A 55,245-nucleotide genomic window follows, 5' to 3' on the forward strand; every position below is an offset into this window, starting at 1 on the left:
GCGGCTGTTCGCCGAACACGAGGACCACGCGGCCTTGGAGGTCTCCTGGCACATCTACCAGGACATCATCAGCGCCTACCAACACCCAGATCCGGCCGCCGGCAAGAAGCGCATGCAGGCCCTCATCACCAGGCTCCGGCGCGGGCTACCCGAGGGGCTGGAGGAACTCGCTCAACTCGGCCGCACGCTCTGGCGCAAACGAGACCAGATCCTGGCGTTCTTCGACCGTGGCGGAGCCTCCAACGGCCCCGTCGAAGCGATCAACGGACGCCTCGAAGCCCTACGCGGCATCGCCCTAGGGTTCCGCAACTTCGACCACTACGTCCTGCGCTGCCTACTGCACTCCGGCCAACTGGCGACCCGGATCAATGCACTCTAAAACCGGAAGAGCCGATTTAGACCCTGCGGGAAACCTAAACCCGCCAGCCTGTACGGGTACCGCAAGACCTGGCACATGCTGCTGGCAAAGGGCCACCAGGTCGCCCGGTCCACCGTAGCCCGCATCATGGGCCAGGCCGGATGGCGCGGAGTCGTGCGGGGCCGCGGTGTGCGCACCACCATCCCTGCTGGTGATGGCCAGCGCGCCGTGGACCTGCTGAACCGCGAGTTCGCCGCTCCGGTGCCGAATCACACCTGGGTGGCAGATTTTACATATGTGCGAACGTGGGCCGGATTTGTCTACGTTGCCTTTATCGTCGACATCTTCGCCCAACGCATTGTCGGGTGGCACATTCAGCGTAACATGAAAACCGACCTAGTCATGGTCGCTCTGCGAATGGGTCTATGGTCCAGGAAGCATTCCGGACATCCGGCATCACCCGGGCTTATACATCACTCAGATGCGGGAAGTCAGTACACCGCGATTCGCTTCACTGAGCGCCTAGAACTTGAAGGAATCGCCCCATCAATCGGGAGCGTGGGCGATGCGTACGACAATGCACTCATGGAATCAATCATCGGCCTGTATAAGACCGAGTGCATCGAAACCACCATCTTTCACGATACGCCCTACCGAACGATTGACGATGTCGAGTTCGCAACCTTAGGTTGGGTGGATTGGTACAACAATGAGCGCCTGCACTCAAGCTTGGGATATACTAATCCGGTGACCTTCGAAGCCCGGTATTACAACGCCAACAAGGCCACAGAAACACTCATCACAGTCAACAACTGAACTCTCCATCGAACCTGGGGCGGTTCACAGATAGAGACTGATGCACCTTGTGGACGGTGTTTGGCCCCAGGCCCTCCCCGGTGCATTCACCCTTGTGGTTGCGCCGGCCGCTGGATTCCAGTTGCCGGTACAGCGCAGCCAAGCGCGTGGAGGTGAGTTTCGCCAGTTCCACCTCCCCGATGTAGGGCTTGATGTGCAACCGTATTATTTTGAGGTATCCGGCCTTGGTGGATTCACCCACACGGTGACCTTCCACCCACTCGTCCATGAACTCACCCACGGTAAGACCGCTGCGCGCTGTGCTCGTCGGCTCTCCGCGGTCCAGGGAACTGAGTTTCTGGCGTAGCGCGGCTGCCGCGTCCTTGGTGGTGGGGAATCCACCTTGGGACCTGCGCCGCAGTGGCGAGTCAGGGTCGTCGATGTCCCCTCGCTCGTACCACTGGATCCGGTACCTGCGGACGCCCGAGCGCACGTAGGAGTAGACGCTTCCTTCGCCGTGCTTGCGTCTGCTCATGCGGCGTCAGCACCCAGCAGTTCCATGAGTTTCAGGCGGGGGACCAGTCGCTTCTTGCCGATCCGCAGCGCGGGCAGTTGTTCATCTTCGATGGCCCGGTAGACGGTACGGACATCGACTCCAAGAAGGTTGGCCACCTCCTTGACGGTCAATGTGGGGCGGTCAGCGGCAAGGGCTTCGGACATTGTGGTGATGGTTTCGTTTGCACTCATGCCCTCTATGTGTGCGGGCGATGTTCTCTCGTGCCACGGGATGTAACTGGGTGCCTTCCTCCCCTCGCCCAGCCCCGTTTGGCACACTAAATGGCACACCAGCAGCGCCAGGAGCATCATGGATCGCCTGAAACTGCTGGTGTTCTGCGGACCCGCTTCATCACGGGCGTGGGGGTTCAAGTCCCCCTCTGGACACCACATTCATGCAGGTCCGAGCGATATCGGCTCGGCCATGGCGGCTCAACTGAGGGATCCTTGAGGCATGCCGCGATCAGAACTGCTCCTCATCGGTGGAGCATCCGGCGTCGGGAAGTCTTCGGCCGCCTTCGCACTTCATGACCTCCTCTCGGCCCAAGACGTCACGCACGCCGTGGTCGAGGGGGACGCGCTCAACCTCGCTCACCCTGCCCCGTGGCGCTCGGGGATCGCCTTTCGGAATCTTGCCGCGATCTGGGCCAACTACCGGGCGCTGGACTACAGGCGTTTGATCTTCACCAACACCGTCTCGGTGCTGGAAGCCGAAGCGATCGCGGACGCCATGGGTGACCGCCCGCGCACAACATCGGTGCTGCTCCAGGCAACCTCGGGCACCATCCAGGACCGGCTCGCCGGGCGAGAGCCGGGAGAGAGTCTGGCCGCTCACGTAGCGAGAAGCAGGGAGGCCGCCGTACGGCTCGAAGCCGAGGCCACCCCCGCTGTGCACCGGCTCGACACTGAGGGCCGAACACCCCACGAGGTCGCCCTCCTGATGGACGCGCTCCTCGACTGGACCGATTGATGCGCGCGGGCACGGACCGCTCGAAGCCGGCGATACAATCTGGCGTGTTCCATGTGATGTTCTTCGAACCCCGGATCCCCCCGAACACCGGTGCGGCGATCCGGATGTCCGCGGTCACCGGCACAACCTTGCACCTGGTCGAGCCCCTCGGTTTCGACCTGTCGGACGCGAAACTGCGCCGGGCCGGACTGGATTACCACGACCTCGCGCACGTGATCACCCACCCGGACTTCGACGCCGCGATGGCCTGGGTCGGCGAGCACGCCAACGGCACGGTGTACGCCTTCACCGGCCGCGGGCGCACCATGTTCGCCGACATCGCCTACCAACCGGGCGACACTCTGCTCTTCGGCCCCGAGCCGGTCGCCTTCCCCGACCACGTCGTCACCGACGACCGCATCAGCGACACGGCCCGCATCCCGATGCGCCCGGGCCTGCGCTCACTGAACCTGTCCAATGCCGCAGCAATCGCCACCTACGAAGCCTGGCGCCAGCACGGATACGTCACCGGTGAGTAGGCACCCATCGGAGGAAAGCCTGCGGCGTTAAGGTATGGGCCGTGACCCAGCCCCCTCCTGCCGTCCCCATCCCCCGCTCGCTGAGCACCGGGGCGGGCTCCACCCCTCAGGGCGCGGAGTGGATGCGGCGGGTTCCGGACCTGGTGGCACGAGCCGTGCAGCGCTGGTCGCTGCATCTCGGCGAGCCATTCGGGGTGGGCACCGCCTCCTGGACCGCGCCCGGAACATTGCCCGATGGCACCCCGGTGGTGCTGAAGGTCACCTACCCCCACTCCGAGGCGCAATTCGAAGCCATCGCACTGCGGATCTGGCAGGGCCACTCGGCCGTGGAACTGCTCGATCACCACGGCGGCGACTGGGCACTGCTGATGCGCCGGGCCATGCCTGGCCACCTGCTGCTGAACGACCAGGCACCACCGGAGCACCGACTGCAGACCGCGATGAACATTCTGGCCGATCTGCACCGGGCGCCGCTGGAAGAGTTCACGATGCCGTCTCTTCGCCGGGTGGCCGCACACTGGTCCACGGTTGCCACCGAGCGTGCCAACACCTGGTCCCACCTGTACGAGGGCTTCCGGTCCGAGATGCAGTACGGGCTGGACCTGCTGGCTGCCTTCGCCGACCCGGTGGCCACGCCGGCCCCTACTGTGGCCTTGCACGGTGACCTCAACCCCGGCAACGTGCTCCTGGACGCCCCCACCGCCGGTCCGGCCCGGTGGCTGGCGATCGACCCCAAACCGATGGTCGGCGACCCCGGCTATGACCTATGGCCGATCCTGGCCCAGATCGATGACCCGTTCGCCCATTCCGAGCCGGCAACGGTACTGGCGCCCCGGATCGACACGGCTCAGCAGGTGCTGGGGGTGCCGGCCCGGCGTATCTGCGAGTGGGCGTGTGCCCGCACGGTGGAGTCGGTGCTGTGGCGCCTGCAGACCTGGCCCGACCCGGTTCAGCAGCAGCACAACCTGCGCGAACTGCCCGCGGTGCGCACGTGGGCGACGTTGGCCCAGCAGTACTGATATCGCGACCTACTGGAAATCCCGGGACTTGGCCGGCACCCGCAGGTCCAGCGGGCTGATCTGATCGGCGGTCAGGTTGGTCACGTTCTCCGCGTACTCCACCACGCCCCGGATCACCAGGGCCGCGCTGGTGCGGGCCACCTTGCGGTACTTCGCCCACACCCCGGGCGAGCAGATCACGTTGATCAGACCCGTCTCATCCTCCAGCGACAGGAACGTCACCCCGCGGGCAGTGGCAGGGCGCTGCCGGTGGGTGACCACCCCGGCCACCCGGATCCGCTGTCGGTCCAACCCTGCGCATGCCTGGGCCACGGTGAGCACACCCCGGGAGTCCAGATCCGTCCGCAGGAACTGGGTGGGGAAGGAATCCACCGACACCCCGGTGGCCCAGACATCGGCGACGGCGGTGCTCACCTCGTCCATCCCGGCCAGCTGCGGCACCTCGAGCCCGACGGCGGTCAGTGGCAACACGTCCTGCACCCAGTCCCCCCGCCGTCGTCCGCTCTCGGCCGCCAGGGCCCCGGCCAGCCACAGCGCCTCCCGTCTGGAGTGCCCGAAGCACTCCAACGCCCCGGCGGTGGCCAGCGCCTCCACCTGCGCAGCGCTGAGGCGAACCCGTCGAGTCAGGTCGGCCAGGTCGGCGAAGGGAGCCTGCTCACGCACCGCCACGATCCGCTCGGCGGTCTTCTCCCCGATCCCCCGCACCGGTGCCAGGCCGAGCTGGACCACCAAGGTGCCGTCATCCTCGCGCACCACGGTCGCCTGAGCAGCCGAACGGTCCAGCCGGGCCCGGTGCACGAGCACCCCACGCCGTCGGGCATCAGCCACCAGGGACTGCGGTGAGTAGAACCCCATCGGCTGGGCAGCCAGCAGTCCGGCGTAGAACGCCTCGGGGTGGTGCACCTTCAGCCATGCGCTGGCGTAGACCAGGTAGGCGAAGGAGAAGGCGTGGGACTCAGGGAACCCGAAGTCGGAGAAGGCCTTGAGTTTGTCGTAGATCTGCTCCCCCACCTCCCTGCCGACCCCGTTGGCAGCCATCCCGGCCATCAGCCGCTCCCGCAGGGCCTCCATCCGTTCGGCCGAACGCTTGGACCCCATCGCCCGGCGTAGTTGGTCGGCCTCGGCCGGGGTGAAGGAGGCCACGTCCACGGCGATCTGCATCAGTTGCTCCTGGAACAGCGGGATACCCAGGGTGCGCTTCAGGGTGGGCTCCAGCAGGGGGTGCAGGTAGGTGACCTCCTCCTTGCCGCGGGCCCGGCGGATGTAGGGGTGCACCGAGTTCCCCTGGATGGGTCCCGGGCGGATCAGGGCAACCTCCACCACGATGTCGTAGAAGGTGCGCGGCCGGAGTCTGGGCAGGGTGGCCATCTGTGCCCGCGACTCCACCTGGAAGACCCCTACCGTCTCGGCCGCGCAGAGCAGGTCGTACACCGCCGGGTCCTCCTGACCGATCGAGTGCAGATCCAGTTCGATCCCTTCGACCTGGCCGATCATGGTGAAGGCAAGCCGCAGCGCGGTGAGCATGCCCAGACCGAGCAGATCGAACTTGACCAGGCCGGCGTCGGCGCAGTCGTCCTTGTCCCACTGCAGCACGGTGCGCCCGGGCATGGTGGCCCACTCCACCGGGCACACATCGATCACCGGCCGGTCGCACAGCACCATCCCCCCGGAGTGGATGCCCAGGTGGCGGGGCAGGCGCAGCATCTGCTCGGCGATGTCGATCACCGGTTCGGGGATACTCTCCAGATCACCACCGGCGGCGTCGGCTGCGGCGACCACCTCCGGCCCGGGCGTCCAGGGACCGTCGCGGCGCAGTCGCTCCTGTTCACTGGCGCGCTCCTTGGGCACCTCGACCGGTGGGCTGGGTTTGAGACTGCCCCACCGTTCGATGCTCTTGGACCAGGCGTCCTGCTGGCCCACGTCGTAACCGAAGGCACGGGCCGCATCACGCACCGCCGAGCGGGGCCGGTAGGAGATCACGTTGGCGACCTGGGCGGCGTGGGTGCGCCCGTAGCGGGTGTACACATGCTGGATCACCTCCTCCCGGCGGGCCGACTCGATGTCCAGGTCGATATCGGGCGGCCCGGAGCGGCCCGGGGCCAGGAACCGCTCGAACAACAGAGTGTGCTGGACGGCGTCGACGGCGGTGATGCCCAGGGCGTAGCAGACCGCGGAGTTGGCGGCCGAGCCCCTGCCCTGGCACAGGATCTGGTTCTCGCGGCAGAACTGCACGATCTGGTGCACGATCAGGAAGTACCCTCCGAAGCCCAGTTCGGTGATGATGTCCAGTTCGCGGGCGATGGTGGCATAGGCCTTCGGATGCTTGGGAGCCTCAGGGGGGCCATAGCGCTCCAGCGCCCCACGGCGCACCAACTCACGCAGCCAGGTGGCCTCGGTGTGCCCGTCCGGCACCGGGTACGGCGGCAGGTTCGGGGCGATCAGGTCCAGATCGAAGGCACACTCGGCGGCCAGCGCCGCACTGGTGGCCACCGCCTGCGGGTGGCGGTGGTGCCGGGCGTACATCTCCGCCGCCCCGCGTAGGTGAGCCGGGGCAGGTGGACGACGGGCGTCCATCTCCTCCAGCGTGGAACGCTGGGCCAGGGCGGCGAGCACGTCGGTCAGCGGCTGCTGGTCCGGGCGGGCACAGTGCACCGCACCGGTGGCCACCAGCGGCAGTCCGGCCCGATCGGCGAGTTCGGCGAGGGCGTCCGAGCGCACCGAGTCCCACGGGGCACCGTGGTCGGTGATCTCCACCGCCACGTTCTCCGGCCCGAACGCCTCGGTGAGTTCGGTCAGGGCACGTCTGGCGGCGGGCAGGTCGAACCTTCCTGGCTGGGGTTCCAGGGCCTGACGGACCGCGCCCTGCCGGCACCCGGTGAGCACCAACCAGTTACCGGCGGCCAGGTCGGCCAGTTCGGGGAGGTCATAGGCCGGTGCCCCCTTCGCACCACCGGCCAGGTGCGCCCTGGCTATCCCCCGGGACAGCCGCCGGTACCCCTCCGGCCCACGGGCCAGGGCCAGTAGGTGCTGATCGGGCAGTCCCAGCTCGGCACCGTAGAGAGTGGGCAGCCCCAGCGTCCGGGCCGCCTCGGCGAAGCGCACCACCCCGTACAGGCCGTCGTGGTCGGTCAGGGCCATCGCGGACAACCCCAACCCGGCGGCTTCGATCGCCAACTCTTCCGGCTGGCTGGCACCGTCGAGGAAGCTGAACGCCGAATGGGCGTGCAGTTCGGCGTAGGCACTCATCCGGCACGCACCAGTACCGCACCGAGGGACCGCTCCAGGATGCTCTCCCGCTGCAGGTCCGGTCCGCGTCGCTGCCTGGGTCCGGGCTGGACCGGGGCGCGCGAGTGGTACCGGTGCCCGGTCGGAGTGCTCAGTTCGGTCTGATGGGAATCCCAGGTGGACAGTGCCCGGGCCCACCATCCCGGGGCTTCCTTGGTGTAGTTGCACCGTTCGCACAGGCCCTGGAGGTTCTGGGCGGACGTCGCTCCGCCCTCCTGCACCCCCCGGATGTGGTCCCGGTGACGCACCGGGGCCTCGCACCAGGGCGTGCGGCAGGTCTGATCCCGGGCGTCGATGAAGGCAGCCAGGCCCGCCGGTGCACGACGGGAACGGGCGTCCATGGCCACCAGTTGCCCGGTGGTGGGTGCGGTGTAGAGGCGGCGGATCCACACCTGGCGCTCATCCGCCGTGCGCACCTGCTCCCGGGCCCACGCTGCGGGCACCACACCGTAGCCGGGTACGTAGGCGGGTTCACCGTCTCCGGACAGCAACGTCCGATCAGTGATCACCAACTGCACCTGGTGGGCGACGGCCTCGGCCTCGGACTGCCCGGTGACCCGCTCGACCAGGGTGTCGGCCATGATCTGGCCGCGCGAACGAGAGTCGCCCCGGCCGCGCAACGTCTCGGCGCGTGCGGTCAGCGCCGCGTACACCGCCACGCCCTGTGCCACCGGGAGCAACCCGGTGAGATAGGCCATCGTGTCCGGTGCCGGCCGGATGGAGACGGTACGTTCACTGGTGGCCTTCGAGGCTCGACGGACCTGGGCCGCAGCATCGATCCGATAGGCGATCTTCTTCGCCTCGGCCACCAGTCGGCGGTCCCCGAGGCCTTCCAGGTCGAGACCGGCGAGTTCGGCGTCGAGACGACCGCGATCCGCCACGCTCAGGCAGGCACTCTCCCGCACCAGCAAGGTGGCGCGCCACTCACTGATCCGCCCGTTCCGCAGCGCGCGGCGGGTGTTCGGCATCTCGGCCAGTGCGGTGGCCAGGCCCAGGTAACGACCACCACGAACCGGAGACTCCCGCCGGGCCAGGGCGATCTGGGTGGCCACGCCCTTGCTGCGCTCGTCGGCGGGGGCCCCGGCAGCAGCACGTTCGGCCCGGGTCGCCTCCAGCAGGTCCACGCTGACCTGGGCCTGGGCTGCGGCCGCGGCGGCCTTGAGTTCCTCCAGGGCGCGGATCTGGTCGATCCGCTCGGCGTTCGAGATCTGCCGATCCAGGCGCCTCAAGGCCTGGGTCCACCCGGTGATCACACCGGCGGCCACGCCCTGATCAGCACCTGATTCGTACATGTGTTTGAGTATATAGCGGTGTACTGACATCGCCCACCGCAGCCCCGCCCGAGGGGCTCGACCCGGTCCCACCGCAGCCGGAGGACGTCGGCCCCGCGAACTTCGCAGTAGGCTGCGGTAAGCGCTTGCACCCACCACGTGAAGGAAGCCCGGACCGGATGAACGCCTCCATACCCGCCCCTGGCGAGGCCCTGCGGATCGCGATCGTGGGATGCGGGGTGATCGGCACCCTGCACGCCGAGGTGGCCGCAGCCAGCCCTGACTTGCACGTAGTGGCGGTGGTCGACCCGATCGCTGAGCGCACGGAGAAACTCGCGCACCTGCTCACCGGTACCGAGACCGGCACTGCGAGCCAGCCCCCACGCCGGTACGCCGACCTGGACGAGGCTCTGGCACACGGAGGCCTCGACGTCGTCACCGTCTGCACACCCAGCGGCACCCACGCCGCCCTGGCCGGCCAGGCCCTGGAGGCCGGGCTGCACGTCGTGGTGGAGAAACCCCTCGATGCCGACCTCGTCGCCGCCCGTGCCCTGCACGCCGCTGCCGCCACCCGTCCGGAGCAGGTAGTCAGCGTGATCAGCCAGCACCGGCACGACCCCTCGGCGATGGCGATCCACGAGGCCCTCGAGCAGGGCCGGCTTGGCCGGGTGACCTCGGCGGTGGCGAACGTGGACTGGTACCGCAAGCAGGCCTACTACGACTCCGGGGACTGGCGCGGCACCTGGTCCCAGGACGGCGGCGGGGCGCTGGCGAACCAGGGCATCCACACCCTGGACCTGTTGTTGTGGTTCCTCGGTGAGCCGCTGGAGGTCTTCGCCCACACCGCCCGGCTGGGCCACGAACGCATCGAGGTCGAGGACGTGGCCGTGGCGGTGATCCGGTTCACCTCCGGCGCGCTGGCCACCGTGCACGCCTCCACCACGGTGTATCCGGACCTGGGCGTGCGTCTGGGCATTCACGGCACCGACGGTTCAGCGGTGATCGAAGGGGACCTGCTCAGTTACTTCCACGCCCGCGACGCCGAGGGGGCCACCTGGGTCGCCAACCAGGTGGGCGCCCAGGAGGATGAGAACAAGAACGTGCTCGGCGGGTTCGATCCGGCCGGCTCGCACACCAGCCAGTACGGGGACTCCCACGCCCTGCAGTGGGCTGACGTGGTGCGGGCGATCCGCTCCGGCGGACAGCCCTGGGTGGGGCTGGACCACGGCCTGAACGCCCTGGCCACGGTGCGCGCGATCTACCTCTCCGCCACACTCGGGCAGCCGATCCGGGTGGCTGAGGTGCTCGCCGGGGACTACGACGGTGTGCCGGTGCGGACCGGTCAGGTGCCTCAGGCGTCGCAGACCAGCGGGTAACGGCTGATCCGTGCGCTAATTCGTCGCCGCACCGGTCAGCACGACCAGCACGTCGCGGGCCGAGATCAGCCCGATCACGTCATCGGAGTCGGAGATCGGCAGGTGCCGGATCCCGGCCTCCACCATCTGCCGGGCCGCCTCGGTCACGCTCTGATCAGGGGTGGCGGTGACCAGGTCGGAGGACAGCACCTCCTCGGCCGTGAGGTTCTCCAGGTTCGCCCCGTTGGCCACGTGCTCGACCAGATCACGCTCGGTGATGATGCCCACGCAGCGGGTCTCGGTGGTGACCATGACCGCGCCGATGGCGTTGGCCGCGAGCTCCTCGGCCACATGCCGCAACGAGTCGCCCAGGCTGACCATCGCCACCGGAGTGCTCATCAGGTCCCGCACCGGTGATTGCGGTGTGACGTTGCCGTATCCCATGTCTCTACGGTGCCACGCCCGGGAGGTTTACGGGCTGTATTCGCCCGGTGGGTCCCAGCGCAGTGGTGTCGTCAGTCATAGATGCCCTCCACCCACCACTCTTCACCCTCGGCGCACAGCAGCAGCGCCGGCCCCTCGGTGCACACCACCTGCAGATAGGTGCGTCCGCGCCCGCCGGCCCACCAGCGCTCGCGCACCGGCCACGGTCCGGCCCAACCACTGACCGCCCACCGCCCCGACCAGGACGGTGGCGCCGGAATCTCCACCCGGGCCGGGTCCGCACCGAGCAGTCCGCGAGGGCCCACCCGCACCGGACGATCGCCGGCATCGGCCAACTCCACCTGGATCTTCTCGGTGGGCACCGTGGCCGGCAGCGGGGGCGGGATCTGCCCGGGCCAAGGGGCGTCCGGACGACGACGGGGGCTGGTCTCGTCCCCCCAGGCCACCAATCGCACCCGGCCCCTGGGCGTGCGTCCGCCTTCCAGCACCGGGGCGAGTACCTGTTCGGCCCCGAGCATTCCCTGTACCCGCAACGCGGCCCGGCCGGCGTGCTCCTGTCCCCGGCTGTTGCGCCCCCACAGTCCCTCGCTCATCGCCGCAGCCGGATGCACCTCCTCGGCGGCCAGTTCCAGGTGCACCAATGGAGCACTGGGCACCTCACCACTGCGTCCGCTGAGCCACCCCTCCAACTGCCATCGCACCCGGTCGGTCAGTTCGGTGGCGGTCAGCGCCCCGTCGATACGCCAGGTGCGCTCCAGTTCCAGCCCGTCCTCGGTCCGGGCCAGCACCCGCAACCGGGTGCACACCACTCCGCGGCGCAACATCCGGTTGTTCACCTCCTCCGCCAGGCGACGTCCGGCGAAAGCGGCCACATCCACCCGCTGCACCGGCGGGTCCAGTTCGGCGTGCGCGGTGATGTCGGGTTCGGTGCGGTGAGCCGGCACCGGGTACTCATCCAGGCCCTGGGCCAGCCGGTGCACGGCGGTTCCCAGGGCACCGAACCTGGGCCCGACCTGAGCGGGGCGCAGCGCAGCCATGTCCCCCAGCGCCGCGATGCCCAGCCGGCGCAGCAGATCGATCAGGTCGGTCAGTTCCCGGCGCAACTGCTGGGTGGTGGCCACCATCATCAGTTCCCGCACGTCCCGCCCGGCCAGGTAGGCACGGGCACCACCGCGGGGCACGAGCACGCCGTCCCGGGCAGCCAGCACCGCCGCCAGCAACCCGTCGGCCACGCCCACCTGCGCTTCGGCACCGGTGGCGGTGGCGACCTGTTCGATCAGGTCCGCGGCCACACGTTCCTCCGAGCCCAGGTAACGGGCCGGCCCGTCGGCGGTGGTGAGCATCAGGCCCGGACGCATCACCTGCACCTGGGCCACCACATCCTCGGCGGCCTGCACCAGCGGTTCGAAAGCCCGTACGTCCCGGCCCTCGTCTGTGTGGATCAGCACCAGGTCCGGGCACAGTCCCTGGGCGGTACGCCGGCGCATCCCCCGCCGTACCCCAGCCGCACGGGCCGACGCACCGGCAACCACGATCTGGCGCCCGTCGTGCACGGCGACCGGCTCGTGCGCCCCGACCAGCCCCTCGGCGATCGCGGCCGCCACCGGCCAGTCCGGTACCCACAACACCGCCAGCCTGGTGCCCACCGGAGGTGCTGCGGATTCAGTCAACGCGCTCATCAGCCGACCTCGGCCAGGATCGGGTCGTCGCCGGCCCACGGTCGCCCGCGCTCGTCGGTCTGCTCCGGGATGGAGGAGAGCCCATCGGCCCCGGCGAGCACCCGCACCTGTCGCGCCGGCCCGGCCAACTGCCCCCGGCCCAGGGAGTGCACGACCATCTCCCGCCCGGTGAGCAACCCGTGCCCGTGGCCCACCCCGGACCACACCGCCGGCTGCACCTGCAGCGCCACGTGCGCACCGGGCCAGTGCTGGTCGGTCAGCAGCACCGCTCCTCGCCGGCGCAACCGTCCGGTCAGGGACCGCCGTCCCGCGGGGTTCAGACCCGGACACGCTCCGACCAGGAGCACATCGAACCCGTCCACCAGAGCACCCAGCACAGCGGCCGCATCCGGGCCCGGGTCGGGGACCGCGACCACCCGGCTCAGGTCGAGTCCGGCAGCCGCGGCCGCAGCCCACCCCACATCGGGCATGCCCACCAGCACGCACCAGCGCTCGGCCCCCGCGGCCGACTGGGCGATGGCCAGCAGCACAGTGGTGGATCCGTGTACCTGCGCGATCATGCCTGGGCGCAATCCCCCGGGCAGTAACGGGGCCAGGGCCCCGGGCACCGCCAGACCCTGGTATCCGGGCTGCTCCGCAACCGGCTGCCGCTCCTGCAATTGCCGCCCGGGGACGCCGTCACCGCCACCGCCACCGCTGCCGTCCGCGCCGGTGACCCCGCTCGCGCCGGTCTCGGTGCCCCCACCCATGCCCGTCTCGGCGACCACCCCCACCGCGACCTCTGCGGCGGCGAGCGCCCGCCGGGCGGCGACCATCTTCGCCTGCTTCGTCGTCGCCGTCGTCATCACACCTCCTCCACTCACACCTGACACGGTAGGTGCGACCACTGACATTCATCGAACGTCAGTTCTAGTCAAGGCTGTCGGTGCCGGCCTGTCAAGATCCAAGAGGCACGAACAACGAAGTCGTGGTAAAACCACCGGGAAGAGTTATCCGTACCGAGGAGCCCAGGAGCCCATGGACCTGTCCCGACCCCTCGCCCCGAACCCCTATGACCTGCTGCCCGCCACCGGATCCTTCACCCTGACCAGCCCGGACATCACCGACGGCACCCCCCTGGCCGAGTCCTTCACCGAGGCCGGCGGGAACATCTCGCCGGCACTGAGCTGGTCCGGATTCCCCGAGGAGACCCAGTCCTTCCTCATCAACTGCTTCGATCCGGACGCCCCTAACCCGGCGGGTTACTGGCACTGGAGCGCGGTGGACATCCCCGTGCAGGTGACCTCCCTCGAGCAGGGCGCCGGGGAGAGCGACCTCGGTCTGCCCGGAGCGGCCTTCCACGTGCGGTCCGACGGCGGCACCTTCGGTTACGAGGGTGCGGCGCCCCCGCCCGGGGACCACCCGCACCGGTACATCTTCGCCGTGCACGCCCTGGACACCGAGACCCTCGACCTCAGCAGTGAGCACAGCCCCACCAAGGTGGCCTTCACCGCGCTGTTCCATACCCTCGCCCGAGCTACGTTGGTGCCGACCTATCAGCGGCCATGAATCCCCTGAACCCCGTCGTGAACCTCCAGACCACCGAACACATCCACCAAGCCGCCATCTACGAATCCCGGACCGAGTTCCTGCAGATGGTGGTGCCGTTCGTACGGGCGGGCTTCGACGCCGGCGAGCCCACCCTCGTCACCCTCGGCCACCAGCGGGCCGAGTGGCTGCGCACTGCGCTCGGCCCGGCCGCAGCGCACGCGAACTTCCTGGACGGTGACGCGGAGTACCGCCGGCCCTCCAGCACCATCGAAACTCATCTGGAGCACCTGACCGGGCTCACCCGCGGCCACGCGGGCCGGATCCGCGTGGTCGGGCAGGTGCCGACACCGGCGATCGAGAACACCTGGTCCTGGTGGGCACGGTACGAGGCGGCGGTGAATCGTCTGTTCGCCGATTTCCCGGTATCGCATCTGTGCACCTACGACGCGAACGTGGCAGGCCGGGACGTCCTCGATGACGTCCGCCGCACCCATCCGTGGCTGGCCGCCACCGGGGCCCGGAGGCGGCCCAGCCCCACCTTCGAACCCCCGGAGGAGTTCTTCGCCCGGCACTCCCCGGCCGCCGACCCCCTCGAGTCCGCGACGCCGCTGGCGGATGTGACCGACCCGAGCAGGAGCGGGGCCCGTGCCCTGGCGCGTGAAGCCGGCCGGCGCAGCGGATGCGAGTGGCGCAAGGTGATGGCACTGGAGATTGCCGTGAACGAGGCGGTGACCAACGCCTTCGAGCACGGCACCCCGCCGGTCCGGCTGCGGGTCTGGTGGGCGCCGGGGCGGGCGGTCGCCACGGTCACCGACACCGGCCCCGGGCCCGATGATCCGCTGGTCGGGCTGGTGCGCACCAGCGACAGCACCACCGGAGGGCTGGGTCTGTGGCTGGCCCACGAGAGTTGTGACTACGTGGCGATCGGGACCGACGAGGGCTTCACGGTCCGCCTGGTCATCAGCGATACCGAGCCGGCCGACTGAGAGACCTCAGGGCCGGGTGCCCAGCGCCACCAGCACCCGGTCCACCGACCCCGCCAGACCCCAACGCTCGCTCAACTCGCGCAGTGTCGCCTCATCGGCCGGCAGTGGGTGATCCGCGTCCAGACCTGGACGGGCCGAGTCGACCTCGCCCAGCGGGAGGTCCCGGGCCACCGCCACCACCTTCGGGGCGACGTCGAGATAGTCGGCCGCCTCGGTGATGCGGGTGCGCTGGGCCGGGGTGAGTGCCGAACCCGGGTCAGCCGCGGCGGCCCGGACCCCGGCCAGGTCGCCGTAGGTGGCCAGCAGGTTGGCCGCGGTCTTGTCCCCCACGCCGCGCACTCCGGGCAGTCCGTCGGAGGGGTCCCCGCGCAGGGTGGCGAAGTCGGCGTACTGGGCCGCGGTGACGCCGTACTTGTCACGCACGACGGCGCCGCTCACCCGTTCGTGCTTGCCCACCCCGCGTGCGGTGTACAGCACGCGGACCTGTGCCTCGTCGTCGACCAGTTGGAACAGGTCGCGATCACCGGTGACCACCTCCACGGCCATCCCGGCGTCGGTGGCCAGGGTGCCGATCACGTCGTCGGCCTCGTACCCGTCCACCCCGACCACCGCGATCCCCAGCGCGGCCAGGACCTGCTGGATCACCGGCACCTGCACCGCCAGGGCATCGGGCACCTCCTCGGCGTCCGGGGCCTCGGCGTGCTCGGCCTCGACCCGGTGCGCCTTGTAGGTGGGGATCAACTCCACCCGCCAGTCCGGGCGCCAGTCGTTGTCCCATGCGCACACCAGGTGGGTGGGCTGGTAGTCGGTGGCCAGCCGGGCGATGAAGTCCAGCAACCCGCGTACCGCGTTCACCGGGGTGCCGTCCGGGGCGCGCAGGGAGTCGGGCACCCCGAAGAACGCACGGAAGTAAAGGCTGGCGGTGTCGAGCAGCATCAGACGGGCCATGGGCGACAAGTCTGGCAGAGGCCTGCCTTCGACACGAGCATCTGTGTCAGGCTCTTGCTATGGAGGGGTGGTTGAGCACCGGCACGATGTCACGGCGCAGCGGGCTGAGCATCAAGGCGCTGCGGCTCTATCACGACAACGGTCTGCTCGTGCCCGCTCAAGTGGAGGAGGCCACCGGCTACCGCGGCTACGCCAGCGAACAGGTGGAAACCGGACGCACGATCGGGTTGCTGCGCCGGGCCGGGATGCCGCTGGAGCAGATCTCCCGCGTGCTCGCGGCCGACCCGCTGGCGGCCAGGGAGCAGGTGCTGTCCTGGTTGACCGAACGCTCACACCAGGATCAGGAGCAGATCGCGAGCCTGCACCGCTATGCCGTCATGGACGCCGCCGAGGCCGGGACGCCGCACCCGGTCCGGCGCCGGGAGGTGGGCGAACGGGTGGTGGCGGCGTTGCGCGCGGAGGTCAGTGCGCAGGCGCTCCCGGAGACGATCATGGCCACGGTGGCCCGGCTCCGGGAGCACCTGCACCGGTGCGGAGCCGACGTCGACCCGGAGTACTGGGTGTGCTACCTGGACCCGATCGCCACCGGCGCACCCGCCCGGATCGAAACCTGCGTGCCCTACACCGGCGCCGCCGATCCCGCCGGTGCGATCGTGCTCCGCGCCGAACCGGCCGGAACCGAGGTCTACGTGCCGGTCACTGCCGAGCAGTGCCGCTACCCGCAGATCCTGCCCGCCTACGCCCACCTGTACCGACAGGCCGCACAGCACGGCGGCCCGGCGGCCCCGCCCCGGGAGATCTACCCGGTCCCCTGGCCCAGCGACCCCCGGCAGATCGCCGCCGAGGTGGCCGTGCGAGTGGCATCTGCTTGACCCTGCCCCTGGGGCAGGGACCACCGTCGCGGGCATGGACCTGAACAGTTACGCCACCCACAGCCCCTTCTCCGACCCTGTCGGGCACGCCGCCCTGCTGGCCGATGTGCCCGCCGACACCCCCAGTCTGCATCGAGCGGTGACGTGCACGATCGGGCACTACCGCGCAGGCCCGACCCCCTCAGCCCGGCAGTTGGCCGATATCGACACCCGGTGGGTCGATCGGATCTGCGCCACCGCGCTGGAGCGCTCCCCCGGCCCACTCACCACCGAGCGTGCAGACCCGGACAAGGTCGGAGGGTGCTGTCGCGACCACACCCTGTTGGCCGTGGCGATCCTGCGCCAACACGGCATCCCGGCCCGCAGCAGGGTCGGGTTCGCCGCCTACCTGACCCCCGGCTTCCACCATGACCACGTCGTTGCCGAGCGCTGGTCGAGGCAGGAACAGCGTTGGATCAGGTTCGACCCGGAGTTCGGCGCCGAGCAGCAGGACGTGCCGATGCACGAGCTGCCCCGGGGCGCCGGCGCCCCGTTCCAGACCGCCGCGCAGGCATGGCTGGCCTACCGCGACGGCCACACCGACCTGAGCACCTACGGCGTCATGCCCGGACATGCGTTCCTACGCGGCCCGGCCTTCGTCCAGCGGTACCTGCTCAGCGACCTGGCACACCTGATGCGCACCGAACTGCTGTTGTGGGACGTCTGGGGGCCGGGACTGGACGAGCCGGCCGGTTCCGGCGGCGGGGCCCCGATGGGCCTGCCCCATCCCGCGCAGGTGCATACCGAGTCGATCGGGGCCACCGACCGTCTGGCCCGCCTGATCGTGGCGGCCGACGACGGCGACCGCGGCGCCGAGGAAGACCTCGCCACCCTCTGGGCTACTTCGCCCCAGGTGCGCCCGGGTGCGCGCGTGCGCACCGTCTCACCCTCGGGCCGCATCGGGGTGACCAACCTGCGAGCCCGGCGTACGGAGTGGGCGCCGGCAGCGGACCCCGGCCTGGCGGTCCTGCCCTAGTGCGGATGGGCGCATGGCCGGAGAGGAGCCGAGCGAACCGGTCGTCTACGGTGGCAGGGCCGACCCACCCACGCCCCCAGGAGACCCGCGAGACAAGTGAACGACGACGGACACGCACCCGCCTACCGGCGCCACCAACTCCACAGCCTGGGCCTCGCAGCGGCCGCCTTCGCCGCCTCCGCGCCGGGGCAATCGTTCCTCATCTCCGTCTTCGTCGACGACTTCCTGGCCGGCACCGACCTGTCCCGCACCACCTTCTCGATCCTGTACGCGGCGGGCACGGTCATCTCGGCCAGCGCGATGATCCTGCTGGGCCGCGTCATGGACCGCCGCGGCCTGCGCCCATCCTGGATCATCGTCGCGGCGGCACTCGCCGCCGCATGCGGCCTCGCCAGCGTGGCAACCGGAGCCCTCACCGCTTTCCTCGCGCTGGCGCTCCTGCGGACTTCCGGTCAGGGATCCTTCCCTCTCATCGGGACCCTTCTGGTGGCCCGCAGCTTCGGACGCCGACGGGGACAGGCGGTGGCGCTGGCCAACCTCGGCCTGACTCTGAGTTCGATGTCGCTGCCGCCTCTGACCGCGCTGCTCATCGTGCACACCGACTGGCGCACCGCCTACCAGGTGCTCGCCGTGGTGCTGCTCGTCGTGGTCCTCCCCCTGGGGCTGCTGGTGCGTGGTGGACCAGCCCGGGCCGGTAGTGCAGCGACGACTCAGAGCGACACCGTCGCCCACCCCGCTCCGGTACGCCCCGGTCGTCGGGGGCTGCCCGCCCTGCCCAGCGGTCTTGCGGCTCGACTGCTGCTCATCCTCGCAGGGCCACCACTCATCAGCACGGCCGCCACCTTTCACGCCGTGTCCATCCTCGCTGAACGCGGGGTCGACTTTCTGGCCGCCGGCGGCACGGTCGGGATCCTCGGCGCCACATCCGCGCTCGGAGTGGTGCTGGCCGGTCTCATCGTGGACCGGCTCACCACTCGCGCCGCCCTGCTCGGCTCGAGCGCCACCGTCCTCGCCGCCACCTGCGTCCTGCTCGTCCCGAGCGCGGTTGCCGCCTATGTCGCCTTCGCGTGCCTCGGGCTCGGCATGGGCGCTACCGGGGTACTGAACGGGACGATCTGGGCTCGCACCTTCGGAACGGTGAACCTCGGCCGCGTCCAGGGCATGGCGCAGTCGGCCACGATCACCGCCGCAGCGATCGCCCCCATGATCCCGGCCGTCTCGGTTGCGTTGACCGGGTCCCACACCGCCGGTCTGCTCGCACTCGCCCTCATCGCCGTCATGGCCAGCGCCGTCGCCTGGTCGCTACGCGACCCCACGATGGTCCACTAGGGCGCGCGGTCAGGACCGCAACCGGGTGGCCCACAGCGCCACGGCGGCGGCCGCGGCCACGTTCAGGGAGTCCACCCCACCGGCCATCGGGATCTGCACGGTGAGGTCACAAGCGGCGATCGTCTCGCGTCGCAATCCATCCCCCTCGGTACCCAGTACCAGGGCGAGTCTGTCCGGCGGGTCCGCCTCCATCTGCACCAGGCTGACCGCGCCGTCGGCCAGCGCCAGAGCAGCGACAGTGAAGCCGCGCGAGCGCAACGCCTCCACCCCTTCCTGGGGACCGTCGCCCGGCCATGGTTCGATCCGGGTCCAGGGCACCTGGAAGACCGTGCCCATCGACACCCGGATGCTGCGCCGGTAGAGCGGATCGGCGCACCGGGGGGTGATCAGCACCGCATCCACCCCCAGCCCGGCACAGGCCCGGAACGCCGCCCCAAGGTTGGTGTGGTCCACCACGTCCTCGAACACGGCCACCCGCCGGGCGCCGGTCAGTACCTCGCTGACCTGCGGTAGCGAGGGCCGGCGCATCGCTGCCAGCGCGCCACGATGCATCCGGAATCCCGTCAGTTCCTGCAGGACGGGCTCCTTCGCCAGGTAGACCGGGACGTCTCCCCCGTCATCGTGACCACCGCAGGCGGCGGCGATGACCGGGCGCATCGACTCCAGCCACTTCGGCGCCATCAGGAAGGAGATGGGCAGGTGCCCGGCCGCGACCGCACGCTCGATCACCAGGGATGATTCGGCGATGTACAGCCCCTTGGCCGGTTCGTGCCGGGAGCGCAGCGCCACATCGGTGAGCCTGGCGTAGGCGGACAGTTCCACCGCGTCCAGGTCGGTGACCTCGACGATCATCGGGTCAGCAACCGCCGCCTCGGGGGGCGGAACCGCTGGGCCCGGTCACGCAGGTTGAAGGTGACCGCGTTGGTGTAATGGCGCAGGATCTCGGCGTTGACCACCTCCCAGGTCCGGTTGGCGGTGGATTCGCGTGCCGCCACCCCCATCACCATCCGCAGTCCGGCGTCCTCGGTCAGGGTGCGCACGTGCCGGGCCAGTTCGGGCAGGCTGTCCGGGGTGTAGAGGAATCCGGTCCTCCCGGGCTCGACCAGGTCCAGCGGGCCCCCTCGGGCCGGGGCCACCACCGGCACCCCGGAGGCCTGGGCCTCCACGATCGTCTGGGCGAAGGTGTCCATCTGGCCGGTGTGGACGAAGATGTCGAAACTGGCCATCATCCGCGGCAGGTCCGGTCCCTGCAGGTGTCCGGTAAAGATGGCGCCCGGCAACGACTGGGCCAGTTTCTCCCGGCGCGGGCCATCGCCCACCACGACCACGCGGATATTCGGCAGATGCGCCAGCGCGGCCAGGTCCTCCACCTGCTTCTCCCTGGCCAGGCGCCCGACGTATCCGACGATCACCTCGCCCGGTCCGGCCAGAGTGGCACGCAGCGCCTCGTCCCGGTACACCGGGTCGAAGCGGTCCCGGTCCACCCCGTGCGGCCATACCGCGACCCGGTGCACCCCTCGTTCGATCAGTTGGGCGCATGCGTAACTGGACGGAGCCAGGGACAGCGTGGCCCGCTTGTGGATCTGCTCGATCCGGCGCCACAGCAGGGGTTCGATCTGCTTGGCGTGGTACCGCCGGGCGTAGGTGGGCACCTCGGTCTGGTACACCGCGACCGTGGGCAGGTCCAGGGACTGTGCGGCGCCGATGGCCTGCCGGCCCAGCAGGAACGGGGCGGCCAGATGCACCACATCCGGATTGAAGTAGCGCAGGTGCTCGGCGAGCGTGCGCACCCGGGGGTTGGACAGGCGGATCTCGGCATATCCCGGCAGGGACACCGACCGGAACCGGTAGACACTTGCGCCGGCGTACTGGTCCACCGCGTCCTCACCGCGGCTCGGTGCCGGAGCCAGAACGAGCACCTCGTCGCCGTGGGCGTCCAGGTACTCCAGCAGCCGGAGCGCGGTCACGGTCACCCCATTGGCCTGGGGTAGGAAGGACTCGGCCACCACGGCGATACGCACGGTGCCATGGTGCCAGATGCACTCCAGCCCGGCGATGGGGCACGCCGCGTTAACTTGAACTGTTCCGGAAACTGATCTACTCTAGAGCCATGTCCACCAGCCACGCCGACATGCTGCGCACCGCGGAACTACGCGTCACCGCACCGCGGCTGGCGGTCCTGGCCGAGGTGGAGGCCCACCCGCACGCCACTGCGGAGACCATCCGTCACGCCGTGCATGAGCGGCTCGGCACCGTCTCCACACAGGCGGTCTACGACGTGCTGCACGCCCTGACCGACGCTCGGCTCCTGCGGCGGATCGAGCCGGACGGGTCACCCGGCCGGTTCGAACTCTACCGCGGGGACAACCACCACCACGTGGTGTGCCGGGCCTGCGACGCGATCCACGACGTGCCCTGTGCCGTCGGCGAGGCACCGTGCCTGCACGCCAGTGAGGATCACGGCTTCACCATCGATGCCGCCGAGGTCATCTACTGGGGCACCTGCGCCGACTGCCGCAGTGCTGCCCAGGCGATCCCGGTACACAACTGAACCACCGTTGCCGGGAACGGCACCGGACCTGCATCAGAGAAACCCAGATTCCCGCTAAGGAGCAAGGAATGACCGTAGACAACACCAAGCCCCTGACGACTGCCGCCGGCGCGCCGGTCGCGGAGAACGACAACGCCATCACCGCCGGCGCCCGGGGCCCGATGCTCCTGCAGGACGTGTGGTTCCTGGAGAAGCTGGCCCACTTCGACCGTGAAGTGATCCCGGAGCGCCGCATGCACGCCAAGGGCTCGGGCGCGTGGGGGACCTTCACCACCACGCACGACATCTCCAAGTACTCCAAGGCCGCGATCTTCTCCGAGGTCGGCAAGCAGACCGAGATGTTCGCCCGCTTCTCCACGGTGGCCGGCGAGCGTGGCGCCGCCGACGCCGAGCGCGACATCCGCGGATTCGCCCTGCGCTTCTTCACCGAGGAGGGCAACTGGGACATGGTCGGGAACAACACCCCGGTGTTCTTCCACCGTGACCCGCACAAGTTCCCCGACCTCAACCGCGCGGTCAAGCGTGACCCGCGCACCAACCTGCGCGATGCGGAGAACAACTGGGACTACTGGACCAGCCTGCCCGAGGCACTGCACCAGGTGACCATCGTGATGTCCGACCGCGGTATCCCGGACGGCTACCGGCACATGCACGGCTTCGGCTCGCACACCTACTCCTTCATCAACGCGCAGAACGAGCGCTTCTGGGTGAAGTTCCACTTCCGCACCCAGCAGGGCATCAAGAACCTCACCGATGCCGAGGCGGCCAAGGTGATCGCCGACGACCGCGAGTCCTCCCAGCGCGACCTCTTCGAGGCCATCGAGCGTGGCGACTTCCCCAAGTGGACGCTCTTCGTCCAGGTGATGCCGGAGGCCGACGCGCAGAACTACCGCTTCCACCCCTTCGACCTCACCAAGGTCTGGTCGAAGAAGGACTACCCGCTGATCGAGGTCGGTGAGTTCGAGCTCAACCGCAACCCGGAGAACTACTTCGCCGACGTCGAGCAGGTCGCCTTCACCCCGGCGAACATCGTGCCCGGCATCGGGTTCTCCCCCGACCGGATGCTGCAGGGCCGGCTGTTCTCCTACGGCGACGCCGCCCGCTACCGCCTGGGCGTCAACCACCACCAGATCCCGGTCAACTACCCCCGCGGCGCCACAGTGGTCAACACCTACCACCGCGACGGTCTGGGCCGGGTGGACGGCAACCAGGGCGGCACCCCCGGGTACACCCCGAACAGCTACGGTCGCTTCGAGGCGACCCCGGCCTACGCCGACCCCAGCCAGGCGATCGGTGACACCGCCGCCCGGTTCGACTTCCGCGAGGACGACTCGAACTACTACGAGCAGCCCGGTGACCTGTTCCGCCTGATGACCCCCGAGGAGCAGCAGCGTCTGTTCGCCAACACCGCACGGGCGATCGACGGCGCCTCGGAGGCCACCATCGAGCGGCACATCCACAACTGCACCCTGGCCGACCCGGCCTACGGCGAAGGTGTGCGCCGAGCGATCGAGGCCCTGGCGGCCGGGACCCTGGACTCCCTGGACGCGAACCCGGAAAACGAGCCGGTGCACGTCTGAGCCGCGACTCGCTGACCTGAGGGCCCGGGTGACCATCTACGGTCGCCCGGGCCTTTCAGCACGTCGCGCCGATCTCCCTGGCGCGCAGTGAGTCACTCCAGCAGATGTGCGCGCCCGAACAGCTCAGCGGTCTGCCGAGCGCTCGGGGTGCCGGCATCGAGGTCCGCGCCAGCGGCCCGCAGCATCGCCACGACCTCGTCCTCGCCCTTGAACAGGGCGCCGGCGATCGGGGACTGGTCCCGGGCGTTGCGTAGGTTCACATCCGCTCCCCGCTCGATCAGGGCGGCCACGGTCCGGGCGTGCCCGTGGTAGGCCGCCAGCATCAGCAGGGTGTTGCCCTCACGGTCCGCGACGTCGATAGGTAGACCCCGATCGACGAACTCCCCCAGTTCCTCGGCCTGCCCCGCGCGGGCCAGGTCCATGGCCAGCGCGATCACCTTGGCGGTCTGTTCCTCCGACAGCGAGCCCATGGCGACCGAGCCTACTCCGACTCGCCCACCTGCGCCCCTGCGGCGAACTGGGACTCGTACAGCCGGGCGTAGGCTCCGCCGGCGGCGAGCAACTCGTCGTGGTTGCCCTGTTCGACGATGCTGCCGGACTCCATCACCAGGATCACATCGGCGTCGCGGATGGTGGACAGCCGGTGAGCGATGACGAAGCTTGTGCGGCCCTGTCGCAGTGCGCCCATCGCCTCCTGCACCAACGCCTCGGTTCGGGTGTCCACCGAACTGGTGGCCTCATCCAGGATCAGAATCGGTGGATCGGCGAGGAATGCCCGGGCGATGGTGAGCAATTGCTTCTCGCCCGCACTGACCGCGGTGCCGCGCACGCCCTCGTCGTCGATCTGGGTCTGGTAGCCGTGCGCCAGCGTCCGCACGAACGGATCCACGTGGGTGGCCCGGGCCGCGGCGACCAGTTCCTCGTGCCCCACCTCGGTGTCGACGCCGTAGGTGATGTTCTCCTCGATCGTGCCCGAGTACAGCCAGGTGTCCTGCAGCACCATCCCGACGTTGGAGCGCACCTGTGCCCGCGGCACCGTGGCGATGTCCACCCCGTCCAGGGTGATCTGACCGCCATCGACCTCATAGAAGCGCATCAGCAGGTTCACCAGGGTGGTCTTGCCCGCGCCGGTGGGCCCCACGATCGCGACGGTCTGCCCGGGCTCGGCCACCAGTGACAACGACTCGATCAGCGGGGTGTCCTCGCGGTAGCGGAAGGAGATGTCGCGGAACTCCACGTGCCCGCGCACCTGCTCCGGGATCGACTCCTCCGCGCTGACCTGCGGGTCGGGCGATTCCTCCGGAGCGCTCAGTACCTCGAAGATCCGCTCGGCCGACGCCGCTCCGGACTGCAGCAGGTTCAGCATGCCGGCGATCTGGGTGATCGGCTGGCCGAACTGGCGCGAGTACTGGACGAACGCCTGCACCTCTCCGATGCTCAGGTGCCCGGAGATCACGCGCAGACCACCGATCACCGCCACCAGGACGTACCCGATGTTGGACATCATCCCCATCACCGGCTGGATGATGCCGGTGATGAACTGGGCCCGGTAGGACGCTTGGTAGAGCGCCTGGTTCTCGCGGGCGAAGGTCTCCTGGGCGGTGCCCTCGTGCCCGAACACCGTGACCAGGGCGTGCCCGGTGTACATCTCCTCCACGTGCCCGTTCAAGGTCCCGGTGCGGCGCCACTGCTCGATGAACTCCGGCTGGGAGCGTCGGGCGATCTGGGCCACGATGAAGCCGGACAGCGGCACCGTGACCACCGCCACGAGAGCCAGCAGCGGGGAGATGATGATCATCATCGTCAGCACCGACAGGATCGTCAGGACCGCGGTGATCAATTGCGACAGGGTCTGCTGCAGTGTCTGGGCCAGGTTGTCCACATCATTGGTCATCCGGGACAGCAGTTCCCCGCGCTGGCGGGCGTCGACGTAGGACAGCGGTACCCGGGAGAGTTTGCGTTGCAGGTTCAGGCGCATCATGTTCAGGGTGCGCTGCACCGCGACCGTGGTGAGCACCCCCTGCGCCCACATCGAGGTGGCCCCGACCGCATACACCCCGCTGACCAGCACCAGGACCCGGGCGAGTGCGGCGAAGTCCACACCAGCACCACCCAGCATCCCGTCCACCACGATGTCGGTGGCCCTGCCCAACAGCATCGGCCCGGCCGCGTTCAGGATCACGCCCATACCCCCGAGCACGAACCCGGCGATGATCCGTGCCCGCTGGTCACGCAGCTCGCCGATCACCCGGCGCACGGTCGGGCCGAACTGTGCCGGACGCTCCCCCGGCATCCGGCCCGCGCCGCCGTGGCCGGCCGGCCCGCGCTGGGGCGCTCGGTGCCCGCTCATCGGCCCGCCTCGGCGGCGCTGAGCTGGGAGTTGACGATCTCGGCGTAGGTGACGTTGCCCTCGAGCAGTTCGGTGTGGGTTCCCGCCCCTACCAGGCGGCCGTGGTCAAGCACCAGGATCTGATCGGCGTCACGGATGGTCGCCACTCGCTGAGCCACCACGATCACCGTCGACTGCGATGTCGCCGGGCGCATCGCGCTGCGCAGGGCGGCGTCGGTGGTGTAGTCCAGGGCGGAGAAGGAGTCGTCGAACAAGTAGATCGGGGCCTGCCGGATCAACGCCCTGGCGATGGAGATCCGTTGGCGCTGCCCACCGGAGACGTTCGTGCCGCCCTGGGCGATCTCGGCGTGCAACCCGCCGTCCATGTCGGCGACGAAGTCGGCGGCCTGGGCGATCCGCAAGGCCTCCCACATCTCCTCCTCGGTGGCCTCGGCGCGCCCGAAGGACAGATTGGAGGCGACCGTGCCGGAGAACAGGTACGGACGCTGGGGGACGAGACCGATCATGGTGGCCAACAGGTCGGGATCGAACTCGCGCACGTCCACACCGTCCAGCAGCACCCGGCCACCGGTGGCGTCGAACAGGCGGGGCACCAGGTTCACGACGGTCGACTTACCGGAGCCGGTGGAGCCGATGATCGCGGTGGTCCGGCCCGGCTCGGCGGTGAAGCTCACCTCGTGCAGCACATCGGCGTCGGCGCCGGGGTAACCGAAACTGACCGACTCGAACTGCACCAGCCCGCGCACCGCACCGGGGCGCTCGGGCCTGGCCGGGGGCGTCACCGTGGGTATGGAGTCCAGCACCTCCTGGATCCGACCCCCCGACACCAGGGCCCGCGGGGCGAACATCACCAACATGGTCGCGAGCATCACCGACATCAGGATGAACATCAGGTAGGCCAGGAACGCCACCAGCGCCCCCACCTGGGTCTGCCCGGACTCCACCCGGTGCCCTCCGAACCAGATCACCAGCACCGAACCACCGTTGATGATGAACATCACCAACGGGAAGGCCAGCGCCATGAGCTTGCCGACCTTGATCGCCACATCCTCCAGGGCGACGCTGGCCTCGGTGAAGCGGGCTTCTTCCCGTCGTTCCTTGGCGAAGGCCCGGATCACCCGGATCCCACCGAGCTGTTCGCGCATCACCCGGTTGATCCCGTCGATCCGCTCCTGCATCGCCTTGAAGTGCGGGATCGCGCGCCACACCACCAGGCCCATCGCGGTCGCCAGTGCCGGCACCACCGCCACCACCAGCACAGACAGTCCCGCGTCGGTGCGCACTGCCATGATCACCCCGCCGAGCAGCATGATGGGTGCCATCACGATCATGATCAGGGTGAACAGCACCAGCATCTGCACCTGCTGGACATCATTGGTGGTGCGGGTGATCAGCGACGGGGCGCCGAAGGCGGAGATCTCCTGGGTGGAGAAGCGCTGTACCCGGGTGAACAGGGCCTGCCGCACGTCCCGACCCACGCTCATCGCGGTGCGTGCTCCCACGTACACCGCACCCACGGCGGCGAGCACCTGGATCATCGAGACGCCCAGCATCACCAAGCCGAGCCGCAGGATCAGCCCGGTGTTCCCGGGCACGATCCCCTCATCGATCACCCGGGCGTTCAGGCTCGGCAGCAACAGCGCCGCCATGGTCTGGGCGAACTGCAACACGACGACCAGCCCGATGGCACCCCGGTAAGGCCGCAGGTAGCGGCCCATCAAATCACGCACGCCGTGAGGCTACACCGCCCCGCCCACATCGAGTGTGGACGGGGCGGGTGCGTTCGCGGTGAGCGCAGCGGCGCAGCCGGCTACTGGCGCGGCTGCGGGGGCGGCGGCGGCGCGGCGTCCTCGCCGCCCTCGGGCACCTGACCGGCCTCGGCCGCACCGGAGAACGGACGCCCGGAGGTCTCCCCGGCCGTGGTCGCCTCGGCGGTAGCCTCATCGACCTGGCCGCGAGCCTCCCGCAGCGCTTCGGAGGGGTCCTGCAGCGAGGTCTCCGGGAGTTCCACGTCCAGACCCTCGATGTGCTCCACGGTGGAGGCGCGCTCCTTCTTCCGCTTCTTCCTCGGCCCGCCGTCGCGGTCGCCGTCGTCGCCGTTCCCGTCGCCACCGTCGTCGTCATCGCCGAATCCCTCGAACCCGGGCGGGGTGGCGCCGCCGCCGAAGGCGGAGGAGATCGAGCCCAGCGCGGCGGTGAACTCGGTGGGGATGACCCAGAGCTTGGAGGAGGAACCGTTGGCGATCTGCGGCAGCATCTGCAGGTACTGGTAGGCCAGCAGCTTCGGATCGGCATCACCGCGGTGGATGGCGTCGAACACCTGCAGGATGGCGCGGGACTCACCCTGGGCCTTGAGGATCGCGGACTGTGCCTGACCCTCGGCGCGCAGGATCGCGGCCTGCTTCTCACCCTCGGCGGTCAGGATCTGGGACTGCTTGACACCCTCGGCGGTCAGGATCGCCGCACGACGATCCCGCTCGGCGCGCATCTGCTGCTCCATCGAGCCCTGCACGCTGGCCGGCGGGTCGATCGCCTTGAGTTCGACGCGGTTCACGCGGATCCCCCAGCGCCCGGTGGCTTCGTCCAGAACCCCGCGCAGCTGACCGTTGATCTGGTCACGGCTGGTCAGGGTCTGCTCCAGGTCCATCGACCCGATCACGTTACGCAACGTGGTCACGGTGAGTTGCTCGATACCGGTGATGTAGTTCGCGATCTCATAGGTCGCGTCCTTGGGTTCGGTCACCTGGAAGTAGATGACCGTGTCGATGGAGACCACCAGGTTGTCGGAGGTGATCACCGGTTGCGGGGCGAAGGATACGACCTGCTCGCGCAGGTCCACCCCGGCCCGGACGCGGTCGATGAAGGGGATCAGGAAGTGCAACCCCGCGTACATGGTGGACTGGTAGCGGCCCAGCCGTTCGATGATCAGTGCCACGGCCTGCGGCACGATCCGGATCGACTGGCGAATCGCCACGATGACGAAGATGGCGAAGATGACCGCCACCACGATGAAACCGATTTGTGCTCCGGTCACGCTAATTCCCTTGATTGATGACTGGTGGTCGGATCAGTACTGCTGACAGCCTAGGGGCTGGGAGTCAGTATCCAGGCCCCGGCGGGCCGTAGGGCTGGCTCGGGTTGGTCTCCACCGGCAACGGTTCCACGATCGCGGTGGCGCCCTCGATGCGCACCACGCTCACCCGGGCCCCCACCGGCAGCACCGCCCCGGGCGCCTCGGTGCGTGCGGTCCACACCTCGCCGGTCAGTTTCACGCGGCCGGCCCGGTCGGAGACGTCGGAGACCACGGTGGCGATCCGGCCGCGGTGCGCGTCCACGTTGGTGCGCGCCTGCGGGGTGTTCGCCTTGAGTTTGGCCAGGGCCCACGGGCGCACCAGCACCAACAGCCCCACCGAGACCACCGCCGCGATGATCAACTGCAGCCAGAACGGGGCACCCATCGCCCCGGAGATCGCTGCCGCGGTGGCACCGCCGGCCAGCATCAGGAACAGCAGGTCCACGGTGAGCATCTCGATGACGCCCAGGACCAGTGCCACCCCCAGCCACCACAGCCAGCCCATGCCCTAACCTCCCGCGTGTCGTCCCCGTCAGTCTAAACGACTCGTAAACTCTTCGCTGCTCCCTTTCGCCCGGTCTCAGGCGTGCGCACCGCCGCTTCGGGGACGGCGGGCCCGGCCCCGGGCGCTCCAGCGCTGCCCGTGCCGCTCCACCACCAGGTCCACCCCGAAGGTGCGCGAGAGGTTCTGTTCGGTCATCACCGAGTACAGCTCCCCGGCGGCCTCCACCTTCCCCTCGCGCATCAGCATCGCGTCGGTGAAGCCCTCGGGCACCTCCTCCACGTGGTGGGTGATCAGCACCAGCACCGGGGAGGCCAGATCGCGGGCGAGTTCGGTCAGCGCGCCCATCAGTTCCTCGCGGCCACCCAGGTCCAGCCCCGCTCCGGGTTCGTCCAGGATGAGCAGTTCGGGATCGGCCATCAGGGCGCGGGCGATCTGGGTGCGCTTGCGCTCGCCCTCGGACAGGGTGCCGAAACGGCGCTGGGCCAGATCGGCCACACCGAAGGCGGCCAGCAGATCCATCGCGCGGGAATCATCCAACTCTTCATACGACTCCCGCCACCGTCCGGTCATCCCGTAGGAGGCGGTGCGGACCACGTCCAGGACCACCTCACCACCGGGGATCCGGTCCGCCAGCGCCGCACTGGCCAGCCCGATCAGCGGCCGCAACTCGAACACGTCCACCGCGCCCAGGCGCTCTCCGAAGATCTCCACCGTTCCCGAGGTGGGGTGCATCCGGGCCGCGGCGAGTTGCATCAACGTGGTCTTGCCGGCCCCGTTCGGGCCGAGCACCACCCAACGGTCCCCCTCATCGACCGACCAGTCCACGCCGTCGAGAATGTTCTTGGCGCCGCGGCGCACGGTCACATCGGTCAGGTTGAGCACATCACCCATATCGCCAGAGCCTAGTTCACCTACGGTGGTCACCATGCGCCTCGACATACCCCGTTCCGTGCTGGTCGCCCTGTGGACGAACCGGCTCGGCACCGCCCCGAGCCCGGAGGAGTTGGCGCAGGCGACCCGGGCGGTGCGGGCGGTGGCCGACGACGACGGGATGCCGACGGCGGATCTGCTCACCCAGGTGGCCGGTACCGCGGTGCTGGCGGTGACGCCGGTTCCGGGCGAGCCGGTGCCGTTACCGGCCCCGGCGCGCGCGGCGGCGCTGGAGGCCGGGCAGGCGCTGATCAGCGGCCCCCCGCGCGGCGCCCCGGGTCTGTTGCGGATCGCGGTCCCGGATGAGCGGGCCTTCGGGTCCGAACTCGAACCCGGTGAACTGCTGGGCTGGCAGGTGTGGACCGAGCCGGTGGACGGGTCGGGGTGGGTGCCGCCGGTGATCACGATGGCCGAGGCCCGCACCGGGCTCGCCGAGGCACTCGACCTGGCGATCGAGACCCTGCTCAGTATGGATGTGGCCCGGTGGCGGGAGGAGGCCGCCGAGGAGATCGCGATGCTCGGCAGCGACGAATTGCCCCCGCCGGCCGCCGACCGGATCCCGCCCGGTCTGGACCCCAGGCGCTCGCACGTGCTCTCCCGTGCGGTACGCTTGCAAGCCATCGTGGACCTGGCCACCCAGGACGACGGGGCCGCGGTGAACTCCTGGCAGGCCGATCAGCGCACCGCCGCTCTGCGGCACGTGGCCGCGGCCGCCCGCAGCGCCCTGTGCGCCGTCAGCGTTTCCGGGTTCTGACCGGAACTAGCCCAGCACGCTGCGGTAGACCTCCAGGGTGCGCTCCCCGATCGCATCCCAGGAGAAGTGTTCCGCCGCCCGCACCCGGCCGGCCTCCCCCATCGCGGCGGCGCGCTCGGGGTCGGCGAGCATGTCGATCAACGCCCGGGCCACGTCGGCCGCGAAGGCCTCCGGGTCATTCGGGGTGCCGGTGCCGTCGTCGGCCTGGTCCAGCGGCACCAGGGTTCCGGTGACACCGTCGGCGACCACCTCGGGAATGCCACCGGTCGCCGAGGCGACCACCGGCACACCCAGCGCCATCGCCTCCAGGTTCACGATTCCCAGCGGCTCATAGATCGAGGGGCAGGCGAACACGGTGGAACTGGCCAGCAGTCCCACCACGTCGGCGTGCGGGAGCATCCGGTCGATCCAGATCACGTTCGGGTGGGTGCGGCGCAACCGGTCGATCGCCGCACCGATCTCGGCTGCGATCTCGGGGGTGTCCGGGGCGCCGGCGCAGAGCACCAGTTGCACCTCCGGCGGCAGTTGGTGCGCGGCCCGGATCAGATGGGCCAGGCCCTTCTGCCGGGTGATCCGGCCCACGAAGATCACCGCCGGCACCTCCGGGTCCACCCCGTGGCGCCGCGCGATCTGTTCACTGACCCGACGTTGCGGGCGGGCCCAGCGCTGCAGGTCCACCCCGTTGTGCACCACCGAGACCTTCTCCGGATCCACATCGGGGTAGGCGGCCAGGATGTCGGCACGCATCGCGTGACTGACCGCGATGATCCCGGCCGCGGAGGAGTAGGCGGTGTGCTCGGCCCAGCCGGACAGCGCGTACCCACCACCGAGCTGCTCGGCCTTCCAGGGGCGCAGCGGCTCCAGTGAGTGCGCGCTGAGCACGTGGGGGATGCCGTGCAGCAGGCCGGCCAGATGCCCGCCGAGGTTGGCGTACCAGGTGTGGGAGTGCACCAGATCGGCTCCGGCGACGTCGGCGGCCATCGCCAGGTCGACCCCGAAGGTGCGCAGCGCCGGGTTGGCCCGGGCCAACGTCTCGGGCTCGTCGTAGCCGTGCACACCCGGGGCGGTGCGGGCGCCGTCGAAGCAGCGCACCTGGACGTCCACGTGCGCGCGCAGCACCCGGGCGAGTTCGGTCACGTGCACCCCGGCTCCGCCGTACACGTGCGGCGGGTACTCCCTGGTCAGCAGGTCGACGCGCATGGTGAGGCATCCTTCCTCCCACCCAGCACCACGGCGGGAACTTGCGGCGCGGAATCGGTGGCTGAACCCGCGTGCTCAGCCTAGGGTTCATTGCATGGCCACACCACGGGTTCTCGCGATAGTCCTGGCTGGAGGCGAGGGGAAGCGGCTGATGCCGCTCACGGCTGATCGGGCCAAGCCTGCGGTTCCCTTCGGTGGGATCTACCGGCTGATCGACTTCGCGTTGTCCAATGTCGTCAACGCCGGGTACCTGCGCGTGGTGGTGCTGACCCAGTACAAGTCGCATTCCCTGGACCGCCATATTGCCAAGACCTGGCGGATGTCCTCCCTGCTCGGCAACTACGTGGCCCCGGTGCCGGCCCAGCAGCGGGTGGGCAAGAACTGGTTCCTGGGCAGCGCCGATGCGATCTACCAGTCCCTGAACATCATCGATGAGGAGAAGCCGGACATCGTGGTCGTGGTCGGCGCCGATCACGTCTACCGGATGGACTTCTCCCAGATGGTGCACTCCCATATCGAATCCGGCGCGGAGATGACCGTGGCCGGGATCCGCCAACCGATCGAACTGGCGAACCAGTTCGGGGTGGTCGACGCCGACGCCGCCGATCCGACGCGGATCGCGGCTTTCCTGGAGAAGCCCGAGAATCCACAGGGTCTGGCCGACTCCCCCCGGGAGGTGCTGGCGTCCATGGGCAACTACGTCTTCAATGCCGATGCCCTGGTCGCCTCGGTCCGCGAGGACGCCAGGTCCACCACCTCCAGGCACGATATGGGCGGGGACATCGTGCCCTACTTCGTGGACAAGGGGCAGGCCGGGCTGTACGACTTCATCCATAACGACGTGCCCGGCTCCACCGACCGGGACCGGAACTATTGGCGTGATGTGGGAACCCTGGACTCCTACTACGACGCGAACATCGACCTGATCAACGTCGAGCCGGTGTTCAACCTGTACAACGACGACTGGCCGGTGCACACCGGGTACGTGGGCCTGCCGCCGGCGAAGTTCGTCCACTCCGTGGCGGGGCGGACCGGGCACGCGGTGGACTCGATCATCTCCCCCGGTGTGGTCATCTCCGGTGGTGACGTGCGCGGCTCCATCCTCTCCCCCGGCACCCGGGTGAACTCCTGGTCCACCGTGGCGGACTCGGTGCTGCTCGACGGCGTCGTGGTGCACCGGCACGCGCACGTGCACAAGGCGATCCTGGATAAGAACGTCGTGGTCAGCGAGGGCGCCTCGGTGGGTGTGGATACCGAGTTGGACGCCTCCCGTGGGTTCACCGTCACCGATGCCGGCATCACCGTGGTGCCCAAGGGAACCCGGATCACGCACGGATGAGCCGGCGCCGCCTGGTGGTGCTGGATGTGGACTCCACGTTCATCGCCGACGAACAGATCGACCTGCTCGCCGCCCACGCGGGGGTGGGCCCGCAGGTGGCGGCGATCACCGAACGGGCGATGGCCGGGGAACTCGATTTCGAGGCCGCGCTGCGCGAACGGGTGGCCGCACTGGCCGGGCTGGCGACCTCGGCGATCGACGCGGTGCGCGCCCAGATCAGCCTCAGCCCAGGCGCCGGCGAGTTCATCGCGGGGCTGCATCAGCGGGGCTGGCCGGTGGGCCTGGTCTCCGGGGGATTCCACGAGATCGTCGACCCCTTGGCCAACGCGCACGGCATCACCCGGGTGCAGGCCAACCGCCTGGAGACCGACGACGACGGCGCCCGCCTGAGCGGGCGGCTGCGCGGGGAGATCGTGGACCGGGCGACGAAGGCGGACTTCCTGCGCGCGTTCGCCGCTGCCGAGGGCGTCGACATGGCCGACACGGTGGCCATCGGCGACGGCGCGAACGACCTGGACATGGTCACCGCTGCCGGCCTCGGGGTGGGCTTCCGGCCCAAGCAGGCTCTGGCCGAGGCAGCCGACGTGGTCCTGACCGACCGGCTGGATGCGGTGCTGGCCGTCCTGGACCGCTGATCGCCGTTCAGGTGCCCGGCTGTGGTTCGGCCAGGTCGGTGAGGGTGGCTGTGCCGCGGCCGAGTTCGGCCCAGGGGCAATCCACCCGCAGTTCAGCGAGCATCGCCGTGCTCATTCCGGTGCGAACCCGGGCCGTCGCGGCCTTCTGGGAGTCCGGCCCGGCCAGGATCCGGGCCACGTGGGAGATCACCGGCTCGTGTCCCACCACCAGTACCGAGGCGGTCTGCCCCGGCAACGCGCGAACCAGATCGAGCAACTCACCCGCACCGGCGCCGTAGATCTCCGGCAGCCGGCGCACCTCGATGCCGGAGGTGTCCACATCCTGCTCATCCAGACCGGTCTCGATCAACTTCCACGTCTCGACGGCGCGATTGGCGCTGGAGCACAGCACCAGGTCGGGGACGGCGTCGTGTGCGCAGAGCAGCGCCGCCAGCCCCTTGGCCTGGGTGCGCCCGTGCAGGCTGAGCGCCCGATCGATATCGGCGCCGGTGGGAGCATGGGGTTCGGCTTGGGCGTGCCGCAGCAGGCTCAGCCGGGCCATCACTGCCCCATTGCGTGCACGCCGCCGTCGACGTGCACGATCTCCCCGGTCGTGGCCGGGAACCAGTCCGAGCACAACGCGGCCACCGCCCGGGCGGTGGGCTCCGGGTCCTCCACGTCCCAGCCCAGCGGCGCCCGGTCGGGCCAGGCGCTCTCCATCTGGGTGAACCCGGGGATGGACTTGGCGGCGGTGGAGCGGATCGGGCCGGCCGAGACCAGGTTCACCCGGATCCCGTCCGGGCCCAGGTCCCGGGCGAGGTAGCGGGCGGTGGACTCGAAGGCCGCCTTGGCCACTCCCATCCAGTCGTAGACCGGCCAGGCGTAGCGTGCGTCGAAGGTGAGCCCCACCACCGCTGAGCCGGGCCGCAGCATCGGCCGGGTCGCCACCGCGAGAGACTTCAGCGAGTACGCCGAGACCTCCAGCGCGGTGGCCACGTCCGGCCACTGCCCGTCCAGGAAGTTCCCGCCCATCACCGACTGCGGGGCGAACCCGATGGAGTGCACCACGCCGTCGAGGTGGTCGGTGTGCTCACCCACGCGCCCGGCCAGGGCCTCCAGGTCCTCGGCGGATGTCACGTCCAGTTCCACCACCGGTGCCTCCTTCGGCAGCCGGCGCGCGATGGCCCGGGTCAGGCGCAGTTGCCGCCCGAAGGAGGACAGCACCACGTCGGCGCCCTCGTTCTGGGCGAGGCGCGCCACATGGAAAGCGATCGAACTCTCCATCAGCACCCCGGTGATGAAGAGCTTCTTTCCGTCCAGAAGTCCCATGCTGTTCTCGCTACCTCTCGTGTTCGTCTCAGTGACCCATGCCCAGGCCGCCGTCCACCGGCAGCACCGCCCCGGAGATGTAGCCGGACTGCGGTGCGGCGAGGAACTCCACCGCGGTGGCCACGTCCTCCACCGCACCGAACCGGGCCGCGGGGATGGCCTCCAGGTATTTCGCCTGGGTCTGTTCGGGTAGTTCGGCCGTCATCGCGGTGTCGATGAAACCGGGTGCGACGACGTTGGCGGTAATGCCTCGGGCGCCCAGTTCCCGGGTGATCGAGCGGGCCATGCCCACCAGGCCGGCCTTGGCCGAGGAGTAGTTGATCTGCCCGGGTGAGCCGTACAGGCCCACCACCGAGGAGATCAGCACGATCCGCCCACCACGCTGGCGGATCATCCCCTTGCTGACCCGCTTGACGCACCGGAACGTGCCGGTGAGGTTGACATCCACGACGTCGGCGAAGTCCTCCTCGCTCATCCGCAGCAGCAGCATGTCCCGGTTCATCCCGGCGTTGGCCACCAGCACCTGCACCGGGCCCAGTTCGGCCTCGATGGTGGTGAAGGCGGAGTCCACCGAGTCGGTGTCGGTGATGTCGGCCCGTACGCCCAGGACCCCCGGCGGCACCTCGCCGCTGCGGTGGATCCCGGCCACCTTCTCCCCGGCCGCGGCGAACCGCTGCGCGATCGCATACCCGATCCCGCGGTTGGCTCCGGTCACCACCACGGTGCGGGGCTGATCACTGCTGTGCTGCTCGCTCACGCTGATCCCTTCGACTAGCAACTGCGCATAGACGGTAGTGCACCGGCGGCCCCCACGGGAACGGACCGGAGCACGGCCCGGCGAGTCATCATGGCCGCGCGCGGCGTAGGCTGGCAGGTATGCCCGAGGTCCACTCCGTCACCAGCGCCGCGGAACCACTCAGCGTGCGCAACAGCAGGCGGATGCGGCGGTACCTGATCACGATGGGGATCAGGTGCGCCGGGCTGGTCGGGGCCGTCTACACCGAGGGTTGGCTGCGCTGGGTGAGCATCGTCCTGGCGGTGGTGCTGCCCTATGTGGCGGTGGCCCTGGGCAGCGAGAGCGTGGACAAACCCACCGGAGCCACCCCCTATACCGAGCCCGATCCGCAGATCACCGCCTCCGGTCGGGTGGAGTTGGAGCAGCGCCATGACTGACCTGATCTGCAGCGCCAAGGGCTGCCGCGCCGGTGCGCAGTGGGCGCTGCGGTGGAACAATCCGAAACTGCACACCCCCGGACGGCGCAAGATCTGGATGGCCTGTCCGGACCACCGCACCCACCTGGAGAACTTCCTGGGCGCCCGCGGGTTCCACCGGGAGACGGTGGCCCTGGCCGACCTGCCGCCGGAGGAACGACCCGCCGGCCCATGACATCGCGCTACTCCTTCCTGACCAGCCGCCGCTGGCTCGGCCTGATCGCCGCGGCGGTGGCCATCTCGGTGGTCTGCGCCCTCCTGGGGTACTGGCAGTGGTCCCGGTACCAGGGTCGCGCCGACCAGGTCGCCCTCGTCGAGGCGAACTTCGACCAGGACCCCGTTCCACTGACCGACCTCGTCAGCCGGCCGGGTGCCGAGTTGGATCCTGCTCACCAGTGGCACCCGGTGCAGGTTCAGGGCCGCTATCTCGGGGAGGTGGTGGTGCTGCCCCAGCGCGGGGTTGCGGGCAACCCGGCCGATCACGTGGTGGGAGTGCTGGCCGTGGACGTCGGCCACGGGCCGGACTGGGCTGTGCTGGTGGACCGGGGCTGGTACACCACCGACACCTTCGCCGACCACGCCGCAGCCCAGGAACTACCCAACGGGCAGGTCACGACCACCATGCGGCTGCGCCCCGCAGAAGCGCCTTCGCCGCGGGTGCTCGACGCGGGGCAGATACACCGGCTGAACCCCACCCAGGCGCTGACGGCAGCCACCGGCACCGAGGAGGATGACAGCGCCGGGTACGTGCTCGCCACGGGGATCTACGGCCAGTTGGCCGCCGAGACCGAGGGAGGTTCCGACGTCGTCCCGGCGGAACTGAACCTGCTCCCCCGTCCGGTCGCGGACCTCGGGTCGCACCTGTCCTACGCGTTGCAGTGGTGGGTCTTCGCCCTCGGCCTCTACGTGGCCCTGGTGATCCTGGCCCGCAGGGAGGCCCGGGACCCGCGCGCACCGGCCCCGGTGCGCCGCCGGGCCGATGCCGACGAGGACGAGGCGATCGAGACCCAGATTCAGGCCAGCGCGACCAGTTCGGCGTAGTCCTCGCTCCACAGGTCCTCGTCGCCATCGGGCAACAGCAGCACCCGCTCGGGATCCAGCGCCGCCACGGCTCCCTCGTCGTGGCTGACCAGCACCACCGCACCGGTGAAGTTGCGCAACGCCTCCAGGATCTCCGCACGGGATGCCGGGTCGAGGTTGTTCGTGGGCTCATCCAGCAGCAGCACGTTCGCGGCCGAGACCACCAGCACCGCCAGCGCCAGTCGCGTCTTCTCACCACCGGAGAGCACCCGCGCGGGCTTGAAGGCGTCGTCGCCGGAGAACAGGAACGAGCCCAGCACGCTGCGTACCTGGGTATCGGTCAGGTGCGGAGCGCTGCGGCGCAGGTTCTCCACCACGGTGGCACCGGTGTCCAGGTTCTCGTGTTCCTGGGCGTAGTAGCCGATCTTGAGCCCGTGGCCGGGGTTGATCTGGCCGGAGTCGGGCTGTTCCACCTGGGCGAGCAGACGTAGCAGGGTGGTCTTGCCGGCACCGTTGAGTCCGAGCACCACCACCTTGGAGCCCCGATCGATGTCCAGGTCCACATCGATGAACACCTCCTGGGAGCCGTAGCTCTTGGACAGCCCCCGCGCCGACAACGGCACCCGCCCGCACGGAGCGGGGTCCGGGAACCGGAGGTTGGCGACCTTGTCCGCCGTCCGGGTCGACTCCAGGCCGGACAGCATCCGCTCCGCCCGGCGGAACATGTTCTGCGCGGCGACGGCCTTGGTGGCCTTGGCGCGCATCTTCTCGGCCTGGGCGACCAGGGTGGCCGCCTTCTTCTCCGCGTTCGCCCGTTCCCGCCGGCGGCGGCGCTCATCGGTCTCGCGCTGAGCCAGATAGTCGTCCCAGCCCAGGTTGTACACCTCCAGTTCCGCGCGGTTGGCGTCCAGGTGGAACACCTTGTTCACGGTGGCACGCAGCAGGTCGGTGTCGTGGCTGATCACGATGAAACCACCGGGATAGGTGGCCAGGAAGTCACGCAACCAGGTGATCGAGTCGGCGTCGAGGTGGTTCGTGGGCTCATCCAACAGCATCGTCTCGGCACCGGAGAACAGGATCCGGGCCAGTTCCACCCGGCGCCGCTGGCCACCGGACAGGGTGCTCAACTGCTGGGCCAGGACCCGGGTCGGTAGCCCGAGGTTGGAGGTGATCCGGGCGGCCTCCGACTCGGCCGCCCATCCCCCCTGGGCGGTGAACTCGGCGTCCAGGCGGGAGTACCGGGCCATCGCTCGCTCGCGCGTGTCCTCGTCGTCGCTGGCCATGTCGGTCTCGGCCTTGCGGACGCGGCGCAGCAGTTCGTCCAGCCCTCTGGCGGACAGCACCCGGTCCATCGCGACCACCTGCAGGTCCCCGGTGCGTGGGTCCTGGGGCAGGTAGCCCACCTCACCGGTGCTGGTGATCGTCCCGGCGCTGGCCTGATGCTGGCCGGCCAGGGTCTTGGTCAGGGTCGTCTTGCCGGCCCCGTTGCGGCCCACGAGACCGATCCGGTCGCCGGTGTCGACCCGGAAGGTGGCGCCGTCCAGCAGCTGGCGGGCACCGATTCGCAGTTCGACGTCAGTAGCGGTGATCACCGGGCCGAGTGTAGGTGGCCTGATCGGTGTTCCGACAATTGGAATTCCCCGCCCAGGTCGGGCCACGGCGGGCGTCGTGGGCACGGTGGCGGATAAGGTGCAGAGCATGAGTACGGCCGATCCGACCCCGGTACGCGGGGTGCCCAGCCCCGGCACCGCCGTCGATGAGGGCGAGCCGTCACCTGCCACAGCCGGCGCTGGTGGGACCGATCCCGAGCGGTCCGGTGCCACCGAGTCGGCCCGCACCCGCTCCGGTGCATGGCGCCGGGCCGAGGAGGCGCTCGCCCAGGGGTGGCAGCGCAGCACGCCCAAGGCGCGGTGGGTCACCGAGAAGGCGGCTCCGCTCAGCCGGCGGGCCGCACAGGTGAATCTGGTCCAGGTGGCCGCCGGGGTCGCGGTGACCGCCCTGGCCGCACTGCTGATCGCGGTCGCGGCACAGGTGGAGTGGGAGGTCGGGGTGTTGTCCGCGCCGCTGTGGCTGTTCGTGGGCGCGGCGCTGCTGGCCGGGGCCGTGCTGGGACCATGGCGCGGGCTGCTGGCTGCGGTGCTCTACCTGGTGATGGGCCTGGTGGGTGCCGCCTGGGCCGGCGACGGCACCGCCGCGCATACCGACGGCCCGTGGGCCGGGGTGCTGCTCACCCTGCCTCTGGCGGTGCTGATCACGGGGTGGATCAGCGCCCGCCACGCGAGGTTGCGCTCACCGGTGACCTCCGGTTGGTACTTCTTCGGCTGGTTCTTCTTCGCCGCCCTGGCCGGTCTGGTGCTGATCTACGCCGGCGGCTTGTGGACCCTGTTCGACCGGACCGCCGTCGGCGGCTGGGCGGTGTTCGCCACCATGTCGGCCCGGTTCCCCTTCGACGTCGCCCAGTGCATCCTGGTGGCGGTGATCGCCGTGGGCGTGCACCGCTTCGTCCCCGGTCTGCTCAGACGTTGAAGCCCAGCGCCCGGAGCTGCTCGCGGCCGTCGTCGGTGATCTTCTCCGGACCCCACGGCGGCATCCAGACCCAGTTGATCCGGGAGCCTTCGGTGATGCCCTCCAGGACCTGGGCGGCCTGATCCTCGATCACGTCGGTCAGCGGGCACGCCGCCGAGGTCAGTGTCATGTCGATGATCGCCTGGTTGTTCTGGTCCAGGCTGACCCCGTACACCAGGCCCAGGTCGACGATATTGATGCCGAGCTCGGGGTCGATCACATCGCGCAACGCTTCTTCCACGTCCGCGGCGGTCGGTGCTCCCGCAGGGGGCTGGTACTCGTTCTCGATCTCGATGTCAGTCATGGTTTCCTCATGCCTCGCTTCCTCACGTAGTGTCCTCGGGCCCGGACGAATCTGCAACCAGCGCCTGCGCGGTGGCATCCCGGAGTGCCATCCAACCCAGCAGCGCGCACTTGATCCGTGCCGGATAGCGGGCCACCCCGACGAAGGCGGTGGCATCGCCGAGTATTTCCGCCCGGGGTTCGGCGAGCGGCCGGCCACGCCCGTCCATCAACGCCCGGAAGGCCTCGGTGATCTCATCGGCCCGAGCTACCGGGAGGTCCCTGATCAGTTCGGTCAGCACCGAGGTGGAGGCCTGTGAGATGGAGCAGCCCATCCCCTCCCAGGTGACCTCGCCGATCCGGGGCGCACCGGTGGAGGTGTCGAGGTGAACCTGCAGGCGCACCTCGTCACCACAGGTCGGGTTGACCTGGAATGACTCACCGTCGGCGCGCTCGCGCAACCCGCGCCCGGTGCGCTGCTTGGCGTGGTCGAGGATCACCTGCTGGTACAGCTGGTCCAGGTTGCTCATGCTGCTCCTTCGAAGAAGGTGCGCACCCGGGCCAGGTGGGCGCAGAACTGATCGATGTCCTCGTGGCTGGTGTAGACCCCGGCCGAGGCGCGCGCGGAGGACGGCACGCCCAGGTGCCGGTGCAGCGGCTGTGCGCAGTGGTGGCCCACCCGGACCGCCACGCCGGCGTCGTCGAGCACCTGGCCCACGTCGTGGGGGTGGATGCCCTCGACCGCGAAGGAGACCACCGCGAGCCGGTCCGCAGGTTCGGTCGGTCCGAGCACGCGCACCCCCTCGATGCGGCTCAGACCGGTGAGCAGGTGCTCGGTGAGCGCGGCCTCGTGGGCGGCCAGTGCCGCCATGCCCAGTTCCTGCAGGTACCCCACCGCGGTGTGCAGGCCCACGGCCTGGGCCACCATCTGGGTGCCCGCCTCGAACCGCTGCGGTGGCGGGGCGTAGGTGGTCCCGGTCATCGTGACCACCTCCACCATCGATCCCCCGGTCGCCACCGGGGGCATCGCCTCCAGCAACTCACGACGGCCGTAGAGCACGCCGATACCGGTGGGGCCGAGCATCTTGTGCCCGGAGAACACCGCGAAGTCCACCCCCAGGGCGTGCAGGTCCAGGGGCAGGTGCGCGGCGGACTGGCAGGCATCCAGCACGGTGAGGGCACCGACTGCCTCGGCTGCGGCCACGACCGGCGCCACCGGGGTGATCGCTCCGGTCACGTTCGAGGCGTGCGTGAAGGCGACCACCTTCGTGGCCGGGCCGATCACGTCCAGGCCTGCCAGGTCGAGTCGTCCCTGGGCATCCAGACCGATCCAGCGCAGGGTGGCGCCGGTGCGGGCACACAACTCCTGCCAGGGCACCAGGTTGGCGTGGTGCTCGGCCTGGGTCACCACGATCTCATCGCCCGGGCCCACCGCCAGCGCCCGGGCCGCGGCGCCGCCGCGGCCGGCGGCGGCATTCGACATCGCGTACGCCACCACGTTGATGCCCTCGGTGGCGTTCTTGGTCCAGACGATCTCGTCGTCGTCGGCCCCCACGAAGGCGGCTACCCCGGCACGGGCCTGCTCGAAGAGTTCGGTGGCCTCCTCGGCCAGGGCGTGCGCGCCGCGGTGCACGGCGGCGTTGCGGGCGTGATAGAAGTCCTGCTCGGCGTCGATGACGCACTCGGGCTTCTGCGAGGTGGCCGCCGTGTCCAGGTAGATCAGCGGACGGCCACCCCGGACCGTGCGGCGCAGCAGCGGGAAGTCCGCGCGCACCGCCGCCAGTTCGGACTCGCTGAGTCCGCTCCGGTGCTCGATGCGGTGCGCGCTGGTCATCACACCGCCTGCAGGAACCGGTCGTAGCCCTCGGCCTCAAGGCGGTCGGCCAGCTCGGGGCCACCCTCCTCGGCGATGCGCCCGTTGACGAACACGTGCACGAAGTCGGGCTTGATGTGCTGCAGAACCCGGGTGTAGTGGGTGATCAGCACGATGCCGGCACCGGTCTCGGCCTGGGCGGCGTTGACGCCCTCGCCCACGATCCGCAGGGCGTCGACGTCCAGGCCGGAGTCGGTCTCGTCCAGGATCGCGAACCGCGGCCGGAGCAACTGCATCTGCAGGATCTCGTGGCGCTTCTTCTCACCGCCGGAGAAGCCGGTGTTGACGTCCCGCTGGGCGAAGTCGGTGCCCATCCGCAGGCCCTCCATCGCGGTGTTCATGTCCTTGACCCAGGTCCGCAGCGGCGGGGCCTGGCCGTCGATGGCGGTCTTGGCGGTGCGCAGGAAGTTCGACACCGACACCCCGGAGACCTCCACCGGGTACTGCATGGCCAGGAACACTCCGGCGCGGGCGCGCTCGTCCACCTCCATCTCCAGGACGTTCTCGCCGTCCAGGAGGATCTCACCGTCGGTGACCTCGTAGTTGGGGTGTCCGGCGATGGCGTAGGCCAGGGTGGACTTGCCCGAGCCGTTCGGGCCCATGATGGCGTGGATCTCGCCGCTGTTGATGGTCAGGTCCACGCCCTTCAGGATCGGCTTGGGGCCGTCCTGGGTGCCGACGCTGACGTGCAGGTTCTTGATCTCGAGCTTGCTCATGTGCTGGTTTCTTCTCTTCCTTGGTCTGGAGGTTTCTCAGGCGCTGGCGCCGACGGTCACATCAATATCGACGAGGACGTTGTCGCCCTCCACGGAGACGGAGTAGACGGGGACGGGCTGGGTGGCCGGCAGGCTCAGCGGCTTGCCGCTGGCCAGGTCGAAGGTCGACCCGTGCAACCAGCACTCGATCGTGGCCTCCTCCACCTCCCCCTCGGACAGGCTGACCTGGCCGTGGGAGCAGATGTCGGAGATCGCGTGGTAGTTCCCGTCCTCGTCCCGCACGATGGCGATCGGAACGGGCCGTCCGTCGACGTCCTCGAGGTCGGCGCGCATCGCCTCCCCGGGTTCGAGGTCACCGGTGTCGCATACGTACTGGGCGCTCATGCCGAGACAGCCTCGTACTGCCGGATCTCCTCTTCGATCGCTGCGGTGAGACGGTCGGTCACCTCGGGCACCGCGATCTGGTTGATGAGTTCGGCGAAGAAGCCGATCACCACCAGGCGGCGCGCCTCGGTCTCGGGGATCCCACGAGCGCGCAGGTAGAACAATTGCTCGTCGTCGAACCGGCCGGTGGCGCTGGCGTGGCCGGCACCCTCGATCTCGCCGGTCTCGATCTCCAGGTTCGGCACCGAGTCGGCGCGGGCACCCTCGGTGAGCACCAGATTCCGGTTCAGTTCGTAGGTGTCGGTGCCCTCGGCCTCGGACCGGATGACGACGTCGCCGATCCAGACCGCGTGGGCGTCCTTCCCCTGCAGCGCACCCTTGTAGGTCACCCGGGAGATGCAGTTCGGGGCCACGTGATCCACCAGCAGGCGGTGCTCCTGGTGCTGGCCGGAGTCGGTGAAGTACAACCCGACCTTCTCCACCTCACCGCCGGGCTCGGCCAGCTCCACGTCGGGGGTCAGCCGCACCACGTCACCCCCGAGGGTGACGACGATGTGGCGCAGGTTGGCATTGCGGCCCACCCTGGCCCGGTGCGCGCTGATGTGCACGCTGTCGCGCTCCCACTCCTGCAGGCTCACCAGGGTGAGCCGGGCACCCTCGCGCACGTCCACCTCCACGGTCTGGGCCAACTGGGCCGAGCCGAAGTGGTTCAGGATGATCGTGGCCTCGGAGTGCTCCTGCGCCACGACCAGCACGTGCTGGGCGCCTGGTTCGGTGCCCCCGGCACCGGTGATCGCCACCGAGGTGGGCTGATCCGGGGTCGCGTTGGCCGCCACGGTGATCACCGTGGCCTCGGTGGTGTTGTTCCAGGCCGCGGCCGAGACCCGGTCGGTCGGCGCTCCGATGCGGCCGAGCCGCTCGTCGTCGCGCCCCACCTGCTCGCTGTGCACGCCGGGGGCGGCGTCCACGACGACGGTCGGTGCCGGGCCGCTGAACTCATCGCCGAAGAAGGACTGGAACCGGTCCACCGGTGAGAAGCGCCACTCCTCCTCCCTGCCGGTGGGTACCGGGAAGTCCGAGAGCGCGAAGGAGGTGAACCGCTGTCCCGCAGGTTCGGGACCGGCGTGGCTGTGGGCACCGTCGGCGACGGCGAGGGTGTGGTCGGTCTTCATGGATTCCTTGTCTGGTGCGGTGCTGGACTGGACGTCGTTGGTCATCAACCGACGGATCCCTCCATCTGCAGTTCGATGAGCCGGTTCAACTCCAGGGCGTACTCCATCGGCAGTTCCCGGGCGATGGGCTCGATGAAGCCGCGCACGATCGTGGCCATCGCCTCGAACTCCGTCAGCCCACGGGACATCAGGTAGAACAACTGGTCCTCGCTGACCTTGGACACCGTGGCCTCGTGGCCCATCTCCACATCGTCCACGCGCACGTCGACGTAGGGGTAGGTGTCGGTCCGCGAGATCGTGTCCACCAGCAGCGCGTCGCACAGCACGGTCGACTTGGCGTGCGTGGCGCCCTCGAGCACCTGCACCAGCCCGCGGTAGGAGGAGCGCCCGCCACCACGGGACACGGACTTGGACACCACCGAGGAGGAGGTGTGCGGGGCCATGTGCACCATCTTGGCGCCGGTGTCCTGATGCTGACCGGAGCCGGAGAAGGCGGCCGAGAGGGTCTCCCCCCGGGCGTGCTCACCCATCAGGTAGATCGCCGGGTACTTCATCGTGGCCTTGGACCCGATGTTGCCGTCGACCCACTCCATGCTGCCGCCGGTGGCGACGGTGGCCCGCTTGGTCACCAGGTTGTACACGTTCTGCGACCAGTTCTGGATCGTGGTGTACCGGACGTTGGCGTCCTTCTTCACGATGATCTCCACCACGGCCGAGTGCAACGAGTCGGTCTTGTAGATCGGCGCGGTGCACCCCTCGACGTAGTGCACCGAGGAGCCCTCGTCGGCGATGATCAGGGTCCGCTCGAACTGGCCCATGTTCTCGGTGTTGATCCGGAAGTAGGCCTGCAGCGGGATCTCCACGTGCACGCCCGGCGGAACGTACACGAACGATCCACCGGACCAGACCGCGGTGTTCAATGACGCGAACTTGTTGTCGCCGGTGGGGATCACGGTGCCGAAGTACTCCTCGAAGAACTCCGGGTGCTCCTTCAGCGCGGTGTCGGTGTCCATGAAGATGACACCCTGGCGCTCGAGTTCCTCGTTGATCTGGTGGTAGACCACCTCGGACTCGTACTGGGCGGCCACACCGGCCACCAGCCGCTGCTTCTCCGCCTCGGGGATGCCGAGCTTGTCGTAGGTGTTCTTGATGTCCGCGGGCAGGTCCTCCCAGGTGGTGGCCTGCTTCTCGGTGGAGCGGACGAAGTACTTGATGTTGTCGAAGTCGATGCCGCTGAGGTCTGCGCCCCACTCCGGCATCGGCTTCTTGTCGAACAGTTTCAGGCCGCGCAGCCGCCGCTTGAGCATCCACTCCGGCTCGTCCTTCAGCCGGGAGATGTCCTGCACAACCTCCTCGCTCAGCCCGCGACGGGCCGAGGCACCGGCGTCGTCGGAATCGCTCCAGCCGAACTGGTAGGCGCCGAAACTCGCGATCGCCTCGTCCTGGCTGAGCTGCTCACGGGCCTTGTCGGCCTCCTGCGGTGTGGTGGTCGTCATGAATTTCCTTCCATGTCGTCATGGTGTGACGGTGTGCTGACCTGCGGAACGCCGGGTGGCACGTGCGTTGTGCACACGTGCTCGCCACCGGCCAGGGTGGCCAGTCGCTGCACATGCACTCCGAGTAGTTCCGAGAACGCACGGGTCTCGGACTCACACATCTGCGGGTACTGGGCCGCGATCGCATGGACCGGACAGTGACCCTGGCACAACTGTATGGCCAGATTCGCACCGACCGGGCGTGTGGACGCGGCGTAGCCATCCGCGCTGAGCAGATCGGCCAGCATCCGGGCGCGATCGGCCGGGTCCTGCCCGGCCGCCTCCACCGCCTGCCGGTAACGGCCCACCATCTCATCGGCCCGCCGGTCCGCGAACTGCTCCACCGCCTCATCACCCAGCCGGTCCCGCAGTTGCTCGATCGCCATCAGCGCAACCCTGGAGTAGCCATCGTCGAGCCTGGGCCGGGCCTCGGCGGTCGCGATGTAGCGCTTGGCGGGCCGACCCCGACCGCGGGGGTGCAGCGGGCTCTCCGGGCGCACCCTGATCTGCCCCTCGCTCTCCAGGGCGATCAGGTGCCGGCGAATCGCGGCGGAGGTCAGGGCCAACTCGGACGCGAGATCCGCGGCCCGCACCGGCCCGCGCTGAACCACCAAGTTCAGCACCCGCTCCCGGGTACTCTCCTCGATCTCACTGGCCTGCTCGCTCACACACATCACCTCCGCCCACCGCTAGGGCAATTACCTCACATTGTCCTTTCCAAATTGGCCCCTGGCAAGCAAGGCTGCCCTAAGTGAGTGTCGTCACAGGCGCGGGCCGCGCGCGCGGCCGGGCTAGGCTGGCGGGCGTGTCCACCCCCTGCGTGCACCTGGAGCAGGTGAGCCTGAGTTTCGGCCCCGTGCCGGTGCTGCGGAACCTGTCCTGGCAGGCCGAGGCCGGCCAGGTGACCGCGGTCCTGGGCCCCAACGGCGCCGGCAAGACCACCACGATGCTCACCTGTGAGGGTCTGCTGCGCCCGGACTCCGGACGGGTGCGGGTGCTGGGGCTGGATCCGCACACCGACGCGGCCGCGTTGCGCCCCCGGGTGGGCGTGATGATCCAGGACGGGGGTCTGCCGGTGATGGCCCACGCCCGAGCCCTGCTGGACCATGTGGCCCGGTTGTACGCCCACCCCCACGACACCGGCGAACTGGCCGACCTGCTCGGAATCGGGGAATTCGCCCGGACCGCGGTGCGGCGCCTGTCCGGGGGCCAGCGCCAGCGACTGGCGCTGGCGCTGGCGATCGTGGGCAGACCCGAACTGGTGTTCCTGGACGAGCCGACCGCCGGCTTGGACGCCCACGGCCGCGAGGTGGTCTGGGACCTGGTCCGGGGCCTGCGCGCAGCCGGCACCTCGGTGATCCTGAGCACCCACGTGATGGAGGAGGCCGAGTCCCTGGCCGATCAGGTGGTGATCATGGACCGCGGTGTCGTGGTCGCCGCCGGCAGTCCCGGCGAGCTGACCGGCGCGGGCGAGGACGTCAACCGCGTGCACATCACCGGCCCGATCGACGCCGAGGCGCTCGGGGCGCTGCGCAGTGTGGCCACCGAGCACGGGCTCGATGTGTCCGTGCCATCCGAGCGGGCCCTGCGCGAGGTGTTCCTGGACCTGACCGGGCCGGAGGAACGATGACCCACACGCTCGGTCTCGCCCCGCATCCCGGTGCCGCGTCGCGACCCCGGCGGGTGCTGGCCCAGGCTTCCTTCGAGGTGCGCACCACGCTGCGCCACGGTGAGCAGCTGCTCATCACCGCGATCCTGCCCGCCCTGTTCCTGGTCGTCCTGGCGCGCACCGAGGTCTTCACCCTGCCGGTATCCGGCGGGCAGGAACGGATCGACCTGGTCACACCCGGCGTGCTCGCGCTGGCGGTGCTCTCCAGTGCCTTCACCGGCCCGGCGATCGCCACCGGGTTCGACCGGCGGGCCGGCGCCCTGCGGCTGCTCGCCACCACTCCGCTAGGCCGCGGCGGGCTGCTGGCCGGGCGGATTCTCGGGGTGGGTTTCATCCAGGTGCTCCAGGTGACGCTACTTGCCTCGCTCGCTGTGACACTGGGTTGGCGCCCACCACTGGCCGGTGCCGCGCTCGGGGCGCTGCCCTTCGCCGCCGGGACGGCGGCCTTCACCGCGTTGGCGATGCTGGTGGCCGGCACGCTTCGGACCGAGGCGGTGCTGGCAGGGTCGAACCTGCTGTGGGTGCTGATGGCGATCGGCGGCGGCGTGCTGTTACCCACCGGATCGCGCTGGCTGCCCTCGGCCGCGCTGGGCGACGGCCTCCGCGCGGCGATGAACCTGGAGGTGGCCACGGTCGCTGTGTGCACCGCCATCCTGATCGGGTGGGCGGGTGTCCTCACCGCCGGGGCGCTGCGCTGGTTCCGCTGGCATTGAGGCGCCCGCACACCACGTATCCTGGGCGGGTGGACGTCGAACGTGTGCGCCGTTGGATCCCCGTCGTCGCCTGGGCCAATCTCGTGGTCCAGATCGGCATCATCATCACCGGGGGCGCGGTCCGCCTGACCGGTTCGGGGCTGGGCTGTTCCACCTGGCCCAACTGTGAGCCCGGGCAGTTCACCCCGCAACTGCGCGACGCCACCGACTTCCACGGAGCGATCGAGTTCGGCAACCGCGCCCTGGCCGCGGTGGTGTTCGTCGTCGCCCTGTCCCTGGTGGTGCTGCTGGTGGTGGCCGGGCGCAAGCAACCGCACCGGCGCCGCCGCGGGCTCGAGGCGCTCGCTGCCGGCATCGCCGCAGGTGTGCTCATCCAGGCGGTCGTGGGCGGGATGACGGTATGGTTCGAGCTGCATCCGGCCCTGGTCGGTTCGCACTTCCTGCTCTCTGGTGTGCTGGTGGCCGCCTCGACCTACCTGCTGGCGCGCCTGCGCGAGGGTGATGGCCCGCCCAGGCCGCTCGCGGCCGAGGGTCTGGGTCCGGTACGCACCCTGGTGGTGGTCCTGATGCTGGTGACCGTGGTGCTGGTGGTCCTGGGGGTGATCGTCACCGGCGCCGGCCCGCACTCCGGTGATCAGGACGTCGGCTACCGGTTCGCCGTGGACCCGGTCTCGGTGGCGCGGGTGCACGCCGGTGCGGCCTGGGCATTCACCGCCACGGTGATCACCCTGCTGGTGCTGCTGCACCGGGCCCGGGCGAACGTGGGGGCCGGTGCTGAACTCACCCGAGCGCGCCGCCGCACCTGGGTGCTGCTTGCGGTGACGCTGGCCCAGGGGGTGGTCGGCTACGTGCAGTACTTCACCGGGCTCCCGGAACTGCTGGTGGGGATCCACCTGTTCGCCGCCGCGGTGCTGATCGCCGCGGTCACCTTCACCGTCACCGGACTGCGGGTCCGCGAGCCGGTCCCGGCGACCGAGACGCTACAGGCCGCCTGAGCGCGGCACCCACGCGGCGTCGGCGGGGCGTAGACCGTCCCAGTCGCGGCCGGCCAGGACGTGGGCGGCCAGTGCGCCCGCGACGGTGCTGGGGTTGTGGATCCGGCCGGCCAGCACCGCATCGACCGCCTCCTCCAGGGCCACCCACCGGCTGATCATGCCGGCCTCCTCGGCCACCCGCTGGTGCCGGTCGCGCGTGGGCACCGGGTGCAGGTCCCGGGCCAGGAACACCCTGACCGCCTCGTCCGAGCCACCGGGGCTGGTGTAGAAGTCCACCAGGGTGTCCCAGCGAGCGGCGCGCAGATCCGCTTCCTCGGCCAGTTCCCGCGCCGCTGCGGCCACCAGATCCTCTCCCTGTTGATCCAGGAGGCCGGCGGGGACCTCCCACAGGTAGGAGCGCACGGGGTGGCGGTACTGGCGCAGCAGCAGCATCCGTCCGGCCTCATCCAGGGCCACGATCGCTACCGCCCCGGGATGACGCAGGTACTCGCGCACCACCTGCCCGCCGGGGCCCAGGTCCACGTCCTGGCTGACCAGATCCATCACGGCGCCACGGTGGATCTCCACCAGGTCGCCGGTCCGGAGCCGCGCCGGTTCGTCGGCGAATCCGGCCGCCGCGCTCACTCCCCGGCCGCCAGCGGCGCCGGCTCGACCTCGATCAGACGGGTCTGGCGCTGACGGTCCAGTGCTGCCCCGATCAGGCCCCGGAACAACGGGTGGGCCCGGGTGGGCCGGGACTTGAATTCCGGGTGGGCCTGGGTGGCCACGTAGTAGGGGTGCTGCTCGGTGTCGAGCTCCACGAACTCGACCAGTTCGGAGTCCGGGGACCGACCCGAGATCACCAGGCCGGCCTCGGCCAGGTCCCCGCGGTAGGCGTTGTTCACCTCGTACCGGTGCCGGTGGCGCTCGCTCACGTGCTCGGCGTCGTAGGTACGGGCCACCAGGGAGCCCGGCGTCAGTACCGCCGGGAAGGACCCCAGTCGCATCGTTCCGCCGAGTTGGCCCTCCCCGCCGACGTTCTGACGTTGCTCGGCCATCGTGGCCACCACCGGATGGTCCGTCTGGGGGTCGAACTCGCTGGAGGAGGCATCGTCGAGCCCGAGTGCGTTGCGCGCGTACTCGATCACCATCGCCTGCATTCCCAGGCAGATGCCCAGGGTGGGCACCTGCTGCTCCCGTGACCAGCGCAGCGCCCCGAGTTTGCCCTCGATGCCACGCACGCCGAAACCGCCGGGCACCAGCACGCCGTCGACCCCGGCCAGCGCCTGACGGGCAGCCCCGGGGGTGGCACAGGCATCGGAGGGGACCCACCGGATGTTCACCCGGGCGTTCTCGGCGAATCCTCCGGCGCGCAGCGCCTCGGTCACCGACAGGTAGGCATCGGGCAGGTCGATGTACTTGCCCACGAGTGCGATCTCGACCGCGTGGGCCGGGTGGTGAACCCGTTCCAGCAACGTGTGCCAGGTGTCCCACTGCACGTCCCGGAACGGGATCCCCAGACGCCGGATCACGTAGGCGTCCAGCCCCTCGGAGTGCAGCACCTTGGGGATGTCGTAGATGCTGGCAGCGTCGATACAGGTGATGACCGCCTCGCGATCGACGTCACACATCGCGGCCAGTTTGGCCTTGACCGACTCCGGGATGTCTCGGTCGGCCCGCGCCACGATCGCATCGGGCTGGATACCGATGCTGCGCAGCGCGGCCACCGAGTGCTGGGTGGGTTTGGTCTTCAGTTCCCCGCTGGGACCCAGATAGGGGATCAGCGAGACGTGCACGAAGAAACAGTTGTCCCGACCGATGTCCTGACGGACCTGCCGGGCCGCCTCCAGGAACGGCTGGGACTCGATATCGCCGACGGTCCCCCCGACCTCGGTGATGATCACATCGGGTGCCTCCCGGTCATCACCCGGAGTGGCCTGGGCACGCATCCGGCGCTTGATCTCATCGGTGATGTGGGGGATCACCTGCACGGTGTCGCCCAGGTACTCCCCGCGGCGCTCCTTGGCGATCACCTCCGAGTACACCTGGCCGGTGGTCACGTTCGCCTCGGCGCTCAGGTTCGCGTCCAGGAAACGCTCATAGTGCCCGATGTCCAGGTCGGTCTCGGCGCCGTCCTCGGTGACGAACACCTCACCGTGCTGGAAGGGGTTCATCGTGCCCGGATCCACGTTCAGGTACGGGTCCAGTTTCTGCATCGTCACCCGCATGCCGCGGGCGGTGAGCAACTGGCCCAGGCTGGCGGCCGTCAGGCCCTTGCCGAGGGATGACGCCACACCGCCGGTCACGAAGATGTGCCGGGGAACGGGGGGCAGGTTGCCGGGAAGCCGGTCCGAAGAGATCACCACGGACTCCCACTCTAACCGATCAGACCAGGGTTCGGTAGCAGCGTTGTATCTGGGCGAGCGTATCGGCGCGGCTGGGGAGCTCGCCCCGACGGCGACGCGCAGCCGCACCCAGTTCGGTAGCCAGAGCGGCATCGGTCAGGACCGCGCTGACGCGCTCGGCCATCGCGCCGGCGTCCCCGTAGGGCACCAGGAGCGCGGCATCCCCGGTCACCTCCCCGGTGCCACCCACATCGGTGGCCACGATCGGGCGGCCCGCGCGCAAGGCCTCCTGCAGGTTCAGCGGCTGCCCCTCCCAGGAACTGGTCGAGACCACCACGTCGGCAAGGGCGAGCAGTTCCGGGGCGTCGCTGCGGTGACCCAGGACGTGCACCGGCAATCCCGCCTCCCCCGCGCGCCGGCGCAGGTCCTCCAGCATCGGCCCGCCGCCGGCGACCAGCCAGTGCACCTGCGGCACCCGCTCGACCAGCAGCACCGCGGCCTCCATGAGCAGATCCAGACCCTTCTGCGGTGCGAGCCGCGCCAGGGTCAGCACCACCGGCGCGTCCTCGGGCAGGCCCAACTCCCGGCGCAGGGCCATCAGGGCCTCGGTGCCCGGTCCGGCATCGTCGTCCCCGGTGGGTCGCCCCGGGGGGAACGGGGCCGGCACCAGGGCCCGCTCGGCGTGGGCGGCACCCAGGTCCCGGGCGCGGTCCACCAGGTCCCCGCTGACGCCCAGGATCACCTGGGCGCGGCGTGTCACCAGCCGTTCCAGCACGGCGCCCACCGCGCGTACCCGCGCTGACCCGACGGGCTTGTTGTGCAACGTGACCACGAGCCCGGGGCCTCGCCGGCCGGTCAGCGCCAACGCGGCCAGGGCGCCGGCACGCAATCCGTGGGCGTGCAGCACGTCGGCACCACGGGAGAGTGCCCGGATCCGGCCGATCGCCCGGAGATCGGCGGGTCTGGGCCGCTCGGCGATGTCGACCACCCGCGTGGGCGCCTCGGTCGTGGCCACCACATCGGCCGGGCCGGCCAGCACCACCCGGTGGCCGGACTCACGGAGCCCGGCTGTGAGGTCCTGGGCGTGCCGGCCGGCACCCCCGGTGGTGGTGCCGGTCAGTTGCAGAACGTGTAGGTCAGCCACGAACCCTCCGGAAGACGTTGACGGTGCCGCGGTCGCCCGCGGCCACGGCCAGGCCGACCAGCCCCATCGAGACCACCGCCCCGAGCAGACCGGCCATGATCGCCGAGATCAGTGAGTGCCCCGCCAGGTCCAGTACGGCCACGGTGGCGAACCGCCCGATCAGCGCCCCCACCAGGGTCCCGGTGCCGGCCACCGCCACCGAGCGGCCGATCGCACCGAGTACGCGCCGGTGCACCACGTTCGCGAATGCCCCCAGCAGCGCGACCGCCGCGACCGTCATCCCCACGCTGTGGCCCAGCCCGAGCGCGGCCAGGGTGCCCGGCCCGTCTCCTCCCTCCGGTGCCCAGGCGAACACGCCGACGAGGCAGGCCAGCGAGACCACCGCCCACCCCAGTGAGGTGGCGGCCAGCGCGGCGCGGCTGCGGTCCATCGCGTACAACACCCGGGTGACGTGGAATGTCAGCGACAGGCCCACCACCCCCGGCGCCATCCAGGTCAGCGCCTGGCTCATCCCGGTGGTGTCGTTCCAGGTGGCGAAGACCTGCGCGATCGCCGGCGCTACCGCGATCAGGCCGGCCACCCCGGCGAAGGAGACCGCGAGCACGGCCCGGGTGGAGGTCTCGGCGACCCGGGCGAAGGGGGCCAGGTCGGAGTGGGCGGCTAGTTCGGCCAATCGCGGATAGACGGCGGTGGCCAGCGGCACCGCGAGCACCGCGTAGGGCAACCAGTACACCGCCTGGGACCACTGGAACAGGTTGATGGTGCCGTCCACGCCGCCGTTCAGCGCCAGCAGCATCACCACCACCACCGAGACCTGTTGGGCCAGCAGCGCACCGACGCCGGCCAGGGCGAGTGCGCGGGCCCGTGCGGCCACCCCGGGCGGGAACCGCAACCGCGGACGCAGCCGTACGCCGCAGCGCCAGACCGGGATCAGCAACGGCAGCGCCATCACGGCCACCCCTGCGGTCGTCCCCCAGGCCAGCACCGCCAGGGCGGTGTCGGACAGACGCCCGGGCTCATCCTGCAGCCCGTTCGCCAGGTAGCCGAAGGCGACGTAGGTCGCCATCACCATCAGCGTGGACAGGATCGGCGCCAGCGCGGGGGCCAGGAATCGCTTGTGCGCCTGGAGCACCCCGGTGAGTACCACCCCGATTCCGTAGAGCACCACCTGTGGGGAGAACACGATGAGGAAGTAGGTGACCAACTCCACCTGCGCGGCGCCATCGGCTCCCTGCGGGGTCGGCAGCAGGGTGGCGATCTGGCGGGCGAACAGTCCGAGCAGGAGCGCCACCGGGGTCAGCACCATCACTGCCCAGGTGAGCAGGGCGGAGGCGATCTGGTTCACCTCACCGCGCAGCCGGCGGGCGATGGGCCCGGCCAGCACCGGGATGACCGCTCCGGCCAGAGCCCCTCCGGCGACCACCTCGTAGAGCACGTTCGGCACCAGGTTCGCCGCCCCGTAGGCGGTGCCGGTGGCACTGGCCTGCACGGTGGCCGACTGCACCAGCCATCGGCCGAACCCCAGCACCCGGGAGACCACGGTCAGGGCAGCGATCAGCGTCGCCGCCCCCGCGATCCCACCGATCAGGTAGCGCAGCCTCACCCGGACCGACCCCAGGTGTCCAGTGCGCGCAGCGCCGGCACAGACTCGATCACCCGGGAGAAACTGACCTTCTCACTCAGCAGGGTCAGGCCCACCACCCCGGCCAGCACGCCGGTGCGCAGCCCGGCGCTGGGGTGCAGGGCCAGGGCCGTGCCGACCAGGGCTCCCAGGGCGTTCGCCCCGGCATCCCCCAGCATCGTCTCCTCGGTCAGGTCGGTGTGCCACGAGGCGGCCGTCACCGCCAGCGCACCGGTGGCCAGCGGGGCGCCCGGGCTACGGCCCAGCGCCGGTCCGAGGCTGAGCGCACCGGCAACCTTGAGCGCCCGGCCCGGCCGCAGATCGAACAGGTTGAGCAGATTCGCGGTGCCGGCGATCAGCGCTGCCGAGGTCAGCACGTCCCCGCCCCGGGCCAACCGCCCGGGGGCTGGCCCGGAGCCACGCCGCCCGGCTGCGGTGCCGATCATGGCACCGATCAGCGCGGCGCCGGAGATCCCCAGGAGTTTGGCCCCCCCGGTGGTCAACCGGCCCTGCGCAAGCGCTCGTACGTGGCCGCGCAGTCCCTTGTCCACGCTGTCGGTGTCCCGGTCATCGAGCGCGCCGAGCACACCGGCGGTGCCGGCGGTCACGACCGCGGCCGCGCCCGCGCGACCGCCGGCCCCGGCAGCGCTCGCGACCGCCCCGGCCGCCGTGGACAGCCCACCGGTGAGGCTGACCTGGTTTCCGCGGAAGTTCGATCGGGTCCAGCGCGGCGTACCCGCAGGCAGGGTCGAGCGCAGGATCTCGCTGAGGCTGGCCGTCAGGCCGGCACCGAGTGCGGACGCGGCCAGCCTGCTCATCCCTCGTTCACCCCGTCGGCGCCGGTGTCCTCCTGCCCGGCACCATCG

General features: G+C 69.9%; 57 protein-coding genes and 1 pseudogene (1 of these 58 only partly in view). 23 read left to right on the forward strand and 35 right to left on the reverse strand.

The features are described from left to right. The coding region (locus tag ACO0LV_RS10305) for an ISL3 family transposase (protein ID WP_424787810.1) at positions 1-379 on the forward strand (379 nt) is incomplete at its 5' end. A gap of 30 nt (positions 380-409) precedes the next feature. Continuing rightward, positions 410-1,174 (forward strand): annotated as a pseudogene (locus ACO0LV_RS10310) (IS3 family transposase); the annotation flags it as partial. Here ACO0LV_RS10310 and ACO0LV_RS10315 read toward each other — a convergent pair. Further along, on the reverse strand, positions 1,164-1,688 hold the full coding sequence (locus ACO0LV_RS10315; RefSeq protein ID WP_424787811.1) for an N-terminal phage integrase SAM-like domain-containing protein: 525 nt from the start codon (positions 1,686-1,688) through the stop codon (positions 1,164-1,166). The pseudogene ACO0LV_RS10310 and the gene ACO0LV_RS10315 overlap by 11 nt on opposite strands. Then, the gene (locus ACO0LV_RS10320; protein WP_424787813.1) at positions 1,685-1,900 is read right to left on the reverse strand and encodes a helix-turn-helix domain-containing protein; all 216 of its coding nucleotides are present in this window, start codon (positions 1,898-1,900) and stop codon (positions 1,685-1,687) included. The genes ACO0LV_RS10315 and ACO0LV_RS10320 overlap by 4 nt, the downstream gene beginning before the upstream one ends. Before the next feature lie 262 nt (positions 1,901-2,162). On the opposite strand from ACO0LV_RS10320, the gene ACO0LV_RS10325 reads away from it, so the two are divergent. The 3 genes from ACO0LV_RS10325 to ACO0LV_RS10335 are packed head-to-tail and all read left to right on the forward strand — an operon-like array spanning position 2,163 to position 4,215. After that, positions 2,163-2,678 (forward strand): ATPase, encoded by a 516-nt coding sequence (locus tag ACO0LV_RS10325; protein ID WP_424787814.1) that lies wholly within the window; start codon positions 2,163-2,165, stop codon positions 2,676-2,678. Between the two features lie 44 nt (positions 2,679-2,722). Further along, the gene (locus tag ACO0LV_RS10330; RefSeq protein WP_424787815.1) at positions 2,723-3,196 is read left to right on the forward strand and encodes a tRNA (cytidine(34)-2'-O)-methyltransferase; all 474 of its coding nucleotides are present in this window, start codon (positions 2,723-2,725) and stop codon (positions 3,194-3,196) included. 41 nt (positions 3,197-3,237) lie between these two features. Beyond that, positions 3,238-4,215, forward strand: coding sequence for an aminoglycoside phosphotransferase family protein (locus ACO0LV_RS10335; protein WP_424787816.1), 978 nt, complete (start codon positions 3,238-3,240; stop codon positions 4,213-4,215). 9 nt (positions 4,216-4,224) lie between these two features. Here ACO0LV_RS10335 and ACO0LV_RS10340 read toward each other — a convergent pair whose 3' ends face one another. Both ACO0LV_RS10340 and ACO0LV_RS10345 read right to left on the reverse strand, forming a co-directional pair. Beyond that, positions 4,225-7,461 (reverse strand): error-prone DNA polymerase, encoded by a 3,237-nt coding sequence (locus tag ACO0LV_RS10340; protein ID WP_424787817.1) that lies wholly within the window; start codon positions 7,459-7,461, stop codon positions 4,225-4,227. Further along, positions 7,458-8,792, reverse strand: coding sequence for an HNH endonuclease (locus ACO0LV_RS10345; protein WP_424787818.1), 1,335 nt, complete (start codon positions 8,790-8,792; stop codon positions 7,458-7,460). Before ACO0LV_RS10345 ends, ACO0LV_RS10340 begins: the two co-directional genes overlap by 4 nt. A 158-nt stretch (positions 8,793-8,950) precedes the next feature. On the opposite strand from ACO0LV_RS10345, the gene ACO0LV_RS10350 reads away from it, so the two are divergent. Continuing rightward, positions 8,951-10,147, forward strand: a complete 1,197-nt coding sequence (locus ACO0LV_RS10350) for a Gfo/Idh/MocA family protein (RefSeq protein WP_424787819.1) — start codon at positions 8,951-8,953, stop codon at positions 10,145-10,147. 15 nt (positions 10,148-10,162) lie between these two features. Here the strand turns inward: ACO0LV_RS10350 and ACO0LV_RS10355 are convergent, their stop codons facing one another. From ACO0LV_RS10355 to ACO0LV_RS10365, 3 genes are all read right to left on the reverse strand, one after another. Next, positions 10,163-10,570: a cyclic nucleotide-binding/CBS domain-containing protein gene (locus tag ACO0LV_RS10355; RefSeq protein WP_424787820.1), complete on the reverse strand. Its 408-nt coding sequence runs from the start codon at positions 10,568-10,570 to the stop codon at positions 10,163-10,165. A 71-nt stretch (positions 10,571-10,641) separates the two neighbouring features. Next, positions 10,642-12,249, reverse strand: a complete 1,608-nt coding sequence (locus ACO0LV_RS10360) for a DNA polymerase Y family protein (RefSeq protein WP_424787821.1) — start codon at positions 12,247-12,249, stop codon at positions 10,642-10,644. Next, positions 12,249-13,094, reverse strand: coding sequence for a hypothetical protein (locus tag ACO0LV_RS10365; RefSeq protein WP_424787822.1), 846 nt, complete (start codon positions 13,092-13,094; stop codon positions 12,249-12,251). The genes ACO0LV_RS10360 and ACO0LV_RS10365 overlap by 1 nt, the downstream gene beginning before the upstream one ends. 172 nt (positions 13,095-13,266) lie before the next feature. Here ACO0LV_RS10365 and ACO0LV_RS10370 point away from each other — a divergent pair, with 172 nt between their 5' ends. Both ACO0LV_RS10370 and ACO0LV_RS10375 read left to right on the forward strand, forming a co-directional pair. Continuing rightward, positions 13,267-13,797: a YbhB/YbcL family Raf kinase inhibitor-like protein gene (locus tag ACO0LV_RS10370; RefSeq protein ID WP_424787823.1), complete on the forward strand. Its 531-nt coding sequence runs from the start codon at positions 13,267-13,269 to the stop codon at positions 13,795-13,797. Next, on the forward strand, positions 13,794-14,765 hold the full coding sequence (locus ACO0LV_RS10375) for an anti-sigma factor RsbA family regulatory protein (protein WP_424787824.1): 972 nt from the start codon (positions 13,794-13,796) through the stop codon (positions 14,763-14,765). The genes ACO0LV_RS10370 and ACO0LV_RS10375 overlap by 4 nt, the downstream gene beginning before the upstream one ends. 6 nt (positions 14,766-14,771) lie before the next feature. Here the strand turns inward: ACO0LV_RS10375 and ACO0LV_RS10380 are convergent, their stop codons facing one another. Next, on the reverse strand, positions 14,772-15,713 hold the full coding sequence (locus ACO0LV_RS10380; RefSeq protein WP_424787825.1) for a 5'-3' exonuclease: 942 nt from the start codon (positions 15,711-15,713) through the stop codon (positions 14,772-14,774). 71 nt (positions 15,714-15,784) lie between these two features. Between ACO0LV_RS10380 and ACO0LV_RS10385 the strand changes: the two genes are divergently transcribed. The 3 genes from ACO0LV_RS10385 (at position 15,785) to ACO0LV_RS10395 (ending at position 18,929) form a co-directional block, all read left to right on the forward strand. Then, positions 15,785-16,585 carry a MerR family transcriptional regulator gene (locus ACO0LV_RS10385; protein ID WP_424787826.1) on the forward strand — a complete coding sequence of 267 codons (801 nt, stop codon included), beginning with the start codon at positions 15,785-15,787 and terminating at the stop codon, positions 16,583-16,585. A gap of 34 nt (positions 16,586-16,619) precedes the next feature. Continuing rightward, the gene (locus ACO0LV_RS10390; RefSeq protein WP_424787827.1) at positions 16,620-17,600 is read left to right on the forward strand and encodes a transglutaminase-like domain-containing protein; all 981 of its coding nucleotides are present in this window, start codon (positions 16,620-16,622) and stop codon (positions 17,598-17,600) included. 96 nt (positions 17,601-17,696) lie between these two features. Continuing rightward, positions 17,697-18,929: an MFS transporter gene (locus ACO0LV_RS10395; protein WP_424787828.1), complete on the forward strand. Its 1,233-nt coding sequence runs from the start codon at positions 17,697-17,699 to the stop codon at positions 18,927-18,929. Between the two features lie 9 nt (positions 18,930-18,938). Here ACO0LV_RS10395 and ACO0LV_RS10400 read toward each other — a convergent pair whose 3' ends face one another. Together ACO0LV_RS10400 and ACO0LV_RS10405 are read right to left on the reverse strand one after the other, a co-directional pair. After that, complete coding sequence (locus ACO0LV_RS10400) at positions 18,939-19,781, reverse strand: TrmH family RNA methyltransferase (RefSeq protein WP_424787829.1); 843 nt, start codon at positions 19,779-19,781, stop codon at positions 18,939-18,941. Beyond that, positions 19,778-20,950 (reverse strand): glycosyltransferase family 4 protein, encoded by a 1,173-nt coding sequence (locus ACO0LV_RS10405; protein ID WP_424787830.1) that lies wholly within the window; start codon positions 20,948-20,950, stop codon positions 19,778-19,780. Before ACO0LV_RS10405 ends, ACO0LV_RS10400 begins: the two co-directional genes overlap by 4 nt. An 89-nt stretch (positions 20,951-21,039) precedes the next feature. Between ACO0LV_RS10405 and ACO0LV_RS10410 the strand changes: the two genes are divergently transcribed. Further along, a complete protein-coding gene (locus ACO0LV_RS10410) occupies positions 21,040-21,480 on the forward strand; it encodes a Fur family transcriptional regulator (protein ID WP_424787831.1) in 441 nt (146 codons plus the stop codon). 68 nt (positions 21,481-21,548) lie between these two features. Continuing rightward, positions 21,549-23,060 (forward strand): catalase, encoded by a 1,512-nt coding sequence (locus tag ACO0LV_RS10415; protein WP_424787832.1) that lies wholly within the window; start codon positions 21,549-21,551, stop codon positions 23,058-23,060. Between the two features lie 92 nt (positions 23,061-23,152). Here ACO0LV_RS10415 and ACO0LV_RS10420 read toward each other — a convergent pair whose 3' ends face one another. The 6 genes from ACO0LV_RS10420 to ACO0LV_RS10445 all read right to left on the reverse strand — a co-directional run bounded on the left by ACO0LV_RS10420 (position 23,153) and on the right by ACO0LV_RS10445 (position 29,879). Next, positions 23,153-23,530 carry an ankyrin repeat domain-containing protein gene (locus ACO0LV_RS10420; RefSeq protein WP_424787833.1) on the reverse strand — a complete coding sequence of 126 codons (378 nt, stop codon included), beginning with the start codon at positions 23,528-23,530 and terminating at the stop codon, positions 23,153-23,155. Positions 23,531-23,541: 11 nt separating this feature from the next. Further along, complete coding sequence (locus tag ACO0LV_RS10425) at positions 23,542-25,410, reverse strand: ABC transporter ATP-binding protein (protein WP_424787834.1); 1,869 nt, start codon at positions 25,408-25,410, stop codon at positions 23,542-23,544. After that, on the reverse strand, positions 25,407-27,128 hold the full coding sequence (locus ACO0LV_RS10430) for an ABC transporter ATP-binding protein (RefSeq protein WP_424788013.1): 1,722 nt from the start codon (positions 27,126-27,128) through the stop codon (positions 25,407-25,409). Before ACO0LV_RS10430 ends, ACO0LV_RS10425 begins: the two co-directional genes overlap by 4 nt. A gap of 92 nt (positions 27,129-27,220) precedes the next feature. Continuing rightward, a complete protein-coding gene (locus ACO0LV_RS10435) occupies positions 27,221-28,450 on the reverse strand; it encodes an SPFH domain-containing protein (protein WP_424788014.1) in 1,230 nt (409 codons plus the stop codon). A 58-nt stretch (positions 28,451-28,508) separates the two neighbouring features. Continuing rightward, positions 28,509-28,988 carry an NfeD family protein gene (locus tag ACO0LV_RS10440; protein ID WP_424787835.1) on the reverse strand — a complete coding sequence of 160 codons (480 nt, stop codon included), beginning with the start codon at positions 28,986-28,988 and terminating at the stop codon, positions 28,509-28,511. Positions 28,989-29,063: 75 nt separating this feature from the next. Beyond that, complete coding sequence (locus ACO0LV_RS10445; protein WP_424787836.1) at positions 29,064-29,879, reverse strand: ABC transporter ATP-binding protein; 816 nt, start codon at positions 29,877-29,879, stop codon at positions 29,064-29,066. A 34-nt stretch (positions 29,880-29,913) separates the two neighbouring features. Between ACO0LV_RS10445 and ACO0LV_RS10450 the strand changes: the two genes are divergently transcribed. After that, complete coding sequence (locus tag ACO0LV_RS10450; protein ID WP_424787837.1) at positions 29,914-30,672, forward strand: hypothetical protein; 759 nt, start codon at positions 29,914-29,916, stop codon at positions 30,670-30,672. 6 nt (positions 30,673-30,678) lie between these two features. On the opposite strand, the gene glgA is transcribed toward ACO0LV_RS10450, so the two are convergent. After that, a complete protein-coding gene (glgA, locus tag ACO0LV_RS10455) occupies positions 30,679-31,872 on the reverse strand; it encodes a glycogen synthase (RefSeq protein WP_424787838.1) in 1,194 nt (397 codons plus the stop codon). Positions 31,873-31,966: 94 nt separating this feature from the next. Here glgA and glgC point away from each other — a divergent pair, with 94 nt between their 5' ends. Together glgC and serB are read left to right on the forward strand one after the other, a co-directional pair. Further along, a complete protein-coding gene (gene glgC, locus ACO0LV_RS10460; RefSeq protein WP_424787839.1) occupies positions 31,967-33,211 on the forward strand; it encodes a glucose-1-phosphate adenylyltransferase in 1,245 nt (414 codons plus the stop codon). Continuing rightward, positions 33,208-33,846 (forward strand): phosphoserine phosphatase SerB, encoded by a 639-nt coding sequence (gene serB, locus ACO0LV_RS10465; RefSeq protein ID WP_424787840.1) that lies wholly within the window; start codon positions 33,208-33,210, stop codon positions 33,844-33,846. Before glgC ends, serB begins: the two co-directional genes overlap by 4 nt. Positions 33,847-33,853: 7 nt before the next feature. Here serB and ACO0LV_RS10470 read toward each other — a convergent pair whose 3' ends face one another. The 3 genes from ACO0LV_RS10470 to fabG are packed head-to-tail and all read right to left on the reverse strand — an operon-like array spanning position 33,854 to position 35,911. Then, a complete protein-coding gene (locus ACO0LV_RS10470; RefSeq protein ID WP_424787841.1) occupies positions 33,854-34,387 on the reverse strand; it encodes a SixA phosphatase family protein in 534 nt (177 codons plus the stop codon). Beyond that, positions 34,387-35,154, reverse strand: coding sequence for an enoyl-ACP reductase FabI (gene fabI, locus ACO0LV_RS10475; protein ID WP_424787842.1), 768 nt, complete (start codon positions 35,152-35,154; stop codon positions 34,387-34,389). The genes ACO0LV_RS10470 and fabI overlap by 1 nt, the downstream gene beginning before the upstream one ends. Before the next feature lie 28 nt (positions 35,155-35,182). Beyond that, positions 35,183-35,911 carry a 3-oxoacyl-ACP reductase FabG gene (gene fabG, locus ACO0LV_RS10480; protein WP_424787843.1) on the reverse strand — a complete coding sequence of 243 codons (729 nt, stop codon included), beginning with the start codon at positions 35,909-35,911 and terminating at the stop codon, positions 35,183-35,185. A 119-nt stretch (positions 35,912-36,030) separates the two neighbouring features. On the opposite strand from fabG, the gene ACO0LV_RS10485 reads away from it, so the two are divergent. The 3 genes from ACO0LV_RS10485 to ACO0LV_RS10495 are packed head-to-tail and all read left to right on the forward strand — an operon-like array spanning position 36,031 to position 37,407. Beyond that, positions 36,031-36,327, forward strand: coding sequence for a DUF3099 domain-containing protein (locus ACO0LV_RS10485; RefSeq protein WP_424787844.1), 297 nt, complete (start codon positions 36,031-36,033; stop codon positions 36,325-36,327). Continuing rightward, a complete protein-coding gene (locus tag ACO0LV_RS10490) occupies positions 36,320-36,541 on the forward strand; it encodes a hypothetical protein (protein WP_424787845.1) in 222 nt (73 codons plus the stop codon). The genes ACO0LV_RS10485 and ACO0LV_RS10490 overlap by 8 nt, the downstream gene beginning before the upstream one ends. After that, positions 36,538-37,407, forward strand: coding sequence for an SURF1 family protein (locus ACO0LV_RS10495; RefSeq protein WP_424787846.1), 870 nt, complete (start codon positions 36,538-36,540; stop codon positions 37,405-37,407). Before ACO0LV_RS10490 ends, ACO0LV_RS10495 begins: the two co-directional genes overlap by 4 nt. On the opposite strand, the gene ACO0LV_RS10500 is transcribed toward ACO0LV_RS10495, so the two are convergent. After that, positions 37,380-38,978, reverse strand: a complete 1,599-nt coding sequence (locus ACO0LV_RS10500) for an ABC-F family ATP-binding cassette domain-containing protein (RefSeq protein ID WP_424787847.1) — start codon at positions 38,976-38,978, stop codon at positions 37,380-37,382. The genes ACO0LV_RS10495 and ACO0LV_RS10500 overlap by 28 nt on opposite strands. A 106-nt stretch (positions 38,979-39,084) precedes the next feature. On the opposite strand from ACO0LV_RS10500, the gene ACO0LV_RS10505 reads away from it, so the two are divergent. Continuing rightward, the gene (locus ACO0LV_RS10505; protein ID WP_424787848.1) at positions 39,085-39,912 is read left to right on the forward strand and encodes a biotin transporter BioY; all 828 of its coding nucleotides are present in this window, start codon (positions 39,085-39,087) and stop codon (positions 39,910-39,912) included. On the opposite strand, the gene ACO0LV_RS10510 is transcribed toward ACO0LV_RS10505, so the two are convergent. Genes ACO0LV_RS10510 through ACO0LV_RS10545 form a run of 8 tightly spaced genes read right to left on the reverse strand, consistent with a single transcriptional unit; the run spans position 39,902 to position 46,587 of the window. Then, positions 39,902-40,255 (reverse strand): metal-sulfur cluster assembly factor, encoded by a 354-nt coding sequence (locus ACO0LV_RS10510; RefSeq protein WP_424787849.1) that lies wholly within the window; start codon positions 40,253-40,255, stop codon positions 39,902-39,904. The genes ACO0LV_RS10505 and ACO0LV_RS10510 overlap by 11 nt on opposite strands. 22 nt (positions 40,256-40,277) lie before the next feature. Then, positions 40,278-40,763, reverse strand: a complete 486-nt coding sequence (sufU, locus tag ACO0LV_RS10515; RefSeq protein ID WP_424787850.1) for a Fe-S cluster assembly sulfur transfer protein SufU — start codon at positions 40,761-40,763, stop codon at positions 40,278-40,280. Beyond that, a complete protein-coding gene (locus tag ACO0LV_RS10520) occupies positions 40,760-42,067 on the reverse strand; it encodes a SufS family cysteine desulfurase (RefSeq protein WP_424787851.1) in 1,308 nt (435 codons plus the stop codon). Before ACO0LV_RS10520 ends, sufU begins: the two co-directional genes overlap by 4 nt. After that, positions 42,067-42,822, reverse strand: coding sequence for a Fe-S cluster assembly ATPase SufC (gene sufC / locus ACO0LV_RS10525; protein WP_424787852.1), 756 nt, complete (start codon positions 42,820-42,822; stop codon positions 42,067-42,069). The genes ACO0LV_RS10520 and sufC overlap by 1 nt, the downstream gene beginning before the upstream one ends. Positions 42,823-42,858: 36 nt before the next feature. Beyond that, a complete protein-coding gene (locus ACO0LV_RS10530; RefSeq protein WP_424787853.1) occupies positions 42,859-43,206 on the reverse strand; it encodes a non-heme iron oxygenase ferredoxin subunit in 348 nt (115 codons plus the stop codon). Further along, positions 43,203-44,423 (reverse strand): Fe-S cluster assembly protein SufD, encoded by a 1,221-nt coding sequence (gene sufD, locus ACO0LV_RS10535; RefSeq protein ID WP_424787854.1) that lies wholly within the window; start codon positions 44,421-44,423, stop codon positions 43,203-43,205. Before sufD ends, ACO0LV_RS10530 begins: the two co-directional genes overlap by 4 nt. Further along, positions 44,423-45,874 (reverse strand): Fe-S cluster assembly protein SufB, encoded by a 1,452-nt coding sequence (gene sufB / locus ACO0LV_RS10540; protein ID WP_424787855.1) that lies wholly within the window; start codon positions 45,872-45,874, stop codon positions 44,423-44,425. Before sufB ends, sufD begins: the two co-directional genes overlap by 1 nt. Further along, positions 45,871-46,587, reverse strand: a complete 717-nt coding sequence (locus tag ACO0LV_RS10545; RefSeq protein WP_424788015.1) for a helix-turn-helix transcriptional regulator — start codon at positions 46,585-46,587, stop codon at positions 45,871-45,873. Before ACO0LV_RS10545 ends, sufB begins: the two co-directional genes overlap by 4 nt. A 131-nt stretch (positions 46,588-46,718) precedes the next feature. Here ACO0LV_RS10545 and ACO0LV_RS10550 point away from each other — a divergent pair, with 131 nt between their 5' ends. The 3 genes from ACO0LV_RS10550 to ACO0LV_RS10560 are packed head-to-tail and all read left to right on the forward strand — an operon-like array spanning position 46,719 to position 49,290. Continuing rightward, positions 46,719-47,543, forward strand: a complete 825-nt coding sequence (locus ACO0LV_RS10550; RefSeq protein ID WP_424787856.1) for an ABC transporter ATP-binding protein — start codon at positions 46,719-46,721, stop codon at positions 47,541-47,543. After that, complete coding sequence (locus ACO0LV_RS10555) at positions 47,540-48,295, forward strand: ABC transporter permease (protein WP_424787857.1); 756 nt, start codon at positions 47,540-47,542, stop codon at positions 48,293-48,295. Before ACO0LV_RS10550 ends, ACO0LV_RS10555 begins: the two co-directional genes overlap by 4 nt. A 29-nt stretch (positions 48,296-48,324) precedes the next feature. Then, a complete protein-coding gene (locus tag ACO0LV_RS10560) occupies positions 48,325-49,290 on the forward strand; it encodes a COX15/CtaA family protein (protein ID WP_424787858.1) in 966 nt (321 codons plus the stop codon). Here ACO0LV_RS10560 and ACO0LV_RS10565 read toward each other — a convergent pair. The 6 genes in view from ACO0LV_RS10565 to ACO0LV_RS10590 are tightly spaced (at most 19 nt apart) and all read right to left on the reverse strand, a layout consistent with a single transcriptional unit that may run on beyond the window. After that, on the reverse strand, positions 49,276-49,914 hold the full coding sequence (locus ACO0LV_RS10565) for an NUDIX domain-containing protein (RefSeq protein ID WP_424787859.1): 639 nt from the start codon (positions 49,912-49,914) through the stop codon (positions 49,276-49,278). The two genes, ACO0LV_RS10560 and ACO0LV_RS10565, sit on opposite strands and share 15 nt — an antisense overlap. Further along, entirely contained in the window at positions 49,911-51,635 is a 1,725-nt protein-coding gene (locus tag ACO0LV_RS10570) for a CTP synthase (protein WP_424787860.1), read from the reverse strand. Before ACO0LV_RS10570 ends, ACO0LV_RS10565 begins: the two co-directional genes overlap by 4 nt. A 19-nt stretch (positions 51,636-51,654) precedes the next feature. Further along, entirely contained in the window at positions 51,655-52,758 is a 1,104-nt protein-coding gene (locus ACO0LV_RS10575) for a glycosyltransferase family 4 protein (RefSeq protein ID WP_424787861.1), read from the reverse strand. Then, the gene (murJ, locus tag ACO0LV_RS10580) at positions 52,751-54,361 is read right to left on the reverse strand and encodes a murein biosynthesis integral membrane protein MurJ (protein ID WP_424787862.1); all 1,611 of its coding nucleotides are present in this window, start codon (positions 54,359-54,361) and stop codon (positions 52,751-52,753) included. Before murJ ends, ACO0LV_RS10575 begins: the two co-directional genes overlap by 8 nt. Further along, complete coding sequence (locus tag ACO0LV_RS10585) at positions 54,358-55,197, reverse strand: hypothetical protein (RefSeq protein ID WP_424787863.1); 840 nt, start codon at positions 55,195-55,197, stop codon at positions 54,358-54,360. Before ACO0LV_RS10585 ends, murJ begins: the two co-directional genes overlap by 4 nt. Continuing rightward, positions 55,194-55,245 carry the 3' end of a copper transporter gene (locus ACO0LV_RS10590; protein ID WP_424787864.1) on the reverse strand. The gene runs 1,073 nt beyond the window's last position, so 52 of the gene's 1,125 nt are visible here — the last part of the coding sequence; the start codon falls outside the window, past its right edge; its stop codon occupies positions 55,194-55,196. Before ACO0LV_RS10590 ends, ACO0LV_RS10585 begins: the two co-directional genes overlap by 4 nt.

Source organism: Pseudactinotalea sp. Z1739 (assembly GCF_049725055.1).
Classification (GTDB): Bacteria; Actinomycetota; Actinomycetes; order Actinomycetales; family Beutenbergiaceae; genus CALKWS01.

Bases quoted from the DNA above. Each gene is read 5' to 3' on its own strand.
- ACO0LV_RS10505 (WP_424787848.1), top strand. From the start codon at position 39,085: ATGAGTACGGCCGATCCGACCCCGGTACGCGGGGTGCCCAGCCCCGGC.
- ACO0LV_RS10445 (WP_424787836.1), bottom strand. From the start codon at position 29,879: ATGGGTGATGTGCTCAACCTGACCGATGTGACCGTGCGCCGCGGCGCC.
- ACO0LV_RS10545 (WP_424788015.1), bottom strand. From the start codon at position 46,587: ATGTGTGTGAGCGAGCAGGCCAGTGAGATCGAGGAGAGTACCCGGGAG.
- ACO0LV_RS10360 (WP_424787821.1), bottom strand. From the start codon at position 12,249: ATGAGCGCGTTGACTGAATCCGCAGCACCTCCGGTGGGCACCAGGCTG.
- sufC (WP_424787852.1), bottom strand. From the start codon at position 42,822: ATGAGCAAGCTCGAGATCAAGAACCTGCACGTCAGCGTCGGCACCCAG.
- ACO0LV_RS10485 (WP_424787844.1), top strand. From the start codon at position 36,031: ATGCCCGAGGTCCACTCCGTCACCAGCGCCGCGGAACCACTCAGCGTG.
- glgC (WP_424787839.1), top strand. From the start codon at position 31,967: ATGGCCACACCACGGGTTCTCGCGATAGTCCTGGCTGGAGGCGAGGGG.
- ACO0LV_RS10555 (WP_424787857.1), top strand. From the start codon at position 47,540: ATGACCCACACGCTCGGTCTCGCCCCGCATCCCGGTGCCGCGTCGCGA.
- ACO0LV_RS10440 (WP_424787835.1), bottom strand. From the start codon at position 28,988: ATGGGCTGGCTGTGGTGGCTGGGGGTGGCACTGGTCCTGGGCGTCATC.
- ACO0LV_RS10585 (WP_424787863.1), bottom strand. From the start codon at position 55,197: ATGAGCAGGCTGGCCGCGTCCGCACTCGGTGCCGGCCTGACGGCCAGC.
- fabI (WP_424787842.1), bottom strand. From the start codon at position 35,154: ATGGGACTTCTGGACGGAAAGAAGCTCTTCATCACCGGGGTGCTGATG.
- sufU (WP_424787850.1), bottom strand. From the start codon at position 40,763: ATGAGCAACCTGGACCAGCTGTACCAGCAGGTGATCCTCGACCACGCC.
- ACO0LV_RS10530 (WP_424787853.1), bottom strand. From the start codon at position 43,206: ATGAGCGCCCAGTACGTATGCGACACCGGTGACCTCGAACCCGGGGAG.
- ACO0LV_RS10510 (WP_424787849.1), bottom strand. From the start codon at position 40,255: ATGACTGACATCGAGATCGAGAACGAGTACCAGCCCCCTGCGGGAGCA.
- ACO0LV_RS10325 (WP_424787814.1), top strand. From the start codon at position 2,163: ATGCCGCGATCAGAACTGCTCCTCATCGGTGGAGCATCCGGCGTCGGG.
- ACO0LV_RS10340 (WP_424787817.1), bottom strand. From the start codon at position 7,461: ATGAGTGCCTACGCCGAACTGCACGCCCATTCGGCGTTCAGCTTCCTC.
- ACO0LV_RS10420 (WP_424787833.1), bottom strand. From the start codon at position 23,530: ATGGGCTCGCTGTCGGAGGAACAGACCGCCAAGGTGATCGCGCTGGCC.
- ACO0LV_RS10355 (WP_424787820.1), bottom strand. From the start codon at position 10,570: ATGGGATACGGCAACGTCACACCGCAATCACCGGTGCGGGACCTGATG.
- ACO0LV_RS10430 (WP_424788013.1), bottom strand. From the start codon at position 27,128: ATGGGCCGCTACCTGCGGCCTTACCGGGGTGCCATCGGGCTGGTCGTC.
- serB (WP_424787840.1), top strand. From the start codon at position 33,208: ATGAGCCGGCGCCGCCTGGTGGTGCTGGATGTGGACTCCACGTTCATC.
- ACO0LV_RS10380 (WP_424787825.1), bottom strand. From the start codon at position 15,713: ATGGCCCGTCTGATGCTGCTCGACACCGCCAGCCTTTACTTCCGTGCG.
- ACO0LV_RS10520 (WP_424787851.1), bottom strand. From the start codon at position 42,067: ATGACCAGCGCGCACCGCATCGAGCACCGGAGCGGACTCAGCGAGTCC.
- ACO0LV_RS10410 (WP_424787831.1), top strand. From the start codon at position 21,040: ATGTCCACCAGCCACGCCGACATGCTGCGCACCGCGGAACTACGCGTC.
- ACO0LV_RS10415 (WP_424787832.1), top strand. From the start codon at position 21,549: ATGACCGTAGACAACACCAAGCCCCTGACGACTGCCGCCGGCGCGCCG.
- ACO0LV_RS10495 (WP_424787846.1), top strand. From the start codon at position 36,538: ATGACATCGCGCTACTCCTTCCTGACCAGCCGCCGCTGGCTCGGCCTG.
- ACO0LV_RS10345 (WP_424787818.1), bottom strand. From the start codon at position 8,792: ATGTACGAATCAGGTGCTGATCAGGGCGTGGCCGCCGGTGTGATCACC.
- glgA (WP_424787838.1), bottom strand. From the start codon at position 31,872: ATGCGCGTCGACCTGCTGACCAGGGAGTACCCGCCGCACGTGTACGGC.
- ACO0LV_RS10315 (WP_424787811.1), bottom strand. From the start codon at position 1,688: ATGAGCAGACGCAAGCACGGCGAAGGAAGCGTCTACTCCTACGTGCGC.
- ACO0LV_RS10390 (WP_424787827.1), top strand. From the start codon at position 16,620: ATGGACCTGAACAGTTACGCCACCCACAGCCCCTTCTCCGACCCTGTC.
- ACO0LV_RS10490 (WP_424787845.1), top strand. From the start codon at position 36,320: ATGACTGACCTGATCTGCAGCGCCAAGGGCTGCCGCGCCGGTGCGCAG.
- ACO0LV_RS10450 (WP_424787837.1), top strand. From the start codon at position 29,914: ATGCGCCTCGACATACCCCGTTCCGTGCTGGTCGCCCTGTGGACGAAC.
- ACO0LV_RS10370 (WP_424787823.1), top strand. From the start codon at position 13,267: ATGGACCTGTCCCGACCCCTCGCCCCGAACCCCTATGACCTGCTGCCC.
- ACO0LV_RS10375 (WP_424787824.1), top strand. From the start codon at position 13,794: ATGAATCCCCTGAACCCCGTCGTGAACCTCCAGACCACCGAACACATC.
- ACO0LV_RS10425 (WP_424787834.1), bottom strand. From the start codon at position 25,410: ATGAGCGGGCACCGAGCGCCCCAGCGCGGGCCGGCCGGCCACGGCGGC.
- ACO0LV_RS10365 (WP_424787822.1), bottom strand. From the start codon at position 13,094: ATGACGACGGCGACGACGAAGCAGGCGAAGATGGTCGCCGCCCGGCGG.
- sufD (WP_424787854.1), bottom strand. From the start codon at position 44,423: ATGACCAACGACGTCCAGTCCAGCACCGCACCAGACAAGGAATCCATG.
- ACO0LV_RS10320 (WP_424787813.1), bottom strand. From the start codon at position 1,900: ATGAGTGCAAACGAAACCATCACCACAATGTCCGAAGCCCTTGCCGCT.
- ACO0LV_RS10350 (WP_424787819.1), top strand. From the start codon at position 8,951: ATGAACGCCTCCATACCCGCCCCTGGCGAGGCCCTGCGGATCGCGATC.
- sufB (WP_424787855.1), bottom strand. From the start codon at position 45,874: ATGACGACCACCACACCGCAGGAGGCCGACAAGGCCCGTGAGCAGCTC.
- ACO0LV_RS10400 (WP_424787829.1), bottom strand. From the start codon at position 19,781: ATGATCGTCGAGGTCACCGACCTGGACGCGGTGGAACTGTCCGCCTAC.
- ACO0LV_RS10470 (WP_424787841.1), bottom strand. From the start codon at position 34,387: ATGGCCCGGCTGAGCCTGCTGCGGCACGCCCAAGCCGAACCCCATGCT.